At 69.6% G+C, this 57,671-nt stretch carries 42 protein-coding genes, 3 tRNA genes and 1 riboswitch (2 of these 46 cut by a window edge); of the genes, 23 read left to right on the plus strand and 22 right to left on the minus strand.

Features of this window, described 5'->3' with window-relative positions:
• From KB201_RS04575 to KB201_RS04585, 3 genes are all read left to right on the plus strand, one after another.
• Nucleotides 1–744, plus strand: the 3' portion of a protein-coding gene (locus KB201_RS04575) for an FtsX-like permease family protein (RefSeq protein ID WP_211538487.1). Its footprint begins 1,821 nt before the window's first position; the window shows 744 of its 2,565 coding nt (coding positions 1,822–2,565); its start codon lies off the left edge, out of view; the stop codon is at nt 742–744.
• A 92-nt stretch (nt 745–836) separates the two neighbouring features.
• Nucleotides 837–1,136 carry a hypothetical protein gene (locus KB201_RS04580; protein WP_058252670.1) on the plus strand — a complete coding sequence of 100 codons (300 nt, stop codon included), beginning with the start codon at nt 837–839 and terminating at the stop codon, nt 1,134–1,136.
• Entirely contained in the window at nt 1,111–1,971 is an 861-nt protein-coding gene (locus KB201_RS04585; protein ID WP_058252671.1) for a Clp protease N-terminal domain-containing protein, read from the plus strand. Before KB201_RS04580 ends, KB201_RS04585 begins: the two co-directional genes overlap by 26 nt.
• A gap of 30 nt (nt 1,972–2,001) precedes the next feature.
• Here KB201_RS04585 and KB201_RS04590 read toward each other — a convergent pair whose 3' ends face one another.
• Entirely contained in the window at nt 2,002–2,871 is an 870-nt protein-coding gene (locus KB201_RS04590; protein ID WP_211538488.1) for a 1,4-dihydroxy-2-naphthoate polyprenyltransferase, read from the minus strand.
• A 193-nt stretch (nt 2,872–3,064) separates the two neighbouring features.
• Between KB201_RS04590 and KB201_RS04595 the strand changes: the two genes are divergently transcribed.
• The gene (locus KB201_RS04595; protein ID WP_211538489.1) at nt 3,065–3,850 is read left to right on the plus strand and encodes a type IV toxin-antitoxin system AbiEi family antitoxin domain-containing protein; all 786 of its coding nucleotides are present in this window, start codon (nt 3,065–3,067) and stop codon (nt 3,848–3,850) included.
• Nucleotides 3,851–3,934: 84 nt separating this feature from the next.
• Here KB201_RS04595 and menE read toward each other — a convergent pair whose 3' ends face one another.
• Genes menE through KB201_RS04615 form a run of 4 tightly spaced genes read right to left on the minus strand, consistent with a single transcriptional unit; the run spans nt 3,935 to nt 7,051 of the window.
• Nucleotides 3,935–5,059 (minus strand): o-succinylbenzoate--CoA ligase, encoded by a 1,125-nt coding sequence (gene menE / locus KB201_RS04600; RefSeq protein WP_307848034.1) that lies wholly within the window; start codon nt 5,057–5,059, stop codon nt 3,935–3,937.
• A 38-nt stretch (nt 5,060–5,097) separates the two neighbouring features.
• Nucleotides 5,098–5,442, minus strand: coding sequence for a DUF3349 domain-containing protein (locus KB201_RS04605; protein WP_159370171.1), 345 nt, complete (start codon nt 5,440–5,442; stop codon nt 5,098–5,100).
• A gap of 29 nt (nt 5,443–5,471) precedes the next feature.
• The gene (locus KB201_RS04610) at nt 5,472–5,753 is read right to left on the minus strand and encodes a hypothetical protein (protein WP_065629227.1); all 282 of its coding nucleotides are present in this window, start codon (nt 5,751–5,753) and stop codon (nt 5,472–5,474) included.
• 2 nt (nt 5,754–5,755) lie between these two features.
• On the minus strand, nt 5,756–7,051 hold the full coding sequence (locus tag KB201_RS04615) for an inorganic phosphate transporter (RefSeq protein WP_211538490.1): 1,296 nt from the start codon (nt 7,049–7,051) through the stop codon (nt 5,756–5,758).
• A gap of 143 nt (nt 7,052–7,194) precedes the next feature.
• On the opposite strand from KB201_RS04615, the gene KB201_RS04620 reads away from it, so the two are divergent.
• The 4 genes from KB201_RS04620 to KB201_RS04635 all read left to right on the plus strand — a co-directional run bounded on the left by KB201_RS04620 (nt 7,195) and on the right by KB201_RS04635 (nt 26,204).
• Nucleotides 7,195–8,259: an LLM class F420-dependent oxidoreductase gene (locus KB201_RS04620; protein WP_068970733.1), complete on the plus strand. Its 1,065-nt coding sequence runs from the start codon at nt 7,195–7,197 to the stop codon at nt 8,257–8,259.
• A gap of 604 nt (nt 8,260–8,863) precedes the next feature.
• Nucleotides 8,864–23,830: a non-ribosomal peptide synthetase gene (locus tag KB201_RS04625; RefSeq protein ID WP_211538491.1), complete on the plus strand. Its 14,967-nt coding sequence runs from the start codon at nt 8,864–8,866 to the stop codon at nt 23,828–23,830.
• Nucleotides 23,824–24,447 carry a low molecular weight phosphotyrosine protein phosphatase gene (locus KB201_RS04630; RefSeq protein ID WP_231742510.1) on the plus strand — a complete coding sequence of 208 codons (624 nt, stop codon included), beginning with the start codon at nt 23,824–23,826 and terminating at the stop codon, nt 24,445–24,447. Before KB201_RS04625 ends, KB201_RS04630 begins: the two co-directional genes overlap by 7 nt.
• Nucleotides 24,444–26,204 carry a DUF4012 domain-containing protein gene (locus KB201_RS04635; RefSeq protein ID WP_211538492.1) on the plus strand — a complete coding sequence of 587 codons (1,761 nt, stop codon included), beginning with the start codon at nt 24,444–24,446 and terminating at the stop codon, nt 26,202–26,204. The genes KB201_RS04630 and KB201_RS04635 overlap by 4 nt, the downstream gene beginning before the upstream one ends.
• Before the next feature lie 472 nt (nt 26,205–26,676).
• Here the strand turns inward: KB201_RS04635 and KB201_RS04640 are convergent, their stop codons facing one another.
• Nucleotides 26,677–27,936, minus strand: a complete 1,260-nt coding sequence (locus KB201_RS04640; RefSeq protein WP_211538493.1) for an HNH endonuclease signature motif containing protein — start codon at nt 27,934–27,936, stop codon at nt 26,677–26,679.
• A 938-nt stretch (nt 27,937–28,874) separates the two neighbouring features.
• Nucleotides 28,875–29,849, minus strand: coding sequence for a 1,4-dihydroxy-2-naphthoyl-CoA synthase (locus KB201_RS04645; protein ID WP_165630512.1), 975 nt, complete (start codon nt 29,847–29,849; stop codon nt 28,875–28,877).
• A gap of 178 nt (nt 29,850–30,027) precedes the next feature.
• Between KB201_RS04645 and KB201_RS04650 the strand changes: the two genes are divergently transcribed.
• Nucleotides 30,028–30,255 carry a hypothetical protein gene (locus KB201_RS04650; protein ID WP_249145097.1) on the plus strand — a complete coding sequence of 76 codons (228 nt, stop codon included), beginning with the start codon at nt 30,028–30,030 and terminating at the stop codon, nt 30,253–30,255.
• 34 nt (nt 30,256–30,289) lie between these two features.
• Nucleotides 30,290–30,940, plus strand: a complete 651-nt coding sequence (locus tag KB201_RS04655) for a PaaI family thioesterase (protein WP_211538494.1) — start codon at nt 30,290–30,292, stop codon at nt 30,938–30,940.
• Here KB201_RS04655 and KB201_RS04660 read toward each other — a convergent pair.
• Nucleotides 30,931–33,078, minus strand: coding sequence for an Rv1355c family protein (locus KB201_RS04660; RefSeq protein WP_211538495.1), 2,148 nt, complete (start codon nt 33,076–33,078; stop codon nt 30,931–30,933). The two genes, KB201_RS04655 and KB201_RS04660, sit on opposite strands and share 10 nt — an antisense overlap.
• Nucleotides 33,079–33,248: 170 nt before the next feature.
• On the opposite strand from KB201_RS04660, the gene KB201_RS04665 reads away from it, so the two are divergent.
• The gene (locus KB201_RS04665; RefSeq protein WP_137809702.1) at nt 33,249–34,007 is read left to right on the plus strand and encodes a hypothetical protein; all 759 of its coding nucleotides are present in this window, start codon (nt 33,249–33,251) and stop codon (nt 34,005–34,007) included.
• On the opposite strand, the gene KB201_RS04670 is transcribed toward KB201_RS04665, so the two are convergent.
• Nucleotides 33,953–35,158 (minus strand): diguanylate cyclase, encoded by a 1,206-nt coding sequence (locus KB201_RS04670; RefSeq protein ID WP_223258822.1) that lies wholly within the window; start codon nt 35,156–35,158, stop codon nt 33,953–33,955. The two genes, KB201_RS04665 and KB201_RS04670, sit on opposite strands and share 55 nt — an antisense overlap.
• A gap of 461 nt (nt 35,159–35,619) precedes the next feature.
• Between KB201_RS04670 and KB201_RS04675 the strand changes: the two genes are divergently transcribed.
• Nucleotides 35,620–36,825, plus strand: a complete 1,206-nt coding sequence (locus tag KB201_RS04675; RefSeq protein ID WP_211538496.1) for an EAL domain-containing protein — start codon at nt 35,620–35,622, stop codon at nt 36,823–36,825.
• A 282-nt stretch (nt 36,826–37,107) separates the two neighbouring features.
• On the opposite strand, the gene KB201_RS04680 is transcribed toward KB201_RS04675, so the two are convergent.
• The 4 genes from KB201_RS04680 to KB201_RS04695 form a co-directional block, all read right to left on the minus strand.
• A complete protein-coding gene (locus KB201_RS04680; protein WP_058253341.1) occupies nt 37,108–37,554 on the minus strand; it encodes an Hsp20/alpha crystallin family protein in 447 nt (148 codons plus the stop codon).
• Between the two features lie 250 nt (nt 37,555–37,804).
• Complete coding sequence (locus KB201_RS04685; RefSeq protein ID WP_058253359.1) at nt 37,805–39,097, minus strand: trans-acting enoyl reductase family protein; 1,293 nt, start codon at nt 39,095–39,097, stop codon at nt 37,805–37,807.
• Nucleotides 39,098–39,154: 57 nt separating this feature from the next.
• The gene (locus KB201_RS04690) at nt 39,155–40,240 is read right to left on the minus strand and encodes an AbrB family transcriptional regulator (RefSeq protein WP_068970029.1); all 1,086 of its coding nucleotides are present in this window, start codon (nt 40,238–40,240) and stop codon (nt 39,155–39,157) included.
• Between the two features lie 45 nt (nt 40,241–40,285).
• Nucleotides 40,286–40,903 carry a class I SAM-dependent methyltransferase gene (locus KB201_RS04695; RefSeq protein ID WP_058253339.1) on the minus strand — a complete coding sequence of 206 codons (618 nt, stop codon included), beginning with the start codon at nt 40,901–40,903 and terminating at the stop codon, nt 40,286–40,288.
• A 64-nt stretch (nt 40,904–40,967) separates the two neighbouring features.
• On the opposite strand from KB201_RS04695, the gene menD reads away from it, so the two are divergent.
• Complete coding sequence (menD, locus tag KB201_RS04700; RefSeq protein WP_159370194.1) at nt 40,968–42,671, plus strand: 2-succinyl-5-enolpyruvyl-6-hydroxy-3-cyclohexene-1-carboxylic-acid synthase; 1,704 nt, start codon at nt 40,968–40,970, stop codon at nt 42,669–42,671.
• A 77-nt stretch (nt 42,672–42,748) separates the two neighbouring features.
• Nucleotides 42,749–43,291 carry a hypothetical protein gene (locus KB201_RS04705; protein ID WP_058253358.1) on the plus strand — a complete coding sequence of 181 codons (543 nt, stop codon included), beginning with the start codon at nt 42,749–42,751 and terminating at the stop codon, nt 43,289–43,291.
• Here KB201_RS04705 and KB201_RS04710 read toward each other — a convergent pair.
• Entirely contained in the window at nt 43,272–43,892 is a 621-nt protein-coding gene (locus tag KB201_RS04710) for a Type 1 glutamine amidotransferase-like domain-containing protein (protein ID WP_058253337.1), read from the minus strand. The genes KB201_RS04705 and KB201_RS04710 overlap by 20 nt on opposite strands.
• Nucleotides 43,893–43,999: 107 nt before the next feature.
• On the opposite strand from KB201_RS04710, the gene KB201_RS04715 reads away from it, so the two are divergent.
• Together KB201_RS04715 and KB201_RS04720 are read left to right on the plus strand one after the other, a co-directional pair.
• On the plus strand, nt 44,000–45,154 hold the full coding sequence (locus KB201_RS04715) for a glycosyltransferase family 1 protein (protein WP_058253336.1): 1,155 nt from the start codon (nt 44,000–44,002) through the stop codon (nt 45,152–45,154).
• A gap of 75 nt (nt 45,155–45,229) precedes the next feature.
• Complete coding sequence (locus KB201_RS04720; protein ID WP_058253357.1) at nt 45,230–45,964, plus strand: demethylmenaquinone methyltransferase; 735 nt, start codon at nt 45,230–45,232, stop codon at nt 45,962–45,964.
• Here KB201_RS04720 and KB201_RS04725 read toward each other — a convergent pair.
• Entirely contained in the window at nt 45,961–46,917 is a 957-nt protein-coding gene (locus KB201_RS04725; RefSeq protein ID WP_058253335.1) for an oxygenase MpaB family protein, read from the minus strand. The genes KB201_RS04720 and KB201_RS04725 overlap by 4 nt on opposite strands.
• Before the next feature lie 124 nt (nt 46,918–47,041).
• Entirely contained in the window at nt 47,042–48,301 is a 1,260-nt protein-coding gene (locus KB201_RS04730) for a geranylgeranyl reductase family protein (protein WP_058253334.1), read from the minus strand.
• Between the two features lie 117 nt (nt 48,302–48,418).
• On the opposite strand from KB201_RS04730, the gene KB201_RS04735 reads away from it, so the two are divergent.
• The gene (locus tag KB201_RS04735) at nt 48,419–49,435 is read left to right on the plus strand and encodes a polyprenyl synthetase family protein (RefSeq protein WP_211538497.1); all 1,017 of its coding nucleotides are present in this window, start codon (nt 48,419–48,421) and stop codon (nt 49,433–49,435) included.
• A 33-nt stretch (nt 49,436–49,468) separates the two neighbouring features.
• On the opposite strand, the gene htpX is transcribed toward KB201_RS04735, so the two are convergent.
• The 6 genes from htpX to KB201_RS04765 form a co-directional block, all read right to left on the minus strand.
• Nucleotides 49,469–50,326: a zinc metalloprotease HtpX gene (gene htpX / locus KB201_RS04740; RefSeq protein ID WP_058253356.1), complete on the minus strand. Its 858-nt coding sequence runs from the start codon at nt 50,324–50,326 to the stop codon at nt 49,469–49,471.
• Nucleotides 50,327–50,492: 166 nt separating this feature from the next.
• Nucleotides 50,493–50,984 carry a YajQ family cyclic di-GMP-binding protein gene (locus tag KB201_RS04745; RefSeq protein WP_058253332.1) on the minus strand — a complete coding sequence of 164 codons (492 nt, stop codon included), beginning with the start codon at nt 50,982–50,984 and terminating at the stop codon, nt 50,493–50,495.
• A gap of 51 nt (nt 50,985–51,035) precedes the next feature.
• Nucleotides 51,036–51,863 (minus strand): ABC transporter ATP-binding protein, encoded by an 828-nt coding sequence (locus KB201_RS04750; protein WP_211538498.1) that lies wholly within the window; start codon nt 51,861–51,863, stop codon nt 51,036–51,038.
• Complete coding sequence (locus KB201_RS04755) at nt 51,856–52,650, minus strand: ABC transporter permease (RefSeq protein WP_165630505.1); 795 nt, start codon at nt 52,648–52,650, stop codon at nt 51,856–51,858. Before KB201_RS04755 ends, KB201_RS04750 begins: the two co-directional genes overlap by 8 nt.
• A complete protein-coding gene (locus KB201_RS04760) occupies nt 52,625–53,650 on the minus strand; it encodes an ABC transporter substrate-binding protein (RefSeq protein WP_211538499.1) in 1,026 nt (341 codons plus the stop codon). Before KB201_RS04760 ends, KB201_RS04755 begins: the two co-directional genes overlap by 26 nt.
• Nucleotides 53,647–54,357 carry a TenA family protein gene (locus tag KB201_RS04765; RefSeq protein ID WP_211538500.1) on the minus strand — a complete coding sequence of 237 codons (711 nt, stop codon included), beginning with the start codon at nt 54,355–54,357 and terminating at the stop codon, nt 53,647–53,649. The genes KB201_RS04760 and KB201_RS04765 overlap by 4 nt, the downstream gene beginning before the upstream one ends.
• A riboswitch (TPP riboswitch) is annotated at nt 54,345–54,439 on the minus strand. Its footprint overlaps the gene before it by 13 nt.
• A 155-nt stretch (nt 54,440–54,594) precedes the next feature.
• On the opposite strand from KB201_RS04765, the gene KB201_RS04770 reads away from it, so the two are divergent.
• The 6 genes from KB201_RS04770 to KB201_RS04795 all read left to right on the plus strand — a co-directional run.
• Nucleotides 54,595–54,675, plus strand: a tRNA-Tyr gene (locus KB201_RS04770).
• A 117-nt stretch (nt 54,676–54,792) separates the two neighbouring features.
• Nucleotides 54,793–54,865 (plus strand) — tRNA-Thr (locus KB201_RS04775).
• Nucleotides 54,866–54,886: 21 nt separating this feature from the next.
• Nucleotides 54,887–54,960 (plus strand) — tRNA-Met (locus tag KB201_RS04780).
• A gap of 93 nt (nt 54,961–55,053) precedes the next feature.
• Nucleotides 55,054–55,221, plus strand: coding sequence for a 50S ribosomal protein L33 (gene rpmG, locus KB201_RS04785; RefSeq protein ID WP_045823858.1), 168 nt, complete (start codon nt 55,054–55,056; stop codon nt 55,219–55,221).
• 97 nt (nt 55,222–55,318) lie between these two features.
• On the plus strand, nt 55,319–56,416 hold the full coding sequence (locus KB201_RS04790) for a fused (3R)-hydroxyacyl-ACP dehydratase subunits HadA/HadB (RefSeq protein WP_065629247.1): 1,098 nt from the start codon (nt 55,319–55,321) through the stop codon (nt 56,414–56,416).
• Between the two features lie 223 nt (nt 56,417–56,639).
• Nucleotides 56,640–57,671, plus strand: partial view of an ATP-binding cassette domain-containing protein gene (locus KB201_RS04795; protein ID WP_078113043.1) — the 5' portion only. Its footprint extends 621 nt past the window's final position; only the first 1,032 of its 1,653 coding nucleotides appear in the window; it begins with the start codon at nt 56,640–56,642; its stop codon lies off the right edge, out of view.

The following is a 57,671-nucleotide window of genomic DNA, read 5'->3' on the forward strand; positions in this document are numbered from 1 at the left end:
ATCCTGATGTCGAACGTCTTGGCCCGCGCATTGGGCGTGGGCACGGGCGACACGGTGGAACTCGCGACCCCCAACGGTCCGCGGCAGACGGTCGTGCGCGACACCGTCGACTATGTCTCCCTCGACTCCGGTGTGGCGGCCATGTCGCAGGAGTTGCTGGGGGAGTGGTTCGATCGCGACGGCGACACCTACCTGCAGGTGATCACCTCGCCCGATGCCGACCCGGAGCAGGTCCGCCGGGACCTCGAGGCGCTCGTCGACGGCGTCCCGACGACGGGCAACAAGCCCATCAGTGTCTACAGCGGTGCCGAGGCCCTCGCGGCCACCCAGGCCACTGTCGAGCAGGCGGGCGCGTTCGCGGTCGCCATCCAGTGGATCGTCGCCGGTGCGGCCGCGATCGCACTGCTCAACACGCTGCTGCTGTCGGTCCTCGAACGACGCCGCGAACTGGGCGTCCTGCGGGCGATGGGGGCCTCCCGCCGGTTCGTCTCGCGGACGGTGCTCGCCGAGGCGGGAGCGGTCGCCCTGGTCGGGTCGGTCCTCGGCGTCGCCCTCGGTGCCGCCATGCATCTGCTCAGCAACCAGATCCTGACCATCACGACGTCCCTGACGGTGCTGTACTCGCCACGGCCGTCGGCCCTGCTCTTCGTGACCATCGCCGTGGCTCTCTGCCTGATCGGTGCGTTCGTCCCCGCGGTCCGGGCCGGGCGGATGAACATCAGCGAGTCGATCCAGAACGAGTAGTCCGCTCGCGGCTGCGCGATCGAATCAGATGTGCCATGCCCCGCTTGTCAACAATTCTTGACATAGCGGAGATGTCAACATAACCTGACATCATGCACGACGACCACAGCACCGACACCGCACCCGACGCATCGAGCGCCGAGCTGGCCGGAGACGCCGCGAGCGGCGATCCGGCGAGGGGCCTGGCCGCGGTACGCGCCCTGCGCACCCTGGCCGACCGGCTCGAGGACGTGCAGGTGGCCAACGCCCGTGCCCACGGGTGGAGCTGGCAGGCGATCGCAGAAGTGCTGCAGATCAGCCGACAGGCCGTGCATCAGAAGCACTCACAACGTGAGGCCCGCGCGAGTGGGCCAGAAGGAGACACAGATGTTCGAGCGAATCAGTCGCGATGACAAGATGCTGCTGGCTTTCGCCACGCAGGAGGCCGGCGACCTGGGTCACCGGCAACTCGGCAATGACCACCTGATCCTGGGCATGCTCTGCAACGCCCGCAGCCCGTTGTTCGCGCTGCTGGCCGATCAGGGGTTGACGCTGACGTCGGCCCGGGAGGTGGTCCGGAAGTACCACGGCGAGCACGCGGAACGGTCCGACACCGCGGAGACCGCCGACGACGAGTCGGCCCGCGAACGCTACGAGGAGGATCGAAAAGCCCTGCGCAGCATCGGAATCGACCTCGACAAGGTCCGGGAAGCGGTGCGCGGTCGCTTCGGTGAGGACCTGTCCGATGGCTGGGGCGAGCGTGCCGAGCGCGGCCCCCGAGGACGTGGTCACGGGCGTCGGGGGCACCGGCACCATGGTCGCGGTCGCGGACCCCGGCCGGATTGCGGCCCACAGGGTCTCGGGCCAGAGGGTTTCGGACCAGAGGGTTTCGGACCGGAGGGTTTCGGCCCAGGTGGTTTCGGGCCAGGAGGTTTCGGGCTGGGTGGTTTCGGACCGGGCGGACCGTTCGGCGGCGAGGGGCCCTGGGAGCCGGGTCGCGGCCGGCGCGGACCGCGGGGCCGGGGCGCCCGTCCGCGTTTCGCGAACGACACCCGGACGGTGTTCGGCCGGGCCATGGAGATCGCGCGGGAACGGGGTGACCGGCGCCTCCGCGCGGAGTACCTGTTGCTGGGCATCATCGACACCGCCGACGACGCGTCGCGGGCGTTGATCGAATCCGCCACCACGGCCGACGAACTCCGCGCCGCGGTCGTGGCGAGCCTGCCCGACGTCGAGGCGCAGGTCTGATCGTCGGCGCAGGTCTGGCGTCGAGGTCCGTCAGGTGAGCGCGAGCGCGACCGCCGTGACGACCGCCCAGGCGAGCATCGCCTTGCCGGTCGTCCCGATCGACGGGATCAGTCCCGGTCCGGCCGCCCCGGTCCGGACCGGGGCGTAGGCCTGCCACAGCAGCGGGAACGTCACCAGGCCGAGCAGCGCCCAGGGGGTCGCGAACGCCAGGACCACGCTCATCGCGAGCGGGGTCAGCAGAAGCACGGCGAACAGGATCCGGGTCCGGGCGTCACCGAGGCGCACGGCGAGGGTGATCTTGCCGGATTCGGTGTCGCTGGGGATGTCTCGGAGGTTGTTGACGACCAGCACGCTGCTCGAGATCGCGCCGATGCCGACTGCGCCGGCCAGTCCGACCCAGTCGATGCGGCCGGCGGAGACGAACTGGGTGCCGAGGACGGCCACGAGCCCGAAGAAGGTGAACACCGCGACCTCGCCCCAGCCGGCGTAGCCGTAGGGGCGTTTGCCGCCGGTGTAGAACCAGGCGCCGGCGATGCAGATCGCGCCGACCAGCACGAGCCACCACGCCGTCGCGATCGCGAGGACGAGGCCGCAGACCGCGCCGATCCCGAAGCACAGGAACGCGGCGGTCTTCACGGCCCTCGGCGACGCGGCGCCCGACCCGACCAGGCGCATCGGACCGACCCGATCGTCGTCGGTCCCCCGCACGCCGTCGGAGTAGTCGTTGGCGAAGTTCACGCCGATGATGAACGCGACGGCCACCGCCAGCGCGAGTACGGACTTCCACCACGTGACGTCGCCGGAGTGCAGCGCCGCGCCGACACCGACCACGACCGGCGCGATCGCGTTGGGGAGCGTGCGCGGACGAGCGCCCTGGATCCACTGCGAGGGGGTAGCCACGGGGTTCATCGTGTCACGGCCGCGCGCGCGAGCCGGCGGCTGCCCGGCAGGTGTAGAACTTCGTAGCGCCTGGCGCGACGACACACTACATCTGCGGGGGACGTCGAGCGATGGAACCGGTTGCGGCGCAGGTGCGTCTGAAGGTCATGCATCTTCCGCCGGACTTTCGGCGTTCGCCCTCGACCAGGACGGCGTGTTCACCGCTGCCGATGCCCGCGGACACGGCATCAACCGGTCGGCGGTGCACCGTCGGGTGCGGGCCGGCGAGTGGATATCGGTGCATCCTCGTGTCTATCGGCTCGCCGACCACCCCGAGACCGACAGGACGCGAATCCGGACCGCGACGCTGGCCGTCGGCACTCACGGGGTCCTCTCGGGACTCGCTGCCGCATGGTGGCATGGGATCGTCGAAGCCCCACCCGCCTTGCCCGCGGTCACAGCTCTCCGCGGCCGCCACGGTCATCCGGTGACGGGAGTCCGGATTCTCAACCGCGCTCTCGCCGACGCCGACGTGCTGACCCGGGACGGGCTACCGGTCACCGGGGTCGCGTTGTCGGCTTTGGAGGGTGCGGTAGAGGGCGGCGGCGAGGTCATCGATGCTGCGCTGCAGCAGCGGCGCACCACGGTCGAGCGTCTCGTCGAGGCCTACGAGCGGCGGCGCCGGTGCGTCGGCGCGGCGGACATGGGTCCGATGGTCCAACTGCTGGAATCGGGTGCGCGGTCGGCCGCCGAGCGTCTCGCTGTCACGATCCTCCGGACCGCGGGTATCGAAGGGTGGGTGGCGAACCATCCGACCTGCGGGTACGAGATCGACTTCGCCTTCCTCGACCGGATGGTGGCGGTGGAGATCGACGGGTTCGCTTTCCACCGCGACGCGGAGACGATTCAGCGCGACCGTACCCGACGCAATGCGCTCCTCGCGGCGGGTTGGACGGTGCTGAACTACACCTGGGGTGACCTCCGCGACCGAGCGGACTAAGTCGCGACGTCGATCTCCCAGGCACTTGCGACCGCCGCCTGAACTGCAGCTGTCGCACATCGTTGCGCCAGGCGCGACGACACACTACATCTGCGCACCGAAGCGGGCCCGCAACGCGCGTCGGTCGTACTTGCCGGGTCCGCGGAGGGGGAGGGCGTCGAGTTCGACGACCCGCCGGGGGGCCGCGTACTTGTTGAGCCGCTCGGTGACCGAACCGCGAATGCGGTTGACGTCGAGGCGTTCTCCGGGACGGACGACGACGAACGCGGTGACCGCCTCGCCGAGCCGGTCGTCGGGGAGTCCGACGACGACGCATTCGGCGACCGCCGGGTCGTCGGCGATCACGGCCTCGACGACCTGCGGTACGACGGTCAGCCCGCCGGTCGAGATGGCCTCGTCGGCGCGGCCGACGATCGAGAGCAGTCCGGCGTCGTCGACGCGGCCGAGGTCGTCGGTGCGGAACCAGCCCGGTTCGGCAAAGGCCGGATGGTCGGGCAGATTGCGATAGCCGGAGGCGACGACCGGACCGCCGAGCAGTACGCGCCCCACCCCGTCGGGTGCCGGATCGGCGATGCGGACCGCGACGCCGTCGAGGGGCCGCCCGTCGTAGACGCACCCTCCGGCGGTCTCGCTCATCCCGTATGTCGCGACGACCGGCAGACCCTCGTCGACCGCTCTGTCCCACAACGGTTTCGGGGTCGCCGCACCGCCGACGAGGATGGCGTCGAGCTCCCGCGAGGCGGCGGTCGCGGCGGGCTGGTCGAGAACCTTGACGAGTTGGGTGGGTACCAGCGAGGTGTATCGCCGCGGACCTTCGAAGTCGCGTACGGCGCGGGCGTAGACCTCGGGATCGAAACCGGCCCGCATGTCCAGGACCACCGGCGTCTGCCCGGCGGTCAGCGCGCGGAGCAGGACCTGCAGGCCGGCGATGTGGTGCGGGGCCAGCGCCAGCAGCCAGTTGCCCGGCCCGCCCAGATGATCGGCGGTGGCCCGCGACGACGCGGCGAGGGTCGCCGGAGTGTGTTGCGCGCCCTTGGGGGTGCCCGTCGACCCCGATGTCGAGACGACGAGGGACACGGGGTCGTCGATGGGTGCGCCCACCTGCAGCGCCGAGGCGAGTTCGGCTGCGGCGCGGGCGTCGTCGGGCACGGGCAGGAAGGCCGAGGAACCGTCGAGGATCGCCCGGAGGTCGTCGACGTGGTCGAGCACGGCGGCGGTCGACGGCAGCGGCAGGGTTCGCAGGGTCCTCAGGGCAGGTCCCCATCGGTCGGACCGTCCCCATCAGGATCGGGGTCGTCGCTGAACGGCCATCCGCGGGCGACGAGGTGTGCGCGTACCCGCGCGATGTCGTCCTCGTGTGGCAGTTCATGGGTGTAGTGGGTGATCTTCACCGCCGCGTCGATCCGCGATATCGGTTCGGGTGGCGGCGGGGACTCGCGGGCCAGCTCCGCCGACACCTGGCTCACCTCGTCGTCGGTCAGCTGCCGGCGCAGCAGCGCCACGAGCGGTATGTAGTCGTTGTGCGGGACGCCGTCGGGGTAGCCGGCGCGCAACCACTCCACGACCTTCTGCAGAAGTGTCGGGCGGTCCACGGGGTGTCTCCGATCAGAAGCGGGGACGATCACTTGTAGCCGAACGGGAAGATCTTGACGCCGGTGTAGTAGAAGATCGTCTGCCGGGTGATCCAGAGGATCCCGACGACGATCACCAGGATGACGACGCCGAAGATGAGGTACGCCACGGGCTTCAGCGCGGGATGCGGATCGGAGGTCGTTCCGTCGGCGGCGACGGAACCCTCGGCGAGGGACCGCAGACGCAACCCGACTGCGAACAGCGCGGGCAGTCCCGCTCCCAGTACCAGTCCGACGATGAGGACTTTGCCGATGGCCTCGAACGTCTCCATTCTCAGGCGCTCCTCTCCGGGTCGTGCTGCACGATGATCTCGGCCGGGATGACCGGTGGCAGCGGGAGGGTCGTGTCGTCCGTCTCGGTGGCGACCGCTTCCTCCCACTCCTCGCCCGCGATGGCCTCGCCCTCCCAGGCGTCGTTGACGTTCTCGTGGTCGACCTTGTTCTCCTGCGCGCGCCAGTACATGTAGCCCGACGCGACGACCAGGATCGCGAAGATGATGAGGGCCCCGGTGACGTCGCCGAACAGGTGCGCGAGGAAGTAGCAGGCGGCACCGACCGCGCCGGCGGCGGGCAGGGTCGTCACCCAGGCGACGGCCATCCGGCCGGCGACCGACCAGCGGACCTGGGCGCCTTTGCGGCCGACCCCCGAACCCAGGATGGAGCCGGTCGCGACCTGGGTGGTCGAGAGCGCCATGCCCGCGGCACTCGAGGTGAGGATGATGGCGGCCGACGACGCCTCGGCGGCCATGCCCTGCGGCGAGGTGATCTCGACGAGTCCCTTGCCGAGGGTGCGGATGATCCGCCAGCCGCCCAGGTAGGTGCCGATCGCGATGGCGGCGGCGCAGCTGAACACCACCCAGAAGGGGAGTCCGTGGCTGACGCTCGACGCCTCGAGGTGTCCGGTGGCGATGAGGGCCATCGCGATGACACCCATCGTCTTCTGGGCGTCTCCGGTGCCGTGGGCCAGCGAGACCAGCGATGCGGTGGCGACCTGCCCGTAGCGGAAGCCGTCCTCCTTCTGCCGGTCGGCGATCCGGCGGGTGATCGCGAAGACCAGCCAGGTTCCGCACGCCGCGACCAGACAGGCGATGACCGGTGCGGCCAGCGCGGGGATGAGGATCTTGGAGGTGATCCCGGACCAGTTGATCCCGCTGACACCGATCGCGGCCAGGCCCGAACCGATCAGCCCGCCGAACAGGGCGTGGGACGAACTCGAGGGCAGCCCGAACAGCCAGGTGAAGAGATTCCACAGGATGCCGCCGATCAGGCCTGCGAAGATGATGAGCAGCGCCGTCGTCGCCGACAAGCCGGCCACCAGCTCCCCGGCGTCGGGTCCCGAGGTCTGCTGGATGTTCAGCACGTCCTTGGTGATGGTCGCCGCGACCTCCACGGACAGGAAGGCGCCGACCAGGTTGAGCACCGCCGACAGCCCGACCGCGACCTTCGGCTTCAGGGCGCCGGTGGCGATCGACGTCGCCATCGCGTTGCCGGTGTCGTGGAAGCCGTTGGTGAAGTCGAAGCCGAGGGCTGTGACCACCAACAGCACCAGGATCAGCATCTCGCCGCTCATGGTGACGATTGTGGGACCTACCGCCCTCATTTACCTAAACATCGGGCACAGTTCCGGTGCGCGGGGTCCCCGGCCGGGGCCGACCTATCGAACGTTTAACAGACCCTCGGAAACCGGTCGCCGCTGTGGAAGAATCCGTCGGCATGACATCGATGAAGCTGGGCATGCCGATCAACTACGCGGGCGACTTCCGCGAGACCATCAACAACCTCGCGGACTTCGAAGCCGCGGGTGTGCAGCGCATCGCGGTTCCGGAGGCCTACAGCTTCGACGCCGTCTCGCAGCTGGGGTACATCGCGGCCAAGACCGAGACGATGGAACTGCAGACCGCGATCCTGCCGATGTACTCGCGGACGCCCACCAACCTGGCGATGACCGCGGCCGGCCTCGACTACATCAGCGGCGGTCGCGCGGTGCTCGGTATCGGCGCATCCGGTCCGCAGGTGATCGAGGGATTCCACGGCGTCAAGTACGACTACCCGCTGGGACGCGCCCGCGAGCACGCCGAGATCTGCCGGATGGTCTGGCGCCGCGAGAAGCTGAACTACCAGGGCAAGCACTACACGTTGCCGCTCGACGAGGAGCATGGCGGCTCGGGACTGGGCAAGTCCCTGAAGATCATCAATCACCCCGTACGCGACAACATCCCGTTGCTCCTCGCCGCCATCGGCCCGAAGAACATCGAGTTGGCCGCGGAGATGTTCGACGAGCTGCAGCCGATCCTGTTCCACCCCGAGCAGATCGACGCGGCCTTCGGTGAGTCGCTGGCGGCGGGCAAGGCCAAGCGCGATCCGTCGCTGGGGGATCTGGGCATCGTCGTCCAGGCCACCGCCCGCATCTCCGACGACGCCGAGCAGATCGACAACGCCAAGCAGCTCGTGCGCCATCATGCCGCCCTGTACATCGGCGGGATGGGCGCCCGTGGGAAGAACTTCTACAACCAGCTCGCCATCCGCTACGGCTACACCGACGAGGCGAAGCTGATCCAGGACCTCTACCTCGACGGCAAGAAGATGGAGGCCGCCGCCGCGGTCCCCGAGGACCTCGTCACGTCGATGTCGCTGATCGGTTCCAAGGCCCAGGTGGCCGAGCGGGTCGCGGCGTTCCGGGAGGCCGGTGTCACGTGCATCCTGGCCTCGCCCACCGCGCCGACCCACGCCGAGCGCGTCACCGAGGTCGAGCACCTGCGCGACATCTTCGGGGGCTGATCGCGCGATCGGCGATTGTTGTCCGGAAAACGACGGCCCGTGTACGCACGGCCGTCGTTTTCCTTTCTCGGTCATTTGCTCCTCGGGTGCAATTCCGAGACATTTCACTACACTTCGACGATGTTCTGCCGACCGTGAATTCGGGTGTGCATTCACGGTGTTTCCGAATCCCGTCGCAGGTCGCGCGAAATACCATTCCGTTCACATCGATTAGCGTCAGTAACGGCGTTCCCCCCGAGTTGTGAGGCGACAACCCGTCCCATAGGCTCTTGTCATCCGCTCGGCCCGCATCGGTTTCACGCCGAGCGGCCGTCGCGATGACAGTGTCGGGAAATGGCCGTTCGCCCCGGTGACGCGTCGATGATGAGAATCACCACGCGACCGGCGGCAACGGATCGGCGTGACAAGAGGACGGCACATGGTGGGTGGTGAGGCAAGGCGTTGAATTCGACGACGCCCGTGTTTCGATCTCGCGGCCGACGCATGCCTTTTTCATGCACGGCTGGGTGTGGCATGGCATTTCTGGGACCGGGGGGATCAGACGGTCGGCCCGCCCCGTGAGCCCCGTTCTCCCCGGCCGCACGCGTAGAGGCCGGGTCGTCGTATGAGCGATTCGTCCAAGCGCGAGTTCGTGGCCCCGTCGGGTCCCTCCGACCCCGACGCCCCGCGTCGTTTCACCCTCAGCGCGGCCCAGCGATCGCTGTGGTTCACCCAGCAGGCGGCGCTCGATGTGCCGATCAACGTCGCCCAGTACGTCGAGATCGACGGTCCCATCGACGCCGAGCTCTTCGTGCGGGCGACCAGCACGGTGGTGCAGCGCGCGCAGTTCACCCAGCTCCGGTTCGTCGACACCGAGGACGGGCTGGTCGGCGTGTACGACCCCGCCCTGCACTACTGGGCCGACATCATCGATCTCCGTGACCGGCCGGACCCGCGCGCCGTCGCCGAGGAGATGATGGCGCAGGACTATTCGCGACCCCTCGACCCCCGGGTGGACCGGACCGCACGCGGGTGCCTGTTCCGGCTGTCCGACGACAAGGCGCTGGTCTACAACCGCGGTCATCACCTGCTCTCGGACGGGATGGGCGGCAAGGACCGGATGGTCGAGGCCCTCGCGGCCTATCACGCGGCGGTCACCGGCGAGCCCGCGCCGCCCCAGAAGCCGGTCGACCTGGACCTTCCGGCCCGCGCCGACGCCGAGTACCGCCAGTCGAAGCGCTTCGCCACCGACCGCGCGTACTGGCGGGAGAACATGGCGGGCGTGGGGATCGCCGCGACCCTGGCGCACCGCCCGGGACGTCCCGCAGCCGTTGCCAGACGCGTCGCCGCCGCGGTGCCCGCCGACACGATGGCGCGGTTACGTGCTGCCGCACAACGCGGTTCGACGATCCTGCCCAACGTTCTCGTCGCCGCCTTCGCGGCCTATCTGGGCCGCGCGGCCGCGCAGGGCGACGAGGTGATCTTCCAGTTCCCGGTCGCCGCGCGGACGACCGCCGCGCTGCGTGCCACCCCGCTCCCGGTCGCCAACATCGTGCCGCTGCGCACCGGGGTCACCGGATCGGGCAGCGTCGCCGACGCGCTCGCGTCCACCCAGGCCGCGCTCATGGGCGCGCTGCGGCACCAGCGCTACCGCGGCGAGGACATCTGGGCCGACCTCGCCGCCGACGAATCCTCCGGGGCGACACCGCGCACGGCGGCTCAGGAACGCTCCGGTCCGATGCTCAACCTGATGCTGTTCGACCGCGAATTCCCCTGCGGCGAAGCACGAGCCACGTTTCACATCCTGACCGTCGGCCCAGCCGACGACCTGACGATCAACATCTACCCGGTACCCGGTGAGGATCAGGATTCCTCGCTGATGATCGGCGTCGAGGCGAACCCCAACCGATACGACGACGCGGAGGTCGCCGAACACCACGGGCAGTTCCTGTCGATGCTCGACACGTTCGCCGATGCGCTCCTCCGGGCGCCGGACACCCGCGTCGACGACCTGCCGCTGCGTTTCGCCGACACCTCGGCCGGAGAGGCGCGTGAGCTGCCGGCGAACGAGGCGCCGGACGCGGGCACCGTCTGGACGGCCCTCACCGACGTCGCGCTGCGGCACCGGCGTGATCCCGCCGTCGAGATCTCTGGAACATCTTCGGACGCAACGCTGCTGACCTTCGAACAGCTGCACGCGCGGGCTCGCGATCTCGGCGCCCGGTTGCGCACGCTCGGAGCGCGACCCGGCTCGGCGGTCGGCGTCTTGGTCGGGTCGGACGCGGACCGGGTGCTGTCGTGGTGGGCCGTCGCGGCGACGGGGGCCGCCGTGATCCTGCTCGATCCCGCAGCACCGCACTCGGTGTCGCCGGATGTCCCGGGGGTGTCCGGCGTGCTGGTGATCGCCGACGACGATGCGGACGTGCCGGCCGGTGTCCGCGCGGAGGACGTGCACACGCTGGCCGGACTGACCGGGGTCGCGCCGTCGGCGGAGCCCGCGTCGCCCCGTCTGGAGGACACCGCCTGCTTCGCCGTCGGCGCCGAGGGTGTGGTCGCACTCCCGCAGCGGGCCGTGGCCGCGCTCATCGTTGACGGCCTGTTCGCGCCGGAATCATTCGGCCACAACACATCCGATGCGGGACACGGACAGCTCGCGGTCACGGCGCCGAAGGCCTCCTGGGCGGCCCACCTCGAGATCGTCGCCGGTGCCGCCCACGGGTTGCGGCTCGTCGAGCCCGACGCCGCCGGAGTGACGCACCGGATCGTGCCCTCCGGGTTACTTGCCGACGACACGGGGCGCGGCGCCGCGACGACGGTGCTGATCGTCGACGCCGGCGCAGCGCCGGCGCCGGCCGTCCGATACGCCGCCGGCCGGGATGTGCGGACCGCCTACAGCCCTCGGGGCGTGCTGGGCCCCTACACCGCTGCGAACCGTGTCCGTCCCGACCAGCCGATCGGCCGGCCACTCCCGAGCGGACACCCGCGCGACGGCGTCGGCATCGCGATCCTCGACCGCCGTCTACGACCCCTGCCGCCCGGCATCACGGGCGACGTGTACGTCGTGGGAAGCGTTGTGCCACAGCACTTCGCTGGGGAAGGCTCGCGTACGTCGCCGACACTCGTCGCCTGTCCGTGGCATCCCGGCCGGCGCATGCTGGTCACCGGCGACCGCGGGCATCTCGAACCGGGGACGGGACTTCTCGTCATCGATCACCGCGCCGGTGAGATCGTCGAGATCGACGGCATCCGAGTCGATCTCGCACTGCTCGAACGTGCCGCCACGGAGGTCCCCGGGGTCGTGGCAGCGACTGCGACCGTACTCGGCGACGGTGACGGGCTCGCGCTCGGACTCGTGCCGGCCCGTTCCTCGTCGGAGGCGACCGAACCATCGGATCCGCAACGGATTCGGGCGGCGGTTCGACGCCGGGTCAATGCGGAACTCCCGGCGGTGCTGTGGCTGCGCCGGGTCGCGATCCTGGATGCGGTGCCGCTCGACGGGTTCGGCGGCGTCGACCGGTCTGCCGCCGCCGGGTTGATCGCCGCGGCGCCCGAAACGCGGGCCGCGCGCCGCCGTCCGTCGACGCCGGTCGAACGCGCCGTTGCCGACGCGGTGACGTCCGTCCTCGGCGTGCCCGAGCCGTCCCTGGACGACGAACTGGTCCAGCTCGGCGCCACGTCACTGGGATTCATGCAACTGGCCACGCACCTCGGTGACACCTTGCAGGTCGTCGTCAGCGTGCGCGATCTCGGTGATGTCACGACCCTCGCCGAACTCGCCGCCGTCCTCGAGGCCTCCGCGCCGCGCCGCGCCGCGCCGGGTGATCCCGCGGGCACCGTCCGCTACCGGCCGACCCGCGCGCAGCAGGAGATCTGGCTGCTCAATCGCGCCGACCGGCAGGCGACCGTTTATCACCTGCCGGTGCATGTCGTTCTCGCCGAGGGCATCTCGGCCGAAGTCGTCCGCGCCGCACTCATCGACGTCGCGGCGCGGCACGAGGCACTGCGGACCATGTACCCCGACAACGGCGGGGAGCCGGTCGCGGTCGTCCGCGGAGTCGACGAGGCAAAGGTTGCCGCGCCGGTGACCGCGGCCACCCTCGACGCGACCGGCATCGACCTCGCCGTCGCGGCCCCCTTCGACCTGACGGTGGACCTGCCGTGGCGTGCGGTCGTCGACGAGACCCGCGGACGGACCGAGCTCGTTCTCGTCGCCCACCACATCGCGATCGACGAGTGGTCGCTGCACATCGTCGTCGACGACTTCGCGCATGCACTGCGTGCTCGTCTCGACGGTGCGACTCCGGTGTGGACGGAGGACGCGGTGGCCTTCAGTGCCGCGCTGTCCGCGCGGCCGGCCGCGGCGGATGCGGCGGCCGAGGTCCACTGGGCGAAGACGTTGCGGGAGGCTCCTTCTCGCATCGTGCTGCCGGAGCCGGCGCAACCGGTGCCGGCGGGACTCACCTCCGGCCCGGCGACCGTCCTGCGTCGTGACGTCGACCGTGGGGCCCGGGACCGTGCCGCTGCTCGTGCACGCGAGTCCGGGACGACGCTCAACACGATGCTGTGCGTGGCGCTCTCGGCCGTACTGGCCGAGTACTCGGATTCCGACGACTTCGTGCTGTCGGTGCCGGTCTCAGGGCGATTCACCACCGAGGAACTACGCCCGGTCGGCATGTTCGTCGAGACGGTGCCGGTGCGGATCACCGGGGTACGGAGCAATAGCGTTGCGGAGGCCCTCGCCCGCGTGGGCGCGGGCCTGACGGCGGCGATCACCCACGCCGACGCGGCACCGACGGGGCTCGCCGATGTCATCTTCGCCTATCACGCCTCCCGGCCCGACGTCGCCGACCCGGCGGTGTTCGCCGAGGTCCAGACCTTGTCCGCCGGCCAGGCGCGAACCGCGTTGGAAGTAACCGTCTTCGACGAACCGGACGGGTTGTCGGTCGCGCTGACCGTCGCCGAACGCCGGGTCGACCCGATGGCTGCCGGCCACCTGCTCGACCGATTCGTCGAGACGGTCGCCGCGCTCGGTGTCGCGACGCCCGACTCGGTCGTCGCGGCGTGCATCCCGGTTCCCGCCGACCGGGCGCTCTCCGCCCGCAGCCGCCGGACCGCTCCCGTCGACCCGATCGATGCCCTGCGACGCCGTGCGCAGGCGAAGCCGGGCGCCGCCGCCGTCATCGCCGACGACGCGATTCTGACCTACCGGGATCTGCTCGGTCGCGCCGAGGCCCTCGCGAACACGTTGCGGGAGAACGGGGTACAACCGGGCGACCGAGTCGCGCTGTCGCTGCCCCGGAGCGTCGAGACCGTGATCGCGATCGTCGCGGTGCTCTTGGCCGATGCCGTGTACGTGCCGATCGAACCCGACGATCCGCCGTCGAGGACGGAGCTGATCGTCGACGCGACCGCACCCGTCGCGGTGATCGAAGCCGGGCCGGCGGTGCGCGCCGTCGCGACAAGCGAACGTGCACAACCGGTTCCGGGTGGCGCCTATGTGATCCACACCTCCGGCTCCACCGGCGTCCCGAAAGCCGTGTTGGTGACCCGCGCGAATCTGGCGGCCATGCTCGGCGCCGCGCTGGACACGATCGCCGCGTCCGACGACGACGTGTGGAGCTGGGTGCACTCCTACGCGTTCGACTTCTCCGTCTGGGAGATCCTGGGGCCGTTGGCCTCCGGTGGTGCCGTCGTCGTGCTGGAGCGCGCCACCGTGCTCGACCCGCGCTTGCTGGCGGCGGCGATCGACCGGTACGGGGTCACCGTCTGTTCGCAGACCCCGACGGCGTTCGGCAACCTCGTCGACCCGACGGTGGCCGCTGCCCCCCCGGACGCCGGATCACTCGCGTTGCGGGCCGTCGTCTTCGGTGGCGAACCGTTGTCGCCGGGGCTGTTACGGGAGTGGTCGGCCGCGCATCCGGACGTCCGGTTGGTCAACATGTACGGCATCACCGAGACGACCGTGCACCTCACGGCGGTCGACGTCGATGTCGACGACGCCCGCAGCGACATCGGTGTCCCGCTGGACGGCGTCTCGACGGCGATCCTGGGCCGCGACCTACGCCCGGTCCCGGTGGGCGCCATCGGCGAACTGTACGTGAGCGGCGATCAGGTCACGCTCGGCTATCACAACGCCCCGGCCACGACCGCCGCGCGGTTCGTCGCCGACCCGCGCGGCACCGGCCGCCGGATGTACCGTACCGGCGACCGCGTACGCGAGATCGCCGGCGGCCGCATGGTCTATCTCGGCCGCAGCGACGACCAGGTCCAGATCCGCGGGCACCGCATCGAACTCGGTGAGATCACGTCGGTGCTGCGCGAGCACCCCGGCGTCGGCGACGCGCGGGTGCTCCTCGACCCGGGCAGCCGCCGCGGCGAGGAACGGCTGCTCGCATTCGTCACCGAGGACGGCCTCGCCGACTTCGATGTGCTGGACGCCCTCTCCGCCGAGCAGATCCTCGTGTTCTGTGCGACCAGGCTCCCGGCGCACATGATCCCGGCGCGACTCGCGATCGTCGACGGCTGGCCGATGACCCCGACCGGCAAACTCGACCGCCACCGGCTCACGGATCTGCTGCCCGAGGTGCCGACGGGATCGACCCGAGCACTGACACCGGCCGAGCAGACCGTCGCCGACGCCATGCGCGCGGTGACCGGCACGGATGCCGTGGTCGCCGCGGACACCAACTTCTTCGCGACCGGAGGAACATCACTGTCGGCAGCGCGACTCGCGGCCACACTGACGGGTGTCGGCGACCAAGTCTCCGTCGCCGATGTGTTCGCCCATCCGACGGTGGCCGCGCTCGCCGCGCACATCGAGTCCGCGGCGAGTTCGGGGCGCACGATCGCCGACGGCTCCCGGACCGGTCTCGCCGACTTCGCAACCGCTGACGGGGTGGATCTGCCGCTGACCCCCGAGCAGATGGATCTATGGCTCCGATGGCGCACCGAGCCGGACTTCACCGGGTATCTGATGCCGCTCGCCCTCCCCGTCGACGCCGGCCCCGACGAGCTGCGCCGTGCCCTGCTCGAGATCGTGACGCGGCACGACGCGTTGTGCACCGTGTTCCCCTCGGGTCCCGACGGCCCGGTGCAGCGTCGCCGACCCGACTCCCATGTCGCGGGTGAACTGAGAGCGCAACTGGCGCAGACGGTCTCGGTCGCAGACATCGAGTCGGTCGACGCCGCTCTGCGTACGCTGCACACGCCGATCGACCTGGCCGCCGAACTGCCCTGGCGGGTACGGATCTGCGCGGTGGACGGGCAGACCTGGCTTCTCGTCGTCGCGCACCACATCGCGGTCGACGGCGAGTCGTTCGGCATCCTGTCCGCAGAGCTGCGATCCGCCCTGTCCGGGACCCTCCCGGCGCCCGCCGACGTCGACTACCAGGAGTACTCGGCGTGGCGAGCCGGGTCGCTGGCCGCCCGGCGGACCGAGCTCGTCGCGCACTGGGTCTCGGCGTTCGATCGGGCCGTCGAACCACTGCGCCTGCCCGAACTGAACCCGGCGGCCCCGCATCCGTCCGCGCCGGGACGAGCGGTGGTGCACCGTGCGCACCGGTCGCTCGACCGCACCGAGACCGGAGCACTCGACGATCTGGCGGTGGCCAGACACAGCACTCCGTTCATCGTCGTGCACACCGCGCTCGCGGCGGTGCTGACAAGGCAGTCCGACGCCGAGGTGGTCACGATCGGCACCGCTCTGTCCGGGCGGATCGACCCGCGCCTGGTCTCCGTGCCGGGGCTGTTCGCCCGTGCCGTACCCCTGCACACCCCGATCGACGTCGACCTGCCGTTCGTCGACCTCCTGGCCTCGGTCACCGCGGTCGACCTCGGCGCGTTCGCGCACGCCGACCTCCCGCTCACCGAGATCACCGAGATCGCCGATCCCGGTCGTGTCAAGGCGGGCACCCCGCTGTTCGAGGTCTCCCTCGGCGCCGTCCCGGACGAGCTGGTGGCGGCGAGTCCGGCTGCGGCAGCGAGCGTCCCGTCGGACGCGAGTGCCTTCGGGGGAGTGCCGCTGTTCGGTGTGGACGTGTCGATGTACCGCCGGGACGGTGCGCTGCATCTGATGATGACGTGCACGGATGCGGTGGCGAGTGCCGCGAGACTGGACGCTCTGTGCGACCTCGTCGTCGAGACGATCCGGCGCGGGGTGCGCGAACCGAACCGGACGGTCGCGGCGCTGCTCGCCCCGTCGGACCCGACGTCGGTCCCGGAAATCGCGCCGCAGAATCGGATTCGCGAGTTCGACACGCTCGACGAGCTGCTGACCGGTGGGCTCGCTGACGATCCGGATGCGATCGCGGTCGTCGACCGGCGCCATCCGGTGCCCGGGTCGGGTGTCTCGCTCACCAATTCCGACCTCGACCGGCTCGCGACGTTCACGGCTCGCTCGCTCATCGAGGCGGGAATCGGTCCGGGGGACGTGGTGGTCGCCCTGCTGCCGCGCTCGGTCTTCGGCGTGCTCGCCACGGTCGCGGTCGCCCGCGCGGGCGCAGCGTTCGTGAACGTCGATCCGGCCGACCCAGCGGGGCGCCGGCAGATGATCATCGAGCGGTGCCGACCGCGTGCCGTTGTCACCCTCGCGGCGACCGCGGAATCCGTGACCGGCGGCATCCCGGTGCTCGCCCTTGACGAGTTGCTCGCCCGACATACCGATTCCGGTGCGAATGCGGCGGATTCGCTGCCGTTCGCCGCCGCCGAGCGGGTGCGCCCGCTGTCGGTGGACGACGTCGCCTACATCACCTTCACCTCGGGGACGACCGGACTGCCCAAGGGTGTGCAGGTGACCCATCGGGGCCTCACGGACTGGGCGCGCGACACCGTGGCCCGACTGCGGCTCGACTCGTCGGACGCGGTGTTGCACACGTATGCAACCGGATTCGACGCACACCTGATGGGGCTCGTGCCCCCGCGGGTCGCCGGCGCCACGATCGTCGTGTGCCCGCCCGATGTCATCGCCGCGGACGAGCTCGCCGAGTTCGTCGGCGCCGAACGGGTCAGCGTCCTGCTGACCACCCCGTCGGTGCTCGCGACCCTGCGGCCCGACGAAGTCCCCGGTGTTCGTCACGTGGCGGTCGGCGGTGAACCCCTCGGCGCCGGGCTGGTCCGGGAGTGGACGGCCGGCCACACGCTGAGCAACGAGTACGGCCCGACCGAGGCCACCGTCGCGGTCAGCAGTGCGCGGTACACCGCAACTCCGGGCGGGCCGGTTCACTTCGGCGCCGGGAGCGGAGCGAGCGGGCCGGTTCACATCGGCGCTCCGCTGCCGGGTGTGGGGATGTATGTGCTCGACGGTGCCCTGCGGCCGGTGCCCGACCACACGGTCGGCGAACTGTATCTTTCCGGGAACTGCCTTGCCCGTGGGTATCTCGACGACCCGGCGACGACGGCCGGGGCGTTCGTCCCCGATCTGTTCAGCACCGACCCGTTCATCGCCGGCGGGCGGATGTACCGGACCGGTGACCTCGTCCACCGGCGTCCCGACGGCACGTTCGTGATCCACGGTCGCACAGACGATCAGGTGAAGATCCGCGGCGTGCGTCTGGAGCCGGGTGAGGTCGATGCGGCGCTGTCGGGGCTGCCCGGCGTGGCGACCTCGGTGACCGCGACGCGGACCACCCCGGCGGGCGAGAAGATCCTCGTGTCGTGGGTCGTGGTCGACGGAGACGATGCGGAAGTGGCCGACCTGCCTCGTCAGCTCGCGCACCTGTTGCCGCGCAGCATGATTCCGAGTGCGATCGTCGGTGTCCCGGCGTTGCCGTTCGGACGCAACGGGAAGATCGACGTGGCGGCGCTGCCCGATCCCGATTTCGCCGGTGCGGCAGCGGGTTCGGGTGTCCGCCCCGGACGGCCGCCGTCGGGGGCCACCGAGGAACTGGTGACCGCGGTGTGGGCGGAGGTCCTCGACCGTCCCGTTCAGTCGCTGGACGCCGATTCCGATTTCTTCACCGAGGGTGGTACCTCGCTGTCGGCCACGCAGGTGACGTCGAGGCTGACGGCGGCGACCGGTGCGGACATCGGGGTCCGCGAGATCTTCGAAGCACGCACGGTCGCGGGAGTCGCGCGACGTGTCGACGAACTGCTGGCCGGGCCGGGTGATACCGGCGCCGGAAGCGGAGTGGAGTCCGGCGCGGCACCCACCCGACTCCCGGTGCCGGAGTTCCTGCCGCTCGCATATCCGCAGCGCCGCATGTGGATTCACCATCAGTTCGATCCGCGTTCGACGGCCTACCATGTTCCGCTCGTGTTGCGGATGAGTGGCCGTGTCGACCTCGCCCGCCTGCGGAAGGCGGTCGACGAGGTGGTCGCGGCTCATGCCGTCCTCCGGACGGTCCACCCGGATTCGCCGTCGGGTCCACGGCAGCGCCGGATCGAGCATCGGAGTCCGGTGCTACGGCATCGCCTCGTCGACGCCGCGACGGGTCTCGAGGGTCTCCGTCGTGACATCGACGACTTCCTGCGCCGGCCGTTCGATCTGGAGTCCGAGACCGGGTTCCGGGCCGCGGTCTTCGAGCTCGACTCGGCGGAGGATCCGCACACCCATCTGGCGGTGGTCCTGCATCACGTCGCGATCGACGGGTGGTCGATCCGGGTGCTGCTCACGGACCTGCTCCGTGCCTACGACGGCCAGCGGCTGTCGGTCCCCGCCGACGAGGCGTTCACCTATGCCGACTTCACGCAGTGGCAGATCGCCCGCCTCGGCGACCCGTCCGATCCGCGCAGCAGATACGCACGGCAACTGCGTTTCTGGACGTCGACGCTCGCCGATGCCCCCGGCCCGCTCCGGTTGCCGGGAATCGCGGACACCGGCGGGCGGCCGCGCGACGCTGCCGCCGGGCGGTTGTCGGCGTCGATCGTCGGCACGGATTCACTGCACCAGACCGCGAAAGCGATGTCGGCGAGTGTGTTCCAGGTGGCGCACGCCGCGCTCGCGACGGTGTTGGGCCGGTGGACCGGCGAGTGGGATCTGCTGATCGGCGTACCGGTGCACGGCCGGCACGCGCCGGAGTGGGAGTCGGTGGTCGGCATGTTCGTCAACACCGTGGCCCTGCGGACACGGCTGCATCCGGGGCTCCCGATCCGCGAGGCCGTCGTGCGGGCTCGCGACGCCGCTCTGGCTGCCCAACCGCACAGTGAGGTCCCCTATGAGGACGTCGCCCGTATGGTCCGTCCCGACGGCCGGGAGGCCGGGGACCCGCTGATCTCGGTACTGCTGGTCAACCAGGACGTCGTGCCCCAGTCCTCCGGCGAGGTCGTGCTCGGCGGAGCGTCGGCGGGTGGCCCGGGTCCCGAGGCGGATGCCGTGATCGCCAGGCTGGTCCCGGAGTACACCGCGACCGTGGACGCCAAGTTCGACGTCGAGGTCGTGCTCGCCGAACGCGACGACGAGTTGCACATCACGGTGGTGCACTCCGCCGCCGTCCCGACCGTGGTCGCGCAGGCGCTTCTCGACGACTTCCGCAGATCGGTCGTCGCGGCGGCAACCGATGCCGATCAGCCGTTCCCGGAGGTCGACGGACCGGACGTCGACGTCATTGCGGCCGAACGGGTATCGGGCACCGCGGTGGCGCCGGCTGGTGCCGGGGCGTCGTCGCCTCCGGCGCCCTCGGCTCCGCTCGTCGCCGCGGTCACCGATGTGATGGCCGAGGTGCTGGAGGTCGCACCGGGATCGGTGGGGGACACCGACGACTTCTTCACGATGGGCGGGACCTCACTGTCGGCCACCAGGGTGACCTCCGCCCTGGGGCGCCGTCTGGGCGTCCGCGTGCCCACCCGGGTGCTCTTCGAGAACCCCACCCCGATCGCGCTCGCACGCGCGGTGACCGAACTCCCCGCGGAGGGGACGGACGCGGGAGGCGGTGCGCCGACCGGCACGTCGGAGGCCGACCTCGGCGACCTCCCACTCGCCCCCACGCAGCGCCGGATGTGGGTGGGCGCGCAGGTGCTCGGCGCGGTGCCGATCTACGCCGTGCCCGCGGTGGTACCCGTGCCACCCGGTACCGACGAGTCCGCGGTAGTCGGCGCGGTCGAGGCGCTCGTCGACCGCCATCCCGCGCTCCGTACCCGGTATCTCGCGACGCCAGACGGTCCCCGGCAGCGTGTCCTCGACGCCTGGCGCCCGGCCCTGCGGCGGGTGGGTGCGGCTGAGCTCACGACCCCCGCGGGGATCGGAATGCTCGGCGAGGCCTTCGATCTCGCCGGCGAGCCCCCGGTTCGGGTGTGGCTGGTCATCGGCGACGATGAGGTGACCCCGGCGGCGGTCGTGGTGGTCGCGCACCACATCGCGATGGACGGTGAATCCGCCGGCATCGTGCAGCGTGAGCTGGCGGCGCTGCTGGCGGGTCTCGACCTGGGCCCGGCGCCCACGGGTTTCGCGGTGGTCGCCCGCCGGCTGGCTGCCGATGAGGAGCGGTCCCGGGCCGTGCTGGTGGACTTCTGGCGGCGTGCGCTCGAGGGGCACAGCGGCGAGCTCGATCTCGCGCAGCGCCGTCCCGCCGTCCGGGACCTGCGGACCTCGACGACTGAGTATCTGCTGGAAGATGGGGTCGGCCAGGCGATTCCGGCAGCCGCGCGCCGGGCGTCGGCGAGCGAGTTCCACATCCTGCACGCGGCCCTGGTGCTGGCCCTCGCGGTGCAGTCGGGGGCCGATGACATCGCGCTGGCCACGCCCGCCTCGATGCGCCGCGACTCCGACACCGCCGGCACGGTCGGCATGCTCATCTCCACGGTCGTGTTGCGCACCCGGATTCGCCCCGGCATGACCGTCGGCGATCTGATCACGGCGGTCCGCGACGACGACCTGGCGGCGCTCGATCATGCCGCGATCGCCTTCGACGATGTGGTCGCCCTGATCGATCCGCCGCGCGTCCCCGGGCGGCATCCGCTGGTACAGGTGGCGTTCTCGATGGCCGATCCGGAGATGCCCGGGCCCGACCCGGCAGACACCGGCGCGCCGACGTGGATGTCGCCGCGCAGCGAGTTCGACATCCACGTCGAGGCGGTGCCCGACGCCGGCGGCTGGCGGTTGCGCGTCCACCACGGCCGGGAACTGTTCGACGAGGGCACGATCCGCGCCCTCGGCGAGCGAGTGGTCGCCGCGGTCGCCGCCGTCGTGGGGGAGCCGTCACGTCGCCTCGCGGCCATCGAGCCGCTGACCGGCGCCGAACGACGCTTCGTCGCCGACCGGGCGCGGGCATCCTCGACGACGGGGGCCGAACCGCTGCTGGCCGAGCTGTTCACGACGGCTGTCGCGGCGTACGGCGACCGTCCCGGCATCGCCGACGAGCACCGGTCCCTCACCTACCGCGAATTCGACGGGTGGGTTTCGGTGACCGCCCGCGCGATGCGACGTCGAGGGCTCGGTGCCGGTGACGCGGTGGCCGTCGTGGTGCCGCGGTCGATCGAGTCGGTCGTCGCCATCTGGGCGGTCAGCCGGATCGGCGCGGTGTGCGTACCGGTCGACGTCACCTACCCGACGGCCCGGATCGACCACGTGGTCGCCGGCGCGTCGGCGAGTGTGATCACGCCCGCCGACATCCCCGCCCAACCGACGGAACCGGTTGTGTCCGAACCCGTCACGCCGGTGTCGCGCGACGCGCTGGCCTACGTCATCACCACGTCGGGTACCACCGGGACCCCGAACATCGTCGGGGTCACCCATCGCGGTGTACACCGCGTGGCCTCGCTCGGCGACGTCGAACCAGACGACCGCGTCGGGATGGCCATCAGTCCGGGATTCGACGCCACGTTCCACGACATGCTGTTGCCACTCGCCGCCGGCGCGACCCTGGTGGTGGTCCCGGCCGGGATCACCGGCGGGGACGACCTCACCCGGTTCCTCGACCGCACCGGGGTCAGCGTCTTCACGGCGACGCCTTCGGTCGTCCGCACACTGCGACCGGCGGCGATCGGTGCGCTGCGCCTGGTGTACATCGGCGGCGAGGCACTCTCGGCCGATCTGGCCGCGATGTGGTCGGAGCACGCCCAGGTCCTCAACATCTACGGCCCCACCGAGACGACGGTGACCGTGTCCACCAGTGCGTTCCGGCGCGGCGAACCGATCCGGCTGGGGCATCCGCGACCGGGCATCGGCGCCGAGGTGCTCGACGCCCAGCTGCGCCACGTCCCGCCGGGTGTCGTCGGCGAGTTGTACATCGGCGGAACCGGGGTCGCCCGTGGCTATCTCGGTGATCCGGCGCTCACCGCTGCGACGTTCGTCGCCGGCGCCGACGGCGTGCGCCGCTACCGCACCGGGGACCTGATGCGGTGGGATCGCGACACCGGCGAGCTGGTCTACGTCGGCCGGGCGGACCGTCAGGTCAAGATCCGGGGTCAGCGAGTGGAACCCGCCGAGATCGACGCGGTGATCGTGCGGGCGGGCGCCGAGCGCTCGGTGACCGTCCTGCGGCCGGGTCCGGTCGGACCAGCGCTTGTGTCCTATGTGGTGGCACCGTCGGTGCCGGCCACCGAGCTCCGGGCCGCGTGCCGATCGTCGCTGCCGCGGCACATGGTGCCGAGCCGGATCGTCGTACTCGACGACCTGCCGCTCAGCGGCGCGGGCAAGATCGACGTACGCCGACTGCCCGAACCGGCCTGGTCGGAGTCCGTGCGCGAACCGGGAACCGCCACCGAGGCAGCGGTGCTCGACGCCTTCCGGACCGTGCTGGGCGAAGCGGCAGCCGGTCCGTACGCGGGCGCGGACGGTGCCGGGACACCCATCGGCATGGACGACGACTTCTTCGCCGCCGGTGGGCATTCGCTCGCCCTGCTGCAGTTGCGGGACGAACTGGCCCGCCGGACGGGCCGGGTCGTCGACGCGGCGGAACTCTTCGGTCATCGCACCCCGGCCGAGATCGCCCGGCTGCTCGACGACCCGGAAGGCGGCGTTAGCGGCCGACGCGTCGTGCCGCTGTCGCCCGACGGCACCGGCCGACGACCCGAGATCTGGTGTGTGCACACCGCGACCGGGATGGTCGAACCGTTCCGGGCGCTGGGCGAGTCCCTGCCGTCGGCATCGGTGTTCGGCCTGCAACTGCCCGAACTCGTACTCGCCGAACGGGATCTGCCGACGACCATCGAGGGCATCGCGGCACTGCACGTCGAGGCCATCCGGGCGACCCAACCGCAGGGACCGTACCGGGTCGTCGGCTGGTCCGTCGGTGGTGTCGTCGCCCACGAGATCGCGCGCCGGCTCGTCGAACTCGGCGAAGAGGTCGCGCTGCTGGTGCTGCTCGACGCGCGGACGCCGGCCGAACTGACCACGGTGGACGACGCGGAGCTGCGAGCCGCCGATCACCCCCTGCGTGCCCTGGCCGAGCAGCACGATCCCGACGCACTGCGGCGCTTCGAGGACCGGACGAGGGGCCTGGCCGCGGCGGCGCGCTCCTACGACCTGCGTCCGGCGGCCGCCGGTAAGGTGCTCTACGTTGCGGCGCAGGACAACCCGGACCCGGACGCCTGGACGCGTGCGGTCGATCCGGACGGACGGGCCGTCGTCGACGTGCTGCACGCCGGCACGACGCACGCAGAGCTGGGGCAGCCGGACGTATTGGCGCGGGTGGCCCGCAGAATCGAGGAGGAATGGTGACCGGATCCGAAGCGGCGACGCCGCAGATGTCGATCCTGTTCGTGTGCACGGGCAACATCTGTCGTTCACCGATCGGCGAACGCGTGCTGACCGGCCTCGCCGGCCGGGCGGGTGTCCCCGTGACGTCGTCGAGCGCCGGTGTCGGAGCGCTCAACGGGCAGCCCATCCATCCGCACGCCTCCGCCGTCCTGGTCGAGAACGGTTACGACGCATCGGGGTTCGAGTCCCGGTATCTGCGTCCGCCGATGCTCACCGAGGCCGACCTCGTGCTGTGCATGAGCCGCGAACACCGTGCCGCCGCGCAGCAGATGGCCCCGGCACGCTGGAAGCGGGTGTTCACGCTGACCGAGTTCGCAGCGCTCTGCGACCTCGGCGCGCTGCCGGAGATCATCGCCGGGCGTGGACGCCTCGATCCGAACTCGGACCTGCTGGACATCGTCGACCCGATGGGCCGTCCGCGCGAGGACTTCGACCGGGTGTTCGCCGAGGTCGAACCGAAGGTCGAGGCGTTGGTCACGTGGCTGGCGGCGCCGGGAGCGAAGCGAGCGGGCCAATCGTCCGCCGAGCAGGCCTCCGCCACTCGACCGGGCCGGCACGCGACGGGGGAGAGCCGATGATCCGGCGGCTGGCGGGTAACCGCGTCGTCCAGGTCGTCGCGGTGGTGCTGCTGCTCGTCGCCGCCGCACTGATCTGGCTGGCGTACTCGGCATTTCAGGTCCGCGACGACCTGGAGTCGGTGCGCGCGGATGCGAGCAGGGCCCGGGCGTTGATGCTCGACGGCGATCAGGCGGGCGCCCGTCAGGCGGCCGAGGCGGCGTCGGTGCGGGCCGAGGACGCCCAGGATCGTGCGAACGGCTTCCTGTGGTCGGCGGCTGCGGCGGTGCCGGTCGTCGGATCGCCGCTGAAGTCGGTGCAGCAGATGAGCGATGCCGTCGCGGCGCTCTCGGCCGACGTGCTGGTGCCGGCTGCCGACCTCGCCACCGTGCTCGACCCGAATCGCCTGCGCTCGGGCAACACCGTGAACCTGGCACTGCTGCGGGACGCGCAACCGGCGCTGAAGTCGGTCGCGGAGGAGTCGGCGGCGGTGGCCGCCCAGGTCTCGGCGATCGAACCGAGTTGGCTGGGCGTCGTGGCCGATGCCCGGGATCAGCTCGCCGAGCAGGTCGAGGCTGCCGACTCGACGGTGCAGGCGACGAGCATCGCGGCCGAACTCGTCCCGTCGATGCTCGGTGCCGACGGTCCGCGCAGCTACTTCATGGCGTTCCAGACACCGTCCGAGGCACGTGGCACCGGCGGCCTCGTCGGCGGTTTCGCGGTACTGAACGCCACCGGGGGCCGGGTGACCATCCCTGAGCTCGGTGCGAATTCTGAGTTCCGCGACCCGGCCACCCCTCAGATCAACCTCGGCCCCGAGTACGACGCGATCTACTCCTACTACCGCCCTTACACCGACTTCAGGAACGGCAACCTCAGCGCCCACTTCCCCGACGCCGCGCAGATCTGGCTGGCGAACTGGCGCGCCCAGACCGGCCGCCAGCTCGACGGGGCGATCGCGCTGGATCCGATCGCGCTGAAGTATGTCCTCGAGGTCGTCGGCCCGGTGTCGGTGGGGCGGGAGAAGATCACCGCCGACAACGTCGTGCCGATCACGCTGTCGACGGCGTACCAGCGCTTCGCCGACGACAACGCCGCGCGAAAGGACTACTTGCAGGCCATCTCCCAGGCCGTGGTGAACAAACTCGTCACGTCCGGCGGCAGCACGCGGAATCTGCTCGAGGCGCTCGGTCGCGGCGTGCACGAGCGGCGGATCATGGTGTACAGCACCGATGCCGAGGATCAGAAGATCCTCGAGTCGACGAAGCTGGGTCACCAGATCTCCGACACGTCGTCGCCCTATCTGCAGGTGGCCATCGGCAATGCGTCCGGAACGAAGCTGGACTATTTCCTGCGGCGCGAGATCAGCTACACCTCAGGCGGGTGCGAGGGTGACACCAGAGAGTCGACGATCACGGTGAAGCTCACCAACACCCTCGACACCACGGACACCACCGACTACGTCGCCGGCAACCTCGGGACCGAACTGTCGGTGAAGAAGGGCACCAACCTCGCCAACGTCGAGTTCCTGGCGACGAAGGGCGCGGTCCTCAAGGAGATGACCCTCGGCGAGGGCGGGGCCTTCTACGTCGAGCAGGCCCTGCACGGTCGGCCGTACTACTCGACCCGCGTGGGCATCGCACCGGGCGAGACCGCCACCATCGTGCTGAAAATCGACGAGCCGACCTCGGCACACGGGGACGCCGAGGTCCCGATCCAGCCGCTCGTCGACGACCCGACCGTCACCGTTGACGTCCCGGCGTGCGGGCCGGAGAACTGAGCACCCGGAGCTTGCGGAGGGCGCAGCCAATCCCGCTCCCTGAGGAGCGTCCGGAGCGTGCGGAGGGCGCGTCACCCCGCTCCCTAATCCGAAGAACCAAAACCGCTGTTCTAGGGGGTGCAAGCGATGGCCCCTTCTGCTCCCTGAGGTGCGAGGAGCGTTAGCCGCCGGGCCGAGCGAGCGACGAAGGAGCGCGTCGAGGTCGACGAGCCTCGAAGGGTTGGCGACGCAACTCGCCAGGACCCTTCGTGACGGCCTCCGCAAGCTCCGGCCTCCTCAGGGAGCAGTAGTGGGGCTCGCCCCGTGCACAACGGGTTTCTTCGTGGTCCCGACGGCCCGTCCCCGGCCGACGATCTGACCGGGAACGGAGCCGATTGGGGCGTCACTGTGGAGTTGTCAAGGGACAGATGCGGTCCCGGGCGTTGGCCGGGTGCGAAAAGGTGCTGCGCGAAAGTGTGTGTCGGAGGGCCGGTCAGGCGGCGTCGTCGAGGCGCATGGTGCGTCGGTTGTATGCGGGTAGCGGTCGGCGTTGCGGATCGATCGACACGGGCGGTACGAGCCAGGGGTGGCGGTCGAAACCCATCACGATGTCCCACCCGTGGTGGTGGACCTGTGTGTGGCAGCGCTGGCAGAGCAGGCAGCCGTTGTCGAGGTCGGTGGGTCCGCCGTCGGCCCACGGCCTGATGTGATGCACCTGCGTATGGGACGGTGGTGCACCACATTTGATGCAGCACGTGTCGCGGACGATGATCGCTTTGCGTAAGTGTGACGGATACAACCGGCGGGTGTGACCCATCTGCAGCGGTACGCCCTCACGGTCGAGGACGATTTCGGTCACGGATCCGTCGCAGGAGACCTGTTTCGCGGTGGCATGGCTGACCGATCCGGTCCACGGCAGCGTCGCCAGGTCTCCGGTCGCGGGGATCGTCAGCATCAATTGAGTGCGTGGGGAACCAACGGTATCGAGGGTAGCGCCGATCGCGGCTTGGTCGAGGATCAGTTCGAAGGCGTCGGCGCGGCGTTGCTCGGCGGTGCGTCGATCCTGTGCGCCGTCGGGTTCCGGCCTGGGGCAGGAGCGTTCATCGATCATGGCCTGGAACTTCTCTCCCACGATTTGGGTGAGGTCGGCATGTACTTCGACGCGGCCGTCGTCGGTGGTGTGGGCGTTGACCGCGTTCAGCGATGGGTCGTCGGCGGCCGGTACACCGGTGTCGGAGGTGTCCGCCAGAGTATTGGCGATGGCTCGGCCATGCTTGAGCACTTCTGTCGGTGTTGCGCCGGAGAGTGCTTGGGCGATGAGTTCGAGTTCGTACTGGGCGCGCTCGTCATCGGAAAGGGCTTTGTGACAACGCTTCTCGATCTCGTTGATCCCCCGCACGATGGCATCGACGACCTCGCCGGACAGCCGCCCATCGGCGGCGTGATGCGCCACCACGGGCAGCGTCGGCAGCGCGTCGACACCCCGCATGGTGCGAAGAGCAGCGGCCGGCGCATGGCCGGACTCGATCAGCAGTTTCTTGGTGGTGCTGCCGGCCTTCTGCGCGACGCCGAGGTCGTCGAGTTGCGCTGCGTGAGCGACGATCTGATGATCTGCAAGGTTGCGGATCAGACGCCACGTGTCGAGGGCGTCGAATGTTGCTCTGCCCGTGGGGTCATCGGCGGGTGGGGTGGTCTCGATGAGTTGATCGAGGAGAGTGGCTAGCTCCGGCATGACTCCAAGGTACAGGAACATGCGTTCGATTTCGAGGAAATTCCACAAGCTGATAACCGTGAAATCAGCGGCTGTGCAGCATTTTTCGTCGACTGTGCATGATCTCCGGTGACCGTGCCCAAACGGTCCACAGTGGTGGACTCCAGTCACTCGCGTTTCGTATCTTGTCCCAGGATTGTAGAAATCGGTGGTTCCCGGGCTCGATGCGGCGGATTCCGAAGTCGTGAACTCGTTCGCGGACAAACGATTCGTCGGCGACAGCAGGCGCACTACGTCGGTGACCGCGCGCTGGCTGGCGGTATCGAGCCACGGTCATCGGGTGACGCGATCGGCGTATCGGCCATGGGTTGATGGCCGGCATGCAGGGCCGTTCGGCATGCGCCGCCCCGCTGGAGGGCTCCGCCTCCCTGATCCATCGCCACAGCGGCGCCCAACATTAAGGGTTTGCGCCTGAAAGTAATTGGCGGACTGTCTCGTTCATCTGATTCGAGCGAACAAGCACGCCATTGACATCGTCGGCGACGTTGGATTGCAGCCGCTGTCGACTCGGGACGGGCACCCACATAACAGAGCTCATCGAGAGACTCGCTCGACGGCATTCTTCCCGGCGCCTTCACCCGCCCATACCAGCTGTTCCGCATCGAACCCGACACCCACTACTCGGGCACGCTCTATTCCGAGGAGCTTCTGCCATACTCTGACAGGCCGCAACACCCGCTCCCTCGGGTCTCGATCTTCGCACCTCAAAACTAAAGTGAGACCGGGCATTGCATGCATTACGCGCGCGACATGGCACCCACGGATCACCGCGTCGGCTGGGGCCTCTCAACGGTTCGGTTGGCGGTGACGTAGCGGTCCACGCGGTCGATCACTGCAGACGCGCGAATCCGGCCGTCCACCTACCCCGGGTCGAGGTCCGAGGCAGGTGCGTTCGGAAGTGGCCGGCCAGCGTACGCGGCTCAGTAGTAGTACGGGTAATCGTCCCAGCGCGGGTCGCGCTTCTCGAGGAACGCGTCACGCCCTTCGACGGCTTCGTCGGTCATGTAGGCCAGGCGGGTCGCCTCACCGGCGAACACCTGCTGACCCATGAGGCCGTCGTCGGTGAGGTTGAACGCGAACTTCAGCATGCGCTGCGCTGTCGGCGACTTGCTGTTGATCCGGCGCGCCCAGTCGATGGCGGTGGCCTCCAGCTCGGCGTGCGGGGCGACGCGGTTGACTGCGCCCATCCGGTGCATGGTCTCGGCGTCGTAGGCCTCCCCGAGGAAGAAGATCTCGCGCGCGAACTTCTGCCCGACCTGCTTGGCGAGGTAGGCGCTCCCGTAGCCGGCGTCGAAAGACCCGACATCGGCGTCGGTCTGCTTGAACCGGGCGTGCTCGGCGGAGGCGAGGGTCAGGTCGCACACGACGTGCAGCGAATGCCCGCCGCCGGCCGCCCAGCCGTTGACGACCGCGATCACGACCTTGGGCATCGTCCGGATCAGGCGCTGGACCTCCAGGATGTGCAACCGCCCGCCCTCGGCCTTCACCCGCGCCGCGTCGACCGTCTCGGCGCCGGCCGCCGCGACGTCGTCGTCGTGTGTCGTGGCGTACTGATAGCCGCTACGCCCGCGGATGCGCTGATCGCCGCCGCTGCAGAACGCCCATCCGCCGTCCTTCGGGCTCGGGCCGTTGCCGGTCAGCAGGATCGTGCCGACGTCGGGCGACCGCCGCGCATGGTCGAGGACCCGGTACAGCTCGTCGACCGTGTGCGGGCGGAAGGCGTTGCGGACCTCGGGACGGTCGAATGCGACGCGCACGATCCCGTACTCGCGGCCCTCGCCGACGTGGCGGTGATAAGTGATGTCGGTCAGGTCGTCGAAGCCGGGCACCACCGCCCACGATGCCGGGTCGAAGGGCTGGCCGGAGGGTCCCTGGGTGTCGGGCGTCGCACTCATGGGGTCAGCCTATCGACGCGGCGACCGGGCGCTTCGCACGCCTGCAAGCGGCGGATTGGTCGGAAGAGGTCACGAAGTCGTGACGGGTTCGACGCGGATTGCATTCAACCATTGGATGCCTGCCGGTCTTCGGCTCGAACATCACCGAAATCTCAGTTTCGGATGCTTAGCTGTCCGTATGGCTGTATGGGGGTGGATTCTGATCCTCGGGGGCGCGTGGTGTGTCGTGTCCGCGGCGGTCGCGGTGATCGTCGGGAGGGCGGTCCGGATCCGGGACGAAAAGGAACGCGGTCCGCGTGGCGTGCCGGACTACATACCCGAGTCGACGCGCCGGCTGGCCCGGGGCGGGGTGTGTGTGGATCTCGCCGACCGTCGTCGCACGGAGGGGAACACCGACACCGGCTAGGGCACGGCACCGCCGGCTCTTATACGGTTGGCCGGTGAGCGAAGCGAACGATCGCGCCGTCGAGACCGTCGACGAGGACCCGCACGAGGGTGGTTTCCGGGCCCATGCGGCCATCACCACCGACCGCGGCGGACCCCGCTACGGCGAGTTCAGTGAGCAGGTCCGCCTGCTGATGGACAACGCCCGCTACGCCTGTCCCGACGACGAGCTCGTCGACGAACTCATCGAGTCACTGAAGGCGCTCAACGACCGGCTCGCCGATTCCCGGATCGACGAGTGGCACTCACCGGCGGGGACCCGCATCGACCTCCCGTCGCGCGGCAACATCACCCTGCCGCCGTATGTGGTCACCGAGGCGGACGACAACGGGGTCGTCGCCGAACTGACCTTCCGCGATTTCCACCTCGGCGGGAACAACGCCGCGCACGGCGGTCATGTCGCGGTCGCCTTCGACGACGTGGGCGGCTTCGCGTCGGCGGTCGCGATCCAGCATGTCAGCCGGACCGCGTACCTGACCGTGCAATACCGGTCGATCACACCGCTGAACACGCCGCTGCGAATCCACGCCTGGGCGGACCGGATCGAGGGGCGCAAGGTCTTCATCAAGGGCACCCTGCACGACGGCGACCGCCTCTGTGCGGAGATGGACGCCCTGTTCATCAAGCTCAACCCAGGTCAGGCCTGACCAGCACTCGTCGGCGGGCGCACGGGTAGACGACGGCTCACCTCCGCCGGCGCATCCGTGCGCGACAGTCGCAGCACGATGGTCGGCGCCTCGCCGGCGTCGAGCGGCCACGTCTCGAGCATCTCGCGGCGCAGGGCGGCCAGTTCGTCGCCGTGATTGCTCGACAGTGTTCGCGCGGTCGCGTCGTCCCCGGCGTAGAGAAACGTCGGTGTCATGGGGTGAACCGCGAAGCCGAGACGCTCGGCGGCCACCCACAGCTGCTGCGCGACGATCCCACCGCGGAGGTAATCGGCGGGGGTCGTGCCCTGCTGCACCAAGACCAGGATCGCCGACGACGACGCGGCCCGGGCGCCGGCATCGGCACCGAGTGCGGCACCGCCACCCCATTCGTCGAGCAACGCCATGACATCGGCACGCCGCAACACGTCGAGCATCCCCGCCATCGCCGGCGGTAGGTCGAGCGAGGCGACGTCGATGCCCTCGGCGGCGGCCGGATCGGTGGTGAGCTCGGCGAACATCTCCCGATGCAGTTCGGGCGTCAGGAACCGGGCGCGATCCGATCGGGCGATGATCGAGGCATATCGGTCGATGTCCGCGCGGTCGTCGAGCGCCACCAACCGGGTCCGATCGCTCGTGGCGGCATCGTGCAGTCGGACGAGATCGGAGGCCGACAGCGGTGATCCGTCCCCGACTCCACGTCGGGTGCCGCGGGCGAGCAATGCGTCGAGTTCGGTCTCCGCGTCCGCAGAGCGCGACCCGGTGTCGATGCCCTTGAGGCGTGCCCGGCCGGCCAGCGTGTCGGCCGCGTCGACGATCTCGATGTCGTCGAGCACCCCGCGCGCGGCGGCCGCGACCTGCGCGTTGTACAGGGCGGCGCCGACCGCCACCGCAGATGCCCGGTGCTCCACGTCGAGGGTCGAGGTGCGGGTGCGGTCCAGGACGATCGTGACGGCGTCGTCGTCGGCGATGATCTGCCAGGGCTGCTGGTTCCCGGCGGACGGCGCCCGGCTCGCGGCGTACACGACGAGTTCGCGATCGGTCATCGCCTCGACGGCGGGCTGCACCTGCGGACGGATCGGTTCGGCGTCGGCCGGTGGTTGTGCTGCGGGTATGGAGGCATGGGTGTCGATCGGGTCCTCGAGGCCGTCCAGCCACGCGTCCCGGTCGAATCGGACGCGACCGGACGTCAGGGACTTGCCCTGGACGAGGCGGCGGACGGCCGCGGCCACGGTGGCGCCGCCCAGGAGGACGTCGCCGCCGAGCTGCGGCCAGGCGGTGACCGTGTGCCCGAGCTCGATGGCCGACGCCGCCATCGGCGCGGTCACCTTCGTCGGCTCGAGTACCCGGACGGCGAGCGGGGTGAGCGACGCGCGGTCGAGTCCGACGAGATCTTCGATCCGCAGGTCGCCGGCCAGGCCGTGGAAAAGAGGCCGATCCGGTTCGAGGTCGAATCTCTCGACATCGAGGGTTCCGCCGTCGCTCGTCTCCATGAGGACCGGAATTCCTCGCTCGCGACATTTCTGGCGCACAAGGACCTTTACATCGAAAGAATCACATTCTTCGACGACGAGATCCAGGCCGTCGAGGAATTCATCGATGTTCTCGATTGTTATGCCGTCCACATGTACGACGGTGGTGAGATAGGGATCGATCTCGGAAATGCGTCGAGCGGCGATCACGGCCTTGTTGTCGTGAATATCCATGAGGGTCGCCGGAATTCGATTCATATTCGTGAGTTCGAGATCGTCGAAATCGGCAAGACGTAATTCGCCGGTAAGGCCTTCGAGTGCGAGCGTGAGTGATATCGCGTGTCCCACACTCAAACCGACGACACCGATCCGGAGCTCGCCCGCAGCGTCTTGCTGCGACGCGGTCAGTTTGTGCCGGTTGCGGTCGAGCCGCAGGCGCCGGAACGTGCGCGGACCGGGGATCTTGACGAGGGCGTTACGCCAGGGAAAGTGCGCGTAACGAGGTGTCTCGTCCCGGAGAGCGGGCTCGGCGGGCGGGAGGAGTTCATCGAGCGCGCGGGCGGCGCCGGCCGTGATGTCGGACACAGTGAGGGACGGTTCGGCGGTCAACGCGGCGGGTAGTTCGTCCGGGAAGTAGAGGGTGGCGGCGGCATCCGGCGGCGTGTGCATAAGCCCATGGTGTCGCACGGGATTGCACGACGCCAACCGTCAAAGCGACGGTCGGGCAAAAAGAACTGCGCTTGTGGGAGTGCATAAATGTGGCCTTGTGGCAGCATTACACGCGGGGTCGGGGGAGATCTCGTCTCTAAATTTACTAATTCCTGGAAGGCAATACTGCGATGAATAAGGTGTCAGTCACCAATGATCAGGTTCGCACCGGGATGTTGCGATCGATCGCACCCGAAACCGGGGCGGAGTACTCGGTGGTCGTGGCGAGCCCGCGGTCGGAGCCCGAACTGTGGCGTGAGTACCTCGCCGGCGCGGACGCGTCGTACCACCGCCACGGGTGCGCGGCCGCACTCGAGTACGACGAGGTCGCCGGCGGCGAGGGCACCGCGATGTTCTTCGCGGTGCTCGACAGCGAGGGCAAGGTTGTCGGCGGACTACGGGTCCAACCCCGGTTGGAGGCGGCTGCGCAGTCGCACGCGCTGGTCGAATGGGCGGGTCAGCCCGGTCAGGTGCAGCTCGTCAACGCCATCGAAGAACGCCTGCACGACGGCATCGTCGAGGTCAAGACGGCCTGGGTGGACGAGCGATCGGCGATCGCGGGGTCGGTGGCCGGTCAGTTGTCGCGGTTGGGGCTGGTCATCATGGAGATGTCCGGGGTCGAGGCCATGATGGCGACCGCGGCCGACCACGTTCTGCGCCGTTGGCAATCCGGTGGTGGACGCCTCGACGAGTCGGTGTCCGCGACGCCGTTCCCCGACGACCGGTACCGCACCCGGCTCATGTGGTGGGACCGCGCCCGGCTCGACACCCTCACCAGCCCGGAGACCTGGCGTCGGATGCGCCGGGAGGCCGACGCACTCCAGGCCGCGACGACTCAGCGCCCGCTGGTCCGGCTGTCGATGTCGACGAAGTCGGCCGGGCGTCGGTAGAAGACCTCGTACAGGCTGGCCGACGGCGGAGACACCGTCCGCTCGGCGTCGGCGGCATGTGCGCTCGGCGCGCCGTCGTTCCAGGTCACTGCGTCGATGGATTTGATGACCGTGGTGTCCCGGCCGTTCTCCTTGGCCTGATACACGCAGGCGTCGGCCTGGCCCAGGAGGTTGCCGATCACGTCGTCGGTCGAATAGGCGGTGTCGAAACGGCCGGAGACCAGCGGGTCGCCGGCGACGCGCAGCGGCGCGCAGACACCGCCGACGCTGATGGTGACCGGCGCTGCGGCGGCGACGGCGGCCCGTAGGCGTTCGGCGCTGAGCCACAGTTCGTCCGCGTCGTGGACGACGTGGAACATGAGGAACTCCTCGCCGCCGTAGCGGCACACCTCCGAACCCACGGGGGCGTGCTCGCGGATCGCGGCCGACGCCGCCAGCAGCACGCCGTCACCGGCGAGGTGGCCGTACTGGTCGTTGATCTTCTTGAAATGGTCGACGTCGAGCAGCAGGATGCCGATCCAACCGGTGGACGACCGTGCGGCCGAGAGGAGCTGCGATGCGCGGATCAGGAAGCCGCGCCGGTTCAGCAGGCCGGTCAGCGGGTCGATCCCGACCAGGCGGGTCTGCTGATCGAGCACGGCCTCCATCGACTTGCGCAATGCGACGACCAGGAAGACCGGCACCACGATCAGGCCGAGCATCGCGCCGAAGCTGATCAGGTACTCCGGCAGCGAGGGCGTTGTCACTGCGAGGACGGTTGCCGCACAGACGACCGCCAGCGCCAGATGGGACAGGATGAGTCGGGTGGTCGCCGAGATCGCGCCGATCGCCGGGATGACCGCGACGATGGCGAGGACGAGCGTCGATGATCGCGGCGAGGCCAGGATCATCGAGGTGCCGCAGATGCCCACGATCCCCAACCCGCCCAGGAACGCGAACTCGAGATCGGTCAGCCGGGCGCGGATGGCCGTCACCGCGAAGACGACCGCGATGAACGACCAGATGGTGAGCAGGATGGGCATGCCGCCCGGGTACAGCGTCTCGGGCGCGAGCACGCTGATGACCGGCAGCGGGATGACACCGCCGGTGCTGATCAGTGTCGCCATCGACCGGGCGTCGTAGCGCCGGAGCACCCTCCTGATCAACGACATCTACCACGACCGCTTTCCGTCGGCGGCTGTGGGGACAGCCGCTTGTTCGCCGAGATTCGCATTAATGCCACTGCGACTGCATTGGCGGAAACCGCGTAATCTTTCGTGTCCTACGCATAGGCAATGAAAGCACCTTACCAGCAGTTTTGCCGCACCTCGCGGAATCGTTAGCAGCGCTGCCGAGAATAGTGGCGAATCGCCGGCCGCGTCGGTCTCAGATTTTGTGAACATCTGTCAAAAGAAATCGATGTCTCGACCCGGGCCCACGAAAATTGCACACGGTTTCGTCGAACCGTCGCGGCGGGCATTTGTGAGAACGGTCATGACGGCCGGCCCTGGTCCGCCAGCGGTGGCGCCTCGTCCTCCTTCCCGGAAGCGGACCGGCTGAGTAGTATCTCCGCGATGGAGAACTGCGGCGCCCCCGGCGTCGCCCTGGGGGGATCGGACCAGCGAATGACGTCGTGTTGACGTTCGGCACCTCGGTGATCGCGGTGTCGGTCGACCCGTACCACCGAGCCGTCGTCGCCTATGGCTACGAGACGTCGGCCGCGGCCGCCGAGCGCTTCATCGAACAGGTGCTGATGCCCATCAGTCCGCGGGCGCGTTTCCAGCGGCGGTCGGACTTCGACTGGCTCATCCACCTTCCGTGGACCGGCGCCGGTGACGACGAGAGTGGACGCAACGCACTGATCGAGGCGGCCCGCACCAAACTCGGTGCGCACACCGTGAGCGACGGGGAATGCAGCTGGTTCCTCGACGTGTGCATGGGCGTCGCCGTCGGCGATGTGCACCTCGCCGCCGAGTCCGAGGACGATCTGGTCCGCCACGCCGACGCCGCCCTGTGCATCGCGCTGAGCAGCCGCACCGCCGTCGCATTCGCATCGCCGACGACGCTGCGCCATATCCGGGCCGAGGTCGACCTCGCGGGTTGGCTCACCAGATCGGTCGAGCGCGACTTCTCGGTCTTCTATCAGCCGATCGTCGCGGTACCCGACCGGCGGGTCGTCGGGTACGAGTCGCTGCTCCGGTGGCACACCGAGTCCGGTGTGCTGGCTCCGGACGCGTTCCTGTCTGTGGCCGAGGGGATCTCGCTGCTCGCCCCCATCGGACGGCATGCGATCGGCGAGGCCATCCGGGACCTGTCGGGGGCGATCACCCGGAACGTCGGGCCGAGCACGTTCGTCTCCCTCAACCTGTCCGGGCAGCAGTTGTGGGACGACGGGCTCGTCTCGTACGTCCACGGCCTGATCGACGGTCATGGTGTCGAGCCGTCGAGGGTCTGGGTCGAGGTGCGGGAGGACCAGGCGATCCGGGTCGACACCTCCGCGTCGCGGGCGATCGACGCGCTCCACGACCTCGGCTGCACGATCTGCATCGACGACCTCGGGGCCGGGTTCTCGGCCCTGCGCTACGTCCGCGATCTCCCGGTCGACGTCCTGAAGGTCGATCGGACGCTCATCGCGCAACTGGCCGACAGCTCGCCCGACCGCGCCGTCGTCCGCGCGATCGGTGAGATGGCCGCCGCCACCGGGGTGAAGATGGTCGCCGAGGGAATCGAATCCGAGGCGTTGCTCCCGATGCTCGAGGAGTTCGGGTTCGACTACGCCCAGGGCTTCCTGTTCGGCCGCCCGGCGCCGCTCGTCGAACTGTTCGGGTCTGACCGCTAGGCGGCCCGAACGGGTTGTGGCCCAACCTGCTCCCTGAGGAGGCCGGAGCTTGCGGAGGCCGTCACGAAGGGTCCTGGCGAGATGCGTCGCCAAGACCCTTCGTGGCTCGTCGCTATCGCTCCTCGCACCTCAGGGAGCAGAGAGAGACGGCACCGCTTTACCCGACAGACCGACGGTTCTGCGGTTCGTTCGGACTAGGGAGCGGGATGATTCGTCGTCGATGGCACCCCCCTTCGACATGCGGCTGTTTCCTCAAATGTGTTGCGGCTCCAGACGATCAATTCATGTGACCGTACTGGTCTCGATCGCCTGTGGTCGGCCGGCCGACTCCACCTCGATCCGCCGCGGCTTGGCCTTCTCGGCGACCGGGATGGTCACGGTGAGAACGCCGTTGTCGTAGCGCGCAGAGATGGCCGCGCTGTCGATGGCGTCGCCGAGAGTCAGTTGGCGGCGGTAGGTTCCGGAGAATCGTTCGCTCGTCAGCCACTGCACGCCCTCGTCGGACGGCGTGCTCCGCTGGGCGGAGAGGGTGAGGACCCCGTTGTCGACGCTGACGTCGATGGAACCGGGATCGGCGCCGGGCAGATCGGCGATGAGCAGGTAGTGGTCCTCGACCTTGTACAGGTCCAGGGGCATGAAGCGGGGAGTGCGGGCAGTTCCGGCCGCTGAACCGGTCATCATGCCTCGGGTCCAGGCATCCATGTCGGAAAAGGGATCGAAACGAAGCACAGCAGTTCACCTCCTGATTCTCAAGGCTGCTCGCCACCCGTTAGACGAGCAGTTCATCGCTGTACTGCCAACGAAGATAGCACCGGATCCGGCACTCGTCTAGCACTCTGGAGGTGAGAGTGCCAGATTTTTCCGGGGCCCGGAGACGACGCCGCCCGACCGCGAGTTCGACTGTGCCGGAGTGGGTCCGGTCTGCGCCGGCGTGGCTGCCGGAGGGTCGAACGACGCGATCGGGCGGGGTCGGGTCAGGTCAGTCGGTGAGCTCGGTGGCGTCGATGCTGAACCCGGCGTTGCGGAGACGGTCGATGAGAGCGTCGCCCATCGCCACGGCAGTCGTCAGCACTCCGGCCCGCTTGGGCAGGTGGTCGCGGTCGAGGGCCAGTGCCAGCGCGCTCTCGGCGAGCATCACTGCGGTGGCCTTGTAACCGGGATCGCCCTGGGCGCGCATCCGGGCCTTGTAGCGTCGTCCGGTGGTGGTCCGCGTGAACGTGTCGACCACGAAATAACCGTTCTCGCGGGCCTTTTCGCTGGGTCCGTCACCGGGCTTCGGCAACACGCGGTCGAGGACACGTCGCGTGGGGCCGAAACTCATCGCTCCCATGAACGCGCCGGTACCGACCGCGACGGCGCCGGCGATCAGGGTCGACACCGCGGGGACGCCGCCGACGCTCATCGTCTCAGCGTAGTGGAAGTCCTTGCCGTAAGCGTTGTCCAGCAACGCATTCGAGCGCCGCACGATCCGGGTGTTGTGGGCGGCCATGAAGAAGGGCGCGAGGGTGCCGCGCAGCGACGGATCGACCTTCTTGGCGTTGATGATGGACAGGTCGCTCGGTTCATCGGACAAGCTGACCCGCGGGACCTCGCCGGGGCCGCCCGAGAGGGCCTGCGGGTTGAGCATGAGCCGCCGGGACTGGGCGTTGCGGGCCTCCTCGGCGATGACCCGCATCGAGTCGATCGTTCCGCCGGAGATCCCGCCGCGGAACGACGCGACGACGAGGGTCGTGTCGGTCATCTCGCCGGCGGCGTCGTCGGAGACCTTTCGATGCAGCGCGTAGGTGGTGATGTCGGAGGGCACGGAGTCGAAGCCGCAGGAGGGCACGATGCGTGCCCCCGAGGCGGCGGCGACGTCGTGGACCTTGTCGATCGCGTATCGCACGAACGGCACCTCGCCGGTGAGGTCGACGTAGTCGGTGCCGGCGGTGGCCGCCGCCACGATGAGGGCCTCGCCGTACTTGAGGTAGGGGCCGACGGTGGTGCAGACGACCTGGGTGCGCGCGACCATCGCGTCGAGCGCCGCGGGTGATTCCGCGTCGGCGATGATCAGCGGCCAGTCGTGTGCGCGCAACGGCAGCCGCTTGCGGGCGTCGGTCAGCTTCGACTCGTTGCGGCCCGCCAGCGCGATCTTCGTACCGATCGGCGCGTGGTCGGCCAGATACCGTGCCGTGAGTTCGCCGACGAAGCCGCTGGCGCCGTAGACCACGACGTCGAATTCGCGGCCGTGGGAGGTGGATGATGTCGTGTCGGTGTTCGATTCCCCGCTCATCTTCCCGACCTTACGTGGGACCGGGGTCACACGTAACCGTCGAGTCGGGCGAGACGGTCACGACGCCCGCCGAGCGGCGAGGCGCGCGGCGAAGGGCGCCACGAACAGCATGAGCAGGACGCGCAGGATCTGGGCGGCCACGACGAACGCGACGTTCCCGCCCGCCCCGGTGGCCGCGGCGAGGACGGCGTAGATCCCGCCCGGAGTGGTCGCGAGATAGCAGTCGAACATCGACTCGCCGGTCCACGCGGACAGCACGACCCCCAGCAGGGCGCAGCCGGCGCCGATGACGAGGATCAACACCAGCGCCAGCGGCAGGACACGGCCGATCGCACGCAACCGCGGCATCGTGAATCCGAGGCCCGCCTGCCAGCCGATCACCGCGTAGGCGACCGCGAGCAGTGCGGGGGACACCTCGGCGGAACCGGCGATCCCGGTCAGTTCGGCCGCGGTGGCCAGCGCCAGCGGACCCAGCAAACCGGCTGCGGGCATGCGCAGCAACCGGCCGAGCGGGATCCCGACGCCCAGGCACACCGCCAGCAGTAGCAGTCCCCAGCCCTGATTCTGCAGCGTTTCCGCCGACCAGGCGTCGGATCCCGGTGCGACGGCTCCGTTTTCGGCACCGAACACGAGCGAGGCGACCACCGGGATGGTGACGGTGACCAGCGCGACGCGCAGGTACTGGATGACCGCAACCATCCGTTCGTCGCCGCCGAACTCGCGGGTCAGCGCCACCAGCCCGGACGCGCCGCCCGCGACGAGCGCGAGCGAGCCGGTCAGGGAGTCGACGTCTCGGTGCAGCCCGAGCAGGGCGCCGCAGGCGATCGAGATGACCAGTGTCCCCAGGCCGATGACGAGCACCGGGAACCACGACGACCCGAGTCCGCCGACGGTCTCGGGCTCGGCCATTGTGCCGATGAAGACGCCGAGGACACCCTGCGACGCCACGAACGCCCATCGCGGGACGATCGGGTCGTCGGATTCGTCGGCGTCGGTGTTCGTCCGGCCGGGCGCGCGGCCGGCGATCGCGAGAGCACCCGCGACCACGAGCCCCGCGAACAGGGCGGCGGCGTCGACCTCGAGGAGCTCCAGAACGAGCGTCGCGACCGCGGTGAGGAGAATCAGCACTGTCCAGCGACGCACTGGCTCCACAGTAGGCCCGCCGCCGGGAGCGGAGCGAGCGGGACCTCAGACCGGCCGGGCGGTCCCGACGGTCAGCGCGCCGAACGGCTTCGGTACGCCGGGCTGATAGAACGCATCGACCGGCCCGAGTGCGAAGCCGGCGGCGGTGAGCTCGGCGCGTACGTCGCGGGTGAGATGGCAGCCGCCTGCGACGCGTTTCTGGATCGGTTCGAGTCGGCGCTGCCACCGCCGGACGCGGGCGTCCGGGGCGGAACCGTGTTCGAGGAATCCGAGTTGTCCGTCCGGACGCAGCACGCGGCGGAGTTCGGCGAGCGCCGCCTGGTGGTCGGGGATGGTGCACAGGGTGAAGGTGGTGAGCGCGGCGTCGAACGAGTCGTCGTCGAACGGCAGTCGTTGGCCGTCGAGTCCGGCACGTTCGATGGGCACCGGGGAGGTGGCGACGCGGTCGGCGGCCATCGACCATCCGACGGTCGACGGTTCGACGGCCGCGACCTCGGTGAGCCCGGCCGGGTAGACGCCGACGTTGAGGCCCGAGCCGAAGCCGATCTCGATCATCCGGCCGGACAACGACGCGCAGGCCCGCGCCCGCAGCGGGGTCAACGCCGCCATGCCGCAGGTGCGCTCGATGAGGTGCGGCAGGACTCGATCGTCGTAAAAGCCCACGTGACGAGGGTAACCCCGCTCCCCGCCGCGATGTGTGGACTCGGGAGAGCACTAGGCTTGTGGGATGAACCGACCGGCCCAGAACGCCCCCGGGCCCAACCCGTCCACACTGCAGGCCCGGGTCATCGTCGACGAGATGATCCGCGGCGGTGTCCGCGAGGCCGTGCTGTGTCCGGGGTCGCGCAACGCGCCGCTCGCCTTCGCCCTCCACGCCGCCGACGCCGCCGGGCGATTGCGTCTGCACGTGCGGATCGACGAGCGCTCGGCGGGTTATCTGGCTCTGGGGCTCGCGGTGTCGTCTGGACAGCCCGTCCCCATCGTGATGACCAGCGGCACCGCCGTGGCGAACATGGGACCGGCGGTCTTCGAGGCCAACTATGCGCGGGTGCCCCTGGTCGTCGTCAGCGCCAACCGGCCGTACGAGCTGCTCGGTTCCGGCGCCAACCAGACCGTCGAACAGTTCGGCATCTTCGGGACCCAGGTGCGTGCGGCGATCAGTCTGGGCCTCGCCGAACAGGATCTCGACACCAACAGCCAGTGGCGGTCGGCGGTCGGTCGCGTGCTCGCCGCCGCCCGGGGCGCGCGTACCGGCAACGCCGGCCCGGTGCAGTTCGACATCCCGCTGCGCGAACCGCTGGTCCCCGACCCGGACGAACTCGCCGGCCCCGACCCGTCGACCGACCTCGGCTCCTTCTCCGGACGGCCCGGCGGACTGCCCTGGACGCAGGCGCCGGTCGGCAAGCTCGACGTCCCGCTGCCCATCGACCTGTCCCTGGACACCGTGGTCGTGTCGGGGCACGGGTCGGGTGTCCATCCGGGGCTTGCCGGGATCCCCACGGTCGCCGAACCGACGGCACCGCGGCCGGTGACGCCGCTGCATCCGCTGGGCCTGAACTCCGTCCGGCCCCAGCAGGCGATCATCTGCGGTCGGCCGACGCTGCACCGCGGGGTGTCCCGCCTGCTCGCCGACCCCGAGGTCCGCGTCTACGCGCTGACCACCGGTCCGCGCTGGCCCGACGTCTCCGGCAACGTCTACGCGACCGGCACCCGGATCGAGGTCGTCGGCGAGCCGCGCGAAGACTGGCTCAAGGAATGCGCGGCGGTACAGGAGCGGGCGGCCTTCGCCGTCACCGCCGAACTCGACGAGCCGGGCCCGGCCACCGGGCTCCACGTCGCACGGGCGGTCAGCGACGCCATGGCCGCCGGCGACCAACTCGTCGTCGGCGCCAGCAACCCCATCCGGGACATCGCCCTGGCCGGCCGGATCACCGACGGGGTGCGGGTCCTCTCGAACCGCGGGGTCGCGGGTATCGACGGGACCAATTCGACGGCGATCGGTGCCGCCATGGCACGTGACCGGGATCAGGCCGGCGCGCGGACCATCGCCCTGATGGGCGACCTGACCTTCGTGCACGACGCGACCGGTCTGGTCATCGGCCCGGGCGAGCCGCGCCCGTCGTCGCTGCGGATCGTGGTCGCCAACGACGACGGCGGCGGGATCTTCGGTCTGCTCGAACAGGGCGACCCGCGCTACAACACCGGGCTGTACGCCGGGGCCTACGAGCGGGTCTTCGGGACCCCGCATCGGACCGACATCGCGTCGATGTGCGCGGGTTTCCACATCCCGCATCGTCGGGTCGGGGTCGGTGAGCTCGGCGCGGTGCTCGCCGAGGATCCTGCTCCCGGCGGGATCGAGGTCGTCGAGGTCGCCACCGACCGCGAACGGCTGCGATCCGTGCACGCGGCGATCGCAGCGCGACTGCGGTAGGGCTGTCGGTGCGTCCCGGCGGTGCGCGACCGGTCGGTCCGGACGCCGGGGGATCGGTGCCCGCTAGTCTGAACGGCATGAATCCGGTGATCCAGCGACGCGTGCAGCTCGGCCTGCTCGTCGTCGGCGTGACGATCACCTTCATGGCGATGACGCTCATCGCCGGTTGTTTCAAGAACGACGCGACGATCGAGGCCAGCAAGGCGACCGTGATGGCCGAGGTCGTGTCCGTGGACAGCCTGCACGCCGCGGTGAATTTCCAGACACCCGACGGCTCGTTCCACAGTCCCCGCTTCGGGCTGCTGTATCCGACCGAGCTGAGCGAGGGACAGCGCATCAGCGTCGACTATGCGGTCTACAACCCGGATCTCGCCCGCCCGACCGGTCGCACCGCGGTGCTGTCCATCATCCCCGCCCTGTCGGTGATGGTCGGAGCGTGGCTCGTCATCGGCCTGCTGATGGTCGGGGTCGCGGAGTCCAGTCGCCGCTGGGCCCGTCGCGGCACCGCCGACGGTGCTGTCGCCGACGATGCTGTCGCCGAGGACGCCGACAGCGACGCGGCAGACCGGGACCCGGCCGCGGCCGACCGGGACGAGACGGTCAGCCCGGGATCACCCTGAGGTCTCCGCCGGCGACGACGATCGCCTCGGCGTCGGTCAGGAAGTGCAGCCGGTGCTCGGCGCCGAACCGTTGCCTCGTCGCCTCGATCGGTCCGCGACCCCCGACGGTGCCCTCCGCGTGCGGGATCACCGTGGTGTCGATCAGTCCGAGGCCCGCGGTCGAGGTCAGGGGTGCGGCCTCGGCGGGATCGTCGAGCAACGACAGGGGAGCGATGTCGGGGCCGACGACCGCGGCGCCCGCGCTGACCCCGATGTAGGGGAGGCCGGCGCGGACCGCGTCGACGAGGGTGCGGTCGGCACCCGCCAGCCGCAGCGCCCCGAGCAGATGGAAGGTGTTGCCGCCGGCGACGAACACCGCGTCGACCCCGGCGAGCTCCCGGGCGAAGACGGCTGACCCGGTCAGTTCCGGATCGAGGTCGGTCACCTCGAAACCCTGCTGCCGAAGGGTGTCCCGCTCGAGGTCGAGCCACGCGTGGTCGGTGTAGATCGACGACGCGGTGGGGACGTAACCGATGCGGCAGCCCGGCCCGGTCAACGGGGTGAGGAACTGCGGGACGGGGGTGAGCCAGCGGCTCAGCAGCAGGAGGTGCGTGTCGACCACGCCTCCACTGTGCCCGGTCGGAGGGCAACGCACCGTTCATCCTGAATTGGGTGGGCCGACACGTGCGCCGTGTGGTCCGGTCAATTCTGCGGGGGACGATCGCGAGCATGCGCGTCGCGATCGTCGCCGAGAGCTTCCTGCCCCAGATGAACGGGGTGGTCAATTCCGTCCTCCGGGTTGTCGACCATCTCGAGTCCACCGGCCACACCGTGGTCGTCATCGCACCCGACACCCCGCGTGGCGTGCCGGGCGGGCCGCGGATGGTCGGCCGCCGGACCCCGGTGCACCTGCTGCCCGCGGTGCAGGTGCCGCGGGTGACCTCGCTCCCGGTGGGAGTGCCGTCGCCGCTGCTGTACCGCACCTTGCGCGACTTCGAACCGGATGTCGTCCACCTGGCATCACCGTTCGTGGTGGGTGCCGCGGGCGCCGTCGCCGCCCGGGCGCTCGGCGTGCCCGTGGTGGCCGTGTTCCAGACCGATGTCGCGGGGTTCGCGGCGGCCTACCGGCTGGGCGCGGTGGAGAAGCTGGCCTGGCGCTACACACGCCGGCTGCACGAGATGTGCGACCTCACCCTCGCGCCGTCGACCGCGACGCTGGAGGTCCTCGCCGCCCACGGCATACCGCGACTCGCGCGCTGGGGTCGCGGCGTCGACGTCGGACTCTTCTCGCCGGACAAGCGCGACCCGTCGCTGCGCGCCGACTGGCTGGGTGCCGCCCGCGACGCACTGGTGGTCGGGTTCGTGGGTCGGCTCGCGCCGGAGAAGCACGTCGAGCGCCTGGCCGGACTGTCGGGGAACCCGCGCGTGCAACTGGTGATCGTCGGGGACGGCCCCGAGCGGGACCGGCTCCAGCGCGCGATGCCGGATGCGGTGTTCACCGGTGAACTGCGCGGGGAGGCGCTGGCCCGCGCGTACGCGAGCTTCGACGTCTTCGTGCACGCCGGCGAACACGAGACGTTCTGTCAGGCCATCCAGGAGGCGATGGCCAGCGGTCTGCCCGTGATCGGTCCCGACGCGGGCGGCCCCCGCGACCTGGTGTCGGCGTTCCGGACCGGATATCTGCTGGAGGTCGGACGCTTCGCCGAGGAGCTGCCCGCGATCGTCGAATCCCTGCACGACGAGTCGGTCCGGGCGGCGTTCGGCCGAGCCGCGGTACAGGCCGTGCGTGCGCGCACCTGGCCGTCGGTGTGCGCGGAGCTCGTCGGCCACTACGCGCGCGTGACGGGCCGCGGAGTCGTCACCGAGGTGGGGCGGCCCGCCTGAGGTGGCGGCCGACCGCCCGGCGAGGCGACGCACCTCACGGCGGTCCTGGCCCGAACGACCGGTAGCGTGATCGGCATGTCATCGACGGGTGCGACACCACCGGAACGAGCGGGTCTGGGCCGGAGTGTGGGCCGGGCAAGTCTGGAGAAGGACCCGGCCGAGGTCGCGGCCATGTTCGACGGCGTCGCACGCCGCTACGACCTCACCAACACGGTCCTGTCGTTCGGCCGGGATCGCGGCTGGCGCAAGAAGACCCGAAGGGCACTCGACCTGCGCCCGGGCGACGTCGTCCTCGACCTCGCGGCGGGCACCGCGGTGTCGACCGTCGAACTCGCCTCCTCGGGGGCGCACTGCATCGCCGCGGACTTCTCGCTCGGCATGCTCAAGGCCGGTGCGCATCGGGACGTGCCGAAGGTCGCCGCCGACGCTCTGTCGCTCCCGTTCGCCGACGATTCGTTCGACGCCGCCACCATCTCCTTCGGCCTGCGCAACGTCAACGACGTCCCGACGGCGCTCGCCGAGCTCCGCCGGGTACTCAAGCCCGGCGGACGACTGGTGATCTGCGAGTTCTCCACGCCGACGCTGAAGCCGTTCCGCACGGTGTACATGGAGTACCTGATGAAGGCGCTGCCCGCGGTCGCGACGAAGGTCTCGAGCAGCCCGGCCGCGTATGTCTATCTCGCCGAGTCGATCCGGGCGTGGCCGGACCAGTTCGCGCTGGGCGACCTCATCCGCGACGCCGGGTTCACCGGGGTGCGGTGGGAGAACATGACCGGTGGGATCGCCGCGATCCACTCGGCGCGGGCCTAGTGGTTCGCGGCCCGCGGGGTCTCGTCGTGCGACACCGGGCACCCGGGCGCGAAGGTGCCGAGGTCGTCGATGCGGAAACCGCCTGGGTAGCTGCGAACCTGCTTCGTCTGGCGACCGAAGAGCGGTTCGGTGCGGGGTGACGCGAAGAGGCGGATCGCGAGACCGCGAGCCTTGAGCCCGCCGCGCACCAGGACCCGTTCGACCGCGGTCGGTTTCGGATATCCGAACGCGCCGAGGAGCCGATCGTCCATGAGCGCGAACGACATCCGACGCACCACCGCCCGCGGCAGCAGCTTGTACGGCATGAACGTGCCGAGCAGGTCGAGGGTGGCGTCGGCGACGGCCAGGGAGTCGGGACTGAAGGCGAAGTGGGCGGTCTCGTACTCGTCGTAGAACGTCTTGAAGTCGTCGTAGGTCTCGGGGATGTCCTTGATGCCCATCAGCTGACCGAGTCGACGGTAGTAATTGGTGAGACCGAGGATCTCGTGGTTGGTCAGCGACCGCCACTCATAGGAGTTGACCCACTCGACCGGGCAGACGACGAAAGTGGCCAGCACGTAGAGGAAGTCGCTGTTGGAGATGTCGTACATGCCGTGCATCTGGTTGATGCGCCGGATGCCGGCCCGTCCGGCCGGGCTGTCGACCCCGTGCTCGATCGGGGCGTCGAGCAGCAGGACCGTGTCGTCGTAGCGCTTCTGCGTCGACTCGGTGAACTGGCTGGTCTTGTAGAGAAGGTCGCCGATCGACGGCACCGCGTAGGTGCGGAACAGGGCGAAGCTCAACGCCTGTGTGATGCCCCACGGGAATTCCTGCGTGCCCAGGGCGCGGGCGATAGCGGTCGGGTCACCGACGGCATCCATGCGGTCGATCTCGCCGCGCAGGTGGTAGCGCTGTGCCAGTCGGTTCTGGACGGCGTGCTTGGCTCGGGTGGCGAGAGTGGATGCGGCGGACATCTTCCATCTCCTGGGTCGACGGGTGGCCTGATTCTGTCACAGCTGTGGCCGCGGCCACACGTGTTGGAACACTACAGCCCGATCGTCTCAACGCGCCACCGGGATGGCGGCCCGGCGGCCCCTCTCAGGAGAACGGCGGCCGCGGGTCGACCTGCCGGGAGACCCGCCCGGCGGTGCGCCAGGCCCTGGCCACGAGGTCGGCATCCTCGGCGGTGATCAGGTTGCCCATGACCCGCACCACCATGGACATCAGTTGCGGCGACCGGATGCCGGGCCGGCCCAGGGTGGGGACGGTCTTGGGCATGGTGAGCAGGCCGGCGAGACGGCGGGCGGCGGAGAAGGCGAGCCCGTAGTGCTCCACCAGCACATCGCGCCACCGGTCGGTGTAGTCGTCCGTGCCGAGGAGTTCGACGGCGAGCCGGGCGGTCTCCAGGGCGTAGTCGATGCCCTCGCCGTTGAGCGGATTGACGCACGCGGCGGCGTCGCCGATCAGCATCCAGTTGCGACCCGCGACACCGGACACCGCACCACCCATGGGCAGCAGGGCGGACGTGATCCGGACGGGTGGGCCGTCGAGAGCCCACTCGTCGCGCACCATCGCGGCGTAGTGCTCGAGGATCGGTCGAAGTGCCATGTGCGCCGGGCGTTTCGACGTCGCGAGCGCGCCCACGCCGACGTTGACCTGTCCGCCCCCGGCCGACCCGAGGGGGAAGACCCAGCCGTACCCGGGCAGCAGTGCGTCGTCGGGTCCCCGGAGTTCGAGGTGCGACCCCATCCAGTGCGAGTCGGCGCGTGCCGACGGTGCGTACGCCCGGGCGGCGACTCCGTAGGCGGTGTCCCGATGCCATTGCCGCCCCAGCGATTTGCCGATTCCTGAACGGACGCCGTCGGCCACTACGAGGTCGGTGACCCGCATCGTGTGTGTGCCCGCCGGCGTCGCGAAGGTCACCGCGCCCACCCGGTCACCGTCCATCTCGACGCCGATGGCCTTGGCGCCCTCGATCATTCGCGCTCCCACCGACACCGCATGCGTACGGATGGCGTCGTCGAACTCGGTGCGTGCCACCGCGCTGCCGTAGGCGGGGAACCGGCCGGAGGGCCACCGGACCTGCTGGCGTGCGCCCCAGCCGTTGAGCAGGAGTCCGTCGATGCGCGGACGATCGTCGAGGAGTGCGCCGAGCCCCAGCGCGTCGAGTTCGGCGACGGCGCGCGGCGTGAGGCCGTCGCCACACGTCTTGTCGCGCGGGAACACCGCGGCGTCGGCGAGGACCACGTCCCGGCCGGCGGCGACGGCATGGGCGGCCGCCGCCGATCCACCCGGTCCGGCACCGACGACGAGGACATCGGCGGAATCGGGGAAAGGAGGCGTCGTGTCCGTGCTCACCCGACCAGTATGTCCGGACCCCCGACGGGCTAGGCTCGCAGCAGGTGGGGTCTACGCGGCAGTCGCGTGTCCGCCGTCGAGTAGTTGCCGGATCAGACGAGATGGGGCCGCGTTTCCGTGAAGTCCACATTCGCCGGGGTTGACCTGGTGTCGGATGAGTTCGCCGATACGGTGCGCTCGTCGCTGCAGCGGGTCGAGGATCTGTTGCTCGCCGAACTCTCGTCGGGTGACGAGGTGATGACCGAGGCGGCGACCCACCTCGCGAAGGCCGGGGGCAAGCGGTTCCGGCCCATGTTCGCGATCCTGGCCGCACAGTTCGGTCCGCGCCCGGATTCTGACGACGTCATCACCTCGGCGACCGTGGTGGAGATGATCCACCTCGCCACGCTCTATCACGACGACGTGATGGACGAGGCCGCGATGCGCCGCGGTGCGGCGAGCGCCAACGCGCGCTGGACGAACAGCGTGGCCATCCTGTCCGGCGACTTCCTGTTCGCGCGCGCCTCGCGACTCGTCTCGACGCTTGGCCCCGAGGCGGTGCGCATCATCGCCGAGACGTTCGCCGAACTCGTCACCGGCCAGATGCGGGAGACGGTCGGGGTCAAACCCGGCGCCGACCCCATCGAGCACTACCTGCAGGTCGTCTGGGAGAAGACCGGCTCGCTGATCGCCGCCGCCGCCCGCTTCGGCGCGATGGCCTCCGGGGCCGAGCCCGACGACATCGAGCGGCTCTCCCGAATCGGCGACATCGTCGGAGTCGCCTTCCAGGTGTCCGACGACATCATCGACATCAGCTCGGTGTCGGTGGAGTCGGGCAAGACCCCGGGCACCGACCTCCGCGAAGGCGTCCACACGCTGCCGGTCCTCTACGCGCTCACGGGCGACGACGCGACGTCGGCCCGGTTGCGCGAACTCCTGGTGGCCGCCGACGGCGCCGCCCGGCCGCTCACCGACGACGCCGAGGTCGCCGAGGCGATCGAACTGCTCGGTTCGTCGGCGGGTATGGCCGCCGCCCGGGCGAAGTTGCAGGAGTTCGCCGACGAGGCGCACGCCATGCTGGCCGAACTCCCCGAGTCGCCGGCCCACCGTGCCCTGGCGTCGCTCGTGAACTACACGATCGAACGCGTGGGCTGAGGGGTCGACCGGCAGGATCTCTGCCCAGCCGGCTCAGCGACCGTCGCGGGCCATCTCCTGCAGGCGGCGGATGCGTTCCGCGGTCGGCGGGTGGGTGGCGAACATCTTGGCCATTCGGTCGGTCGCGCGGAACGGGCTCTCGATCATCATGTGCGACTGGGCCGCGATGTCGGGCTGCGGCGGCAGCGGCGCGGCTTGCACCCCGCCCGAGATCTTCGCCAGCGCTGATGCGAGTGCGAGCGGATCCCCGGTGAGTTCGGCCCCGGACTGGTCGGCCTGGAACTCGCGTGAGCGGGAGACGGCCAGCTTCACCAGGGTGGCCGCGATCGGTCCCAGCAACGCGATGAGCAGCATCGCCAGCGGGTTCGGCGCGTTGTCCCGCCCGCCGAACGCGCCCATGAACATCGCGAAGTTGGCCAGGCCGCTGATCACCGCCGCCATCGCGCCGGCGATCGAGCTGATGAGGATGTCGCGGTTGTACACGTGGGACAACTCGTGGCCCAGCACGGCGCGCAGCTCGCGCTCGTCGAGCAGGTGCAGGATGCCGGTGGTGCAACACACCGCGGCGTTCTTCGGGTTGCGGCCGGTCGCAAACGCGTTGGGCGACTCGGTGGGGGAGATGTAGAGGGCGGGCATCGGCTGGTGTGCCGTGGTCGCCAGCTCACGCACGATCCGGTACATGACCGGTGCCTGCAGTTCGGTGACCGGTTGCGCGTGCATCGCCTTCAGCGACATCTTGGCGCTGTTGAAGTAGACGTAGGCGTTCATGCCGACGGCGACGATCACCGATCCCCACAGGATCAGCGGGCTCTGGAACAGTGCGCCGATGCCGACGATGATCGCCGACATCAGACCCAGCAGAGCCGCCGTCTTCAATCCGTTGAAATGCATCGGGTCCTCGTCTGTCCGGCGCCGCGGGTCTCGGGCTCCGCGGGCGGCCCGGGCGAACCCGGTGCCGGCCGCGGAGTGCAGGCGCCTCATCCGGTCAAACGACGCAGCGCCCGTCTGGGTTTCCGACGGTCGGGGTTCGGTGCCGCCGACCCACCGACCGGGCGGGTCAGCGGTAGTTGACGAACTGCAGGGCGATACCGAAGTCCTCGCCCTTGAGCAACGAGATGACGGCCTGCAGGTCGTCGCGCTTCTTGCTCGACACGCGCAGCTCGTCGCCCTGGATCTGCGCCTTGACGCCCTTCGGCCCCTCGTCGCGGATCTTCTTGGAGATCTTCTTGGCGTGCTCGGAGTCGATGCCCTGCACCAGCGAGCCGGTGATCTTGAAGGTCTTGCCCGAGCCGACGACCTCGCCGGCGTCGAAGGCCTTCAGCGAGATGTCGCGTCGGATCAACTTCTCCTTGAACACCTCGAGGCCCGCCTGCGCGCGCTCCTCGGCGTCCGAGGTGATCACGATGTTCTCCTCGCCGGACCACTCGATGCCGGTGTTGGTGCCGCGGAAGTCGTACCGCTGCGACAACTCCTTGGCAGCCTGGTTCAGGGCGTTGTCGACCTCTTGCCGGTCGACCTTGCTCACCACGTCGAACGATGAATCAGCCATGTCCGACAGGGTATGTCATGGCGATCAGCGCAAGTGGGCGGCCGCGGGGGTCTACCGGGACGTCCGACGCTGTGCCTGCTCGGCGAGGGCACGACGTGACTCGTCGTGGAGCACCTCGAGCAGTTCTCGCTCGAGGGCGACGAACTCGGGAGCGGTGAGCCCCGCCGGATCGCGCGGGCGCGGGAGGTCGACACGCACCTCGTGGACCACGGTGGCCGGGCGGGCGGACAGCACGATCACGCGGTCCGAGAGGTGGACGGCCTCGCGGACGTCGTGGGTGATCATCAGCACCGTCCACCGATAGCGCTGCCACACCGACTGCAACCACGTCTGCATCTCGGTCCGGGTGAGTGAGTCGAGGGCGCCGAACGGCTCATCGAGCAGCACCAGGTCGCGATTCGAGACGACGGTGCGCAGGAGTGCGGCGCGCTGTCGCATCCCGCCGGACAGCTGGAACGGGCGGGCGTCTTCGAATCCGGCGAGTCCGAAGGCGGGGAAGAGGTCCGCGGCCCGGCGTCGGGCCTCGTTCGTCGGCACGCCCTGCACCTGGAGCCCGAGGATGGTGTTGTCCAGCACGGTGCGCCACGGGAACAGCAGGTCCTTCTGCGGCATGTACGCGCAGTGTCCGGCGACGGCGGGTTCGGAGCCGACGGACGCGCTGCCGGAATCGGGGACGTCGAGGCCCGCCAGCAGGCCGAAGACGGTGCTCTTGCCACATCCGCTGGGCCCGATGACGGAGACGAACTCACCGGGCTCGGCGGTGAACGACACCCCGTCGAGAACCTGCCGGGGCGGTTGTCCGCGTCCGGGTCGAGGAAAGGACTTGGTGAGCCGGTCGACGACCAGTCGGTGGTCCGGGACCAGCCGGTGGTCAGTCATGGTGGTTCCGGTCCTCGGCGCGGGCCCAGGGCGCGACGACCCGCTCGACGGCGAAGGTGAGCAGGTACAGCGTGACGCTCAGGAGCGCGGTCACCAGCACCGCCGCGAGCACCAGGTCCGTGCGGAACGAGTTCTTCTGCAGGCTCATGTAGATGCCGAGGCCCTGGGTGGCGCCGACGTACTCGGCGAACACGGCGCCCACCACCGCATAGGTGATACCGATCCGCAACGCGGTGAAGAACCTCGGTAGCGCGGACGGGAGCCGCACGTACCGGAAGACCTGGCCGCGGGTCGCCCCCATGCTGCGCATCAGCGCGCCGGCCTCGCGGTCGGTGGCGGCGAATCCCTCGATCAGGCCGATCGCCACCGGAAAGAACGTGACCAGGGCGATGACCAGCACCTTCGGGAGCAGGCCGAAGCCGAACCAGATGATCATCAGCGGTGCGATCGCGATGATCGGCAGGGTCTGGGAGGCGACGAACAACGGCACGAACGCCCGTCGCAGCGCCGGCGAGAAATCGACGACGATGGCCAGCAGCCAGGCCAGGACCAATGAAACCGTGAACCCGATCAGGGTCACCTGCAGCGTCGCCGCGGCGTGCACCCCGATCTCCGCGCGGTGCGACCAACCCTGCGCGACGACGCGCGACGGCGACGGCAGCACCTGCGGCCGGATTCCGCTGACGTCGACGTAGACCTGCCAGACCGCCACCAGGACGACCACCGCGACGAGCGCGGGCGCGATGCGACGCAGGCCGGTGCTACCGAGGGGTGTCGAGGTAGTCATTGGTGAAGTACGTCGACCAGTCCGGCTCGGTCGTGAGCGGCGCCCCGTCCGGGCCGGTCAGCAGACCACTGCGGTACAGGAACCCGGAGTTCCCGGCCCACTGTTCGAGCGTCTGTCGCCCGACCCGGCCGTCGGCGTCCTTCATGTACTGACCGGCCAGCATGCGCTGGCTCTGGAACACCAACTGCTCGTCGTTGAACGCACCGGGGTTGGCGGCGAGGAGGTCGCGGGCCGCCGCGTCCGGGTCGTCGGCCGCCGCCTGGTAACCGCGCTGCAGCGCCGTCACGAAGGCCGCCGCGCGGTCCGGGTTGTCCGCCAGCCAGTCCTCGTTGGCGTCGACGACGATCGCGTATGCCTCCGGGAATCCGAAGTCGGTGTAGTGGAAGTACCTCATCGGGGTTCCGCGATGTTCGGCCTCGATGCCCTCCCACGCGAGATAGGAGACGGTGAAGTCGGCCTGACCGGAGTAGACCGCCTCGTAAGCCGAGGTCCCGAGGGTCACCGAGGTGAACTCGCCGGTGCCGCCGTCGTTTCGGATCACCTGCTCGAGGGTCTTCTCCTCGCCCGGGTCGCCGAAACCGGCGTATGTCTTCCCGTCGAGGTCCTTCGGGCTCGTGATGTCGCGGCGGTCGGCGCGGACACCGATGCCGGTGGCCCACTTCTGCAGCGGCGCGAACACGGAGATGGTCTGCGCGCCCGATGCCCGCGAGAAGGTCGACGAGTTGTGGGTGCTGATACCGAACTCGGCGTTGCCCGCGTCCACGATGGTGTCCACGGCGGTGTTGTTGTACGGCAGGATCTCGACGTCGAGTCCGGCCTCCTCGAACCAGCCGCGCTGCTGCGCCACGAACAATCCCGTGTGGTTGGTGTTCGGGGACCAGTCGAGCGCGAATCGGATGGTGCCGTCCGAATCGGCGCCCGAACCGCATGCGGTGATCGCCGACGACGCGACGACCGCGGCGGCGAGCACGGTGAGGAGGCGGCGCGCGCGGGCGCTCATGCGGCGGGCCACGGCTGCGGGTTCAGCGCGGTGTCCCAGAACAGAAGCTCGAACCGGGTGGCGACGGTGAACGCCGTGGCCATCGCGGCCCGCTCCCGCTCGCCGGCGTGCGCCGCGGCCTCGTCCACGAGTTCCCTTGCCCGCGAGGCGGATTCCTGGAAATCCGGGGCGTCGTAGGTGGTCACCCACTGCGCGTAGGGGTGGTTCGGGTCGGCGGCGAGTACCTGGGCCGCACTCGCGGCCAGGGCCCGGCCGACTTCCGCGTAGATCCAGAAGCAGGGCAGGGCCGCGGCGGCGCCGACCGCATACGACTCGGTCGCGGCGACGGCGGTCAGATAGGACACGTACCCCAGGCACGCCGGCGACGGCTCGGGTTCGCCCTCACGCGGAGGCAGCTGGCCGCCGTTGAGCAGGTCGCCGTGCAGCGCCGACTCGACGGTGGCCGCGGTGGCCGACGAGTTCGCCCAGAACCCCGCGGTCTGCGGGTCGGGGGACTTCGACGCCAGGATGGCGAGGGCCTTCGCGTACCCGGCCAGGTACAGCGAGTCCTGCTCCATGTAGGTGCGGAACACCTCCAGTGGCAGCGTCCCGTCGCCGAGCCGCCGCAGGAACTCGAGGTCGTCGATCGCCGTCCGCAACCCCTTCGTCTCCTCCCAGAGGTGGTCGGAGAATCGGCCGGAGACCGGCATGCGCGCATGCACAGACATGACATCCCTTCGTCAGCATTACCTGGACAGGTTCTCGGGTCTCATCTCAGCCCCGCGTCGCGGAGCACCCCGTGTCAGAACGCAGCCACAGTAGCAGGAGTGGGGGTCGCAGTGGGACGCCTGTGCCACGACCGTGTCCCGGCCTGTTGACCAGCCGGTTTGCGCGTTGATGCGGTGTTCGTTGTATTCTTCACGGCGTTGTTCGTACGGCCGTCACGGTGGCCGGAAGAGCGGCACGGCAGGTTGCCCGAGCGGCCAAAGGGAGCGGATTGTAAATCCGTCGCGCAAGCTACATAGGTTCGAATCCTATACCTGCCACAGCGTGGTCCATTCTCGCGAAACTGCTCTACAGACGGTCTCCGACCAGCGATTTGTCTAGCGCAGACGCGAGTGTGTAACCTCGTTAAGGCTCTCGGGCACAACCGCCCGGGGCACGCCCCCTTAGCTCAGTCGGCAGAGCGTTTCCATGGTAAGGAAAAGGTCGACGGTTCGATTCCGTCAGGGGGCTCGCTGGACGAGAAGTCCGCGGGGCGGTGTAGCTCAGCTGGTTAGAGCGCACGACTCATAATCGTGAGGTCGAGGGATCGAGTCCCTCCACCGCTACACATCGGGTCCGACCGGAACCGAGCGCAAGGGTCGCAAGCCCTGAGGGAACTTCCGAACCCGACCACGTACCACCCGAAAGAAGGCAATCAAGTGGCCTCCTCAACAGATGTTCGCCCCAAGATCACCTTGGCCTGCGAGGTGTGCAAGCACCGTAACTACATCACGAAGAAGAACCGCCGCAACGATCCCGATCGCCTCGAGATCAAGAAGTTCTGCCCGAACTGCGGCAAGCATCAGGGGCACAAGGAATCGCGCTGACGCTGTCGTCGGCCGTTTCGAAGTACCACCAGCAGCGGGCTGCCTCTCGATGAGGCAGCCCGTCTTGCTGTGTCGGGCCCGAAGGGAGTAGAGCTCAATGTCACAGGTAAGCGGAGCCGAGATCCAGGATCGTCCGGACGAGGCGTCGAACGGTGGCGCGAAGCCGACCCCCGACGAGATCGCCGCCCACACGCAGAGCCTCGTCGGCTTCCACTACACGGTCGACGACTACTACGAGATCGGCCGCGAGGAGATCCGTAAGCACGCGATGGCGGTGCAGGATGCGCACCCGACCCACTGGAGCGAGGAGGGCGCCCGGGCCTTCGGTCACGACCGCCTGATCGCCGCGCCCACCTACGTGTCGGTGCTCGGGATCATCGCCCAGCGCAAGCTCTTCGAAGACGTCGTCACCGGCTACGACATGTGGCAGATCATGCAGACCGATCAGCGGCTGGTCTACCACCAGCCGATGAAGGTCGGGGACCGCCTGATCTGCGACGTCTCGCTCGAGTCGTTCCGCCATGTGAGCAGTCCCGAGATGATCGACCTGATGGTCACCAAGAACGTCATCTGGAACCAGCACGACGAGCCGGTCATGACCACGTGGACCTCCCTGGCCGCGCGTCCCGGCATGGACGTCGACCCCGAACTCGAGGCGTCCCTCGACCACGTGATGATCAAGGTCGACGCCATCGGCGAATCCGGGCACACCGTCGAGCCGAAGGCGGGTCGCTACGACCTCCCCGACCCGACGCAGTCGCCGGGCGCCTTCGGTGCCGTCGACTTCGACACGCTCACGGTGGGTCAGGAACTCACGCCCAAGCGGTACCTGCTGACGCGCGGCAATCTCGCGAACTATGCGGGCGTGGCCGGCGACCCCAACCCGATCCACTTCTCCGACCACGTCGTGAACGCGGCCGGCATGGACGACGTCGTCGCGCACGGCATGCAGACGATGGGGCTCGGCGCGAGCTTCGTCTCCGAGTTCATCGGCGACCCGGCGGCCTTCTGCGAGTACAACGTGCGCTTCACCAGCCCGGTGTACGTCCCGGCCGACGACAGCGCGGCCGTCGACTTCACCGGCAAGGTGAAGTCGCTCGATCCCGCAACTCGTCGCGGGACCATCGCGATCACCGCCAAGCAGGGCGATCGCCGCATCTTCGGACGCGCGCAGGCCGTCATCCAATTCAATTGATCGAGAGTGATCGTCGCTGCTAGGGTCGCCACCCATGTACTCCGGCATCGCCTCGTTGAAGCTCTGGACTCGTCGCTGACGGCGACGAGTTCCCTGTGAGCTCCCACCTGTAGTTCTCGTACGCCGTCCCGGTCCAGACGCCGGACGGCTGTGTCGTGCTGTCCGGCTCCCGACCCGATGAGAAGCCCAGTCTCATCGGCTACCGAAGAGCTGAGAACACACCATGTCTGCTGAACGCAGTACCCACATATCCGAAGGTCGACTCCCGGCGGGTTCGGCCGCCCACGTCCGTGCCGAGGCCGTGAGCGTCGTACGAGGCCCGCGCACGGTCCTCCGCGACGTCGATGTGACCGTCTCCGCGGGGTCGAGGCTTGCGGTGGTCGGCGAGAACGGTCGCGGCAAGACCACCTTGCTCCACGTCCTGGCCGGCGCCGTGATCCCGGACGGCGGGACCGTCACCCGCGCCGGCACGGTCGCGATGGTCGAGCAGGACCTGCCGACGGGCGACGCGCGCACGGTCGGGGAACTGATCTCCGACGCTGTCGGGGACTCGCTCGCAGCACTGGCCGAACTCGACGCCGCTACCGATGCGCTGGCCGAGGGAGCGCCGGGTGCCGACGACGGTTATGCCGCCGCCCTCGAGTCGGTCACCCGGCTCGATGCGTGGGACGCCGAACGTCGCATCGACATCGCGCTCGCCGGCATGGCGGCATGCACCGACCGGGACCGCCCCTTGTCGACTCTGTCGGTGGGGCAGCGGTACCGCGTGCGGCTGGCGGTGGTGCTGGGCGGCGGCACCGACCTGCTGCTGTTGGACGAGCCGACCAACCACCTCGACGCCGAGTCGATGGCCTTTCTGTCCCGCAGGCTGCGGTCGCACCCCGGCGGAGTCGCGGTCGTCAGTCACGACCGCGCCTTCCTGCGCGACGTCGCGACCGAGTTCATCGACCTCGATCCGACGCGGGACGGACGCCCGCGAACATACCGGGGCGGTTACGACGGATGGGTCGTCGGCAGATGCCGCGAACGTGAGCGCTGGGAGCGAGATCACGCCGCTCAGCAGGCTGCGCACGCCGAACTCATCCGTGCGGCGGACGCGGCCCGCGGGCGCCTGCAGAGCCACTGGACCCCGGACAAGGGCACCGGCAAGCATCAGCGGGCGACCCGGGCCGGCGGAGCCGTGCAACTGTTCAACCGTCGCGTCGACGAGCTGGAGAGACATCGGATCACCGTGCCGGTGCCGCCGGGCCAGTTC

The sequence above is a fragment of the Gordonia sp. SCSIO 19800 genome, assembly GCF_018132775.1.
GTDB classification, from domain to species: domain Bacteria; phylum Actinomycetota; class Actinomycetes; order Mycobacteriales; family Mycobacteriaceae; genus Gordonia; species Gordonia hongkongensis.

What these genes read in the sequence shown, in the direction of transcription:
- KB201_RS04670 (WP_223258822.1), bottom strand. Translation starts at nt 35,158, where the DNA reads ATGTCGTTGATCAGGAGGGTGCTCCGGCGCTACGACGCCCGGTCGATG.
- KB201_RS04660 (WP_211538495.1), bottom strand. Translation starts at nt 33,078, where the DNA reads ATGCACACGCCGCCGGATGCCGCCGCCACCCTCTACTTCCCGGACGAA.
- KB201_RS04650 (WP_249145097.1), top strand. Translation starts at nt 30,028, where the DNA reads ATGGCTGTATGGGGGTGGATTCTGATCCTCGGGGGCGCGTGGTGTGTC.
- KB201_RS04630 (WP_231742510.1), top strand. Translation starts at nt 23,824, where the DNA reads ATGGTGACCGGATCCGAAGCGGCGACGCCGCAGATGTCGATCCTGTTC.
- KB201_RS04765 (WP_211538500.1), bottom strand. Translation starts at nt 54,357, where the DNA reads ATGTCTGTGCATGCGCGCATGCCGGTCTCCGGCCGATTCTCCGACCAC.
- KB201_RS04585 (WP_058252671.1), top strand. Translation starts at nt 1,111, where the DNA reads ATGTTCGAGCGAATCAGTCGCGATGACAAGATGCTGCTGGCTTTCGCC.
- KB201_RS04610 (WP_065629227.1), bottom strand. Translation starts at nt 5,753, where the DNA reads ATGGAGACGTTCGAGGCCATCGGCAAAGTCCTCATCGTCGGACTGGTA.
- KB201_RS04760 (WP_211538499.1), bottom strand. Translation starts at nt 53,650, where the DNA reads ATGAGCGCCCGCGCGCGCCGCCTCCTCACCGTGCTCGCCGCCGCGGTC.
- KB201_RS04755 (WP_165630505.1), bottom strand. Translation starts at nt 52,650, where the DNA reads ATGACTACCTCGACACCCCTCGGTAGCACCGGCCTGCGTCGCATCGCG.
- KB201_RS04790 (WP_065629247.1), top strand. Translation starts at nt 55,319, where the DNA reads ATGTCACAGGTAAGCGGAGCCGAGATCCAGGATCGTCCGGACGAGGCG.
- KB201_RS04725 (WP_058253335.1), bottom strand. Translation starts at nt 46,917, where the DNA reads ATGTCCGCCGCATCCACTCTCGCCACCCGAGCCAAGCACGCCGTCCAG.
- KB201_RS04625 (WP_211538491.1), top strand. Translation starts at nt 8,864, where the DNA reads ATGAGCGATTCGTCCAAGCGCGAGTTCGTGGCCCCGTCGGGTCCCTCC.
- htpX (WP_058253356.1), bottom strand. Translation starts at nt 50,326, where the DNA reads ATGCATTTCAACGGATTGAAGACGGCGGCTCTGCTGGGTCTGATGTCG.
- KB201_RS04620 (WP_068970733.1), top strand. Translation starts at nt 7,195, where the DNA reads ATGACATCGATGAAGCTGGGCATGCCGATCAACTACGCGGGCGACTTC.
- KB201_RS04715 (WP_058253336.1), top strand. Translation starts at nt 44,000, where the DNA reads ATGCGCGTCGCGATCGTCGCCGAGAGCTTCCTGCCCCAGATGAACGGG.
- KB201_RS04635 (WP_211538492.1), top strand. Translation starts at nt 24,444, where the DNA reads ATGATCCGGCGGCTGGCGGGTAACCGCGTCGTCCAGGTCGTCGCGGTG.
- KB201_RS04645 (WP_165630512.1), bottom strand. Translation starts at nt 29,849, where the DNA reads ATGAGTGCGACGCCCGACACCCAGGGACCCTCCGGCCAGCCCTTCGAC.
- menD (WP_159370194.1), top strand. Translation starts at nt 40,968, where the DNA reads ATGAACCGACCGGCCCAGAACGCCCCCGGGCCCAACCCGTCCACACTG.
- KB201_RS04750 (WP_211538498.1), bottom strand. Translation starts at nt 51,863, where the DNA reads ATGACTGACCACCGGCTGGTCCCGGACCACCGACTGGTCGTCGACCGG.
- KB201_RS04705 (WP_058253358.1), top strand. Translation starts at nt 42,749, where the DNA reads ATGAATCCGGTGATCCAGCGACGCGTGCAGCTCGGCCTGCTCGTCGTC.
- KB201_RS04615 (WP_211538490.1), bottom strand. Translation starts at nt 7,051, where the DNA reads ATGAGCGGCGAGATGCTGATCCTGGTGCTGTTGGTGGTCACAGCCCTC.
- KB201_RS04640 (WP_211538493.1), bottom strand. Translation starts at nt 27,936, where the DNA reads ATGTTCCTGTACCTTGGAGTCATGCCGGAGCTAGCCACTCTCCTCGAT.
- KB201_RS04580 (WP_058252670.1), top strand. Translation starts at nt 837, where the DNA reads ATGCACGACGACCACAGCACCGACACCGCACCCGACGCATCGAGCGCC.
- KB201_RS04745 (WP_058253332.1), bottom strand. Translation starts at nt 50,984, where the DNA reads ATGGCTGATTCATCGTTCGACGTGGTGAGCAAGGTCGACCGGCAAGAG.
- KB201_RS04720 (WP_058253357.1), top strand. Translation starts at nt 45,230, where the DNA reads ATGTCATCGACGGGTGCGACACCACCGGAACGAGCGGGTCTGGGCCGG.
- KB201_RS04665 (WP_137809702.1), top strand. Translation starts at nt 33,249, where the DNA reads ATGAATAAGGTGTCAGTCACCAATGATCAGGTTCGCACCGGGATGTTG.
- KB201_RS04685 (WP_058253359.1), bottom strand. Translation starts at nt 39,097, where the DNA reads ATGAGCGGGGAATCGAACACCGACACGACATCATCCACCTCCCACGGC.